58 protein-coding genes and 3 tRNA genes (1 of these 61 running past the window's edge) are annotated in these 57,671 nt (G+C 38.0%); 35 read left to right on the top strand and 26 right to left on the bottom strand.

Features of this window, described 5'->3' with window-relative positions; all coding sequences use genetic code 11:
* Positions 1-145: 145 nt before the first annotated feature.
* Together fumC and NU09_RS11445 are read left to right on the top strand one after the other, a co-directional pair.
* Complete coding sequence (gene fumC / locus NU09_RS11450; RefSeq protein WP_129751428.1) at positions 146-1,543, top strand: class II fumarate hydratase; 1,398 nt, start codon at positions 146-148, stop codon at positions 1,541-1,543.
* Positions 1,544-1,648: 105 nt separating this feature from the next.
* Complete coding sequence (locus tag NU09_RS11445; protein ID WP_129751427.1) at positions 1,649-2,143, top strand: GNAT family N-acetyltransferase; 495 nt, start codon at positions 1,649-1,651, stop codon at positions 2,141-2,143.
* A 2-nt stretch (positions 2,144-2,145) separates the two neighbouring features.
* On the opposite strand, the gene NU09_RS11440 is transcribed toward NU09_RS11445, so the two are convergent.
* Positions 2,146-2,850 carry a DUF1003 domain-containing protein gene (locus NU09_RS11440; RefSeq protein ID WP_129751426.1) on the bottom strand — a complete coding sequence of 235 codons (705 nt, stop codon included), beginning with the start codon at positions 2,848-2,850 and terminating at the stop codon, positions 2,146-2,148.
* Between the two features lies 1 nt (position 2,851).
* The gene (gene corA, locus NU09_RS11435; RefSeq protein ID WP_129751425.1) at positions 2,852-3,937 is read right to left on the bottom strand and encodes a magnesium/cobalt transporter CorA; all 1,086 of its coding nucleotides are present in this window, start codon (positions 3,935-3,937) and stop codon (positions 2,852-2,854) included.
* Positions 3,938-4,004: 67 nt separating this feature from the next.
* On the opposite strand from corA, the gene hutI reads away from it, so the two are divergent.
* Positions 4,005-5,240 (top strand): imidazolonepropionase, encoded by a 1,236-nt coding sequence (gene hutI / locus NU09_RS11430; protein WP_129751424.1) that lies wholly within the window; start codon positions 4,005-4,007, stop codon positions 5,238-5,240.
* Between the two features lie 65 nt (positions 5,241-5,305).
* On the opposite strand, the gene NU09_RS11425 is transcribed toward hutI, so the two are convergent.
* Complete coding sequence (locus NU09_RS11425) at positions 5,306-6,181, bottom strand: hypothetical protein (protein WP_129751423.1); 876 nt, start codon at positions 6,179-6,181, stop codon at positions 5,306-5,308.
* Between the two features lie 106 nt (positions 6,182-6,287).
* On the opposite strand from NU09_RS11425, the gene NU09_RS11420 reads away from it, so the two are divergent.
* The 8 genes from NU09_RS11420 (at position 6,288) to NU09_RS11385 (ending at position 11,982) form a co-directional block, all read left to right on the top strand.
* On the top strand, positions 6,288-7,322 hold the full coding sequence (locus NU09_RS11420; protein ID WP_129751422.1) for a formimidoylglutamase: 1,035 nt from the start codon (positions 6,288-6,290) through the stop codon (positions 7,320-7,322).
* 67 nt (positions 7,323-7,389) lie between these two features.
* Positions 7,390-8,676 (top strand): DEAD/DEAH box helicase, encoded by a 1,287-nt coding sequence (locus NU09_RS11415; RefSeq protein ID WP_129751477.1) that lies wholly within the window; start codon positions 7,390-7,392, stop codon positions 8,674-8,676.
* A 45-nt stretch (positions 8,677-8,721) separates the two neighbouring features.
* On the top strand, positions 8,722-9,153 hold the full coding sequence (locus NU09_RS11410; protein WP_129751421.1) for a GNAT family N-acetyltransferase: 432 nt from the start codon (positions 8,722-8,724) through the stop codon (positions 9,151-9,153).
* An 80-nt stretch (positions 9,154-9,233) separates the two neighbouring features.
* Entirely contained in the window at positions 9,234-9,548 is a 315-nt protein-coding gene (locus NU09_RS11405; protein ID WP_129751420.1) for a hypothetical protein, read from the top strand.
* Positions 9,549-9,551: 3 nt separating this feature from the next.
* Positions 9,552-9,821, top strand: coding sequence for a hypothetical protein (locus NU09_RS11400; RefSeq protein ID WP_129751419.1), 270 nt, complete (start codon positions 9,552-9,554; stop codon positions 9,819-9,821).
* Positions 9,818-10,492, top strand: a complete 675-nt coding sequence (locus NU09_RS11395; RefSeq protein WP_129751418.1) for an ATP-binding cassette domain-containing protein — start codon at positions 9,818-9,820, stop codon at positions 10,490-10,492. Before NU09_RS11400 ends, NU09_RS11395 begins: the two co-directional genes overlap by 4 nt.
* Before the next feature lie 2 nt (positions 10,493-10,494).
* A complete protein-coding gene (locus tag NU09_RS11390; protein WP_129751417.1) occupies positions 10,495-11,325 on the top strand; it encodes an endonuclease/exonuclease/phosphatase family protein in 831 nt (276 codons plus the stop codon).
* Positions 11,326-11,328: 3 nt separating this feature from the next.
* Positions 11,329-11,982, top strand: a complete 654-nt coding sequence (locus NU09_RS11385; protein WP_129751416.1) for a hypothetical protein — start codon at positions 11,329-11,331, stop codon at positions 11,980-11,982.
* A 28-nt stretch (positions 11,983-12,010) separates the two neighbouring features.
* Here the strand turns inward: NU09_RS11385 and NU09_RS11380 are convergent, their stop codons facing one another.
* The 10 genes from NU09_RS11380 to NU09_RS11335 all read right to left on the bottom strand — a co-directional run bounded on the left by NU09_RS11380 (position 12,011) and on the right by NU09_RS11335 (position 22,403).
* Positions 12,011-12,463, bottom strand: a complete 453-nt coding sequence (locus NU09_RS11380) for a protease complex subunit PrcB family protein (protein ID WP_129751415.1) — start codon at positions 12,461-12,463, stop codon at positions 12,011-12,013.
* Between the two features lie 3 nt (positions 12,464-12,466).
* Positions 12,467-13,597 carry an N-acetyl-alpha-D-glucosaminyl L-malate synthase BshA gene (bshA, locus tag NU09_RS11375; protein WP_129751414.1) on the bottom strand — a complete coding sequence of 377 codons (1,131 nt, stop codon included), beginning with the start codon at positions 13,595-13,597 and terminating at the stop codon, positions 12,467-12,469.
* Between the two features lie 92 nt (positions 13,598-13,689).
* Entirely contained in the window at positions 13,690-14,148 is a 459-nt protein-coding gene (locus NU09_RS11370; protein ID WP_129751413.1) for a DUF1801 domain-containing protein, read from the bottom strand.
* 21 nt (positions 14,149-14,169) lie between these two features.
* Positions 14,170-17,073: a glycoside hydrolase family 3 N-terminal domain-containing protein gene (locus tag NU09_RS11365; RefSeq protein ID WP_129751412.1), complete on the bottom strand. Its 2,904-nt coding sequence runs from the start codon at positions 17,071-17,073 to the stop codon at positions 14,170-14,172.
* A gap of 84 nt (positions 17,074-17,157) precedes the next feature.
* Positions 17,158-17,640, bottom strand: a complete 483-nt coding sequence (locus NU09_RS11360; RefSeq protein WP_129751411.1) for an ABC transporter ATPase — start codon at positions 17,638-17,640, stop codon at positions 17,158-17,160.
* Between the two features lie 9 nt (positions 17,641-17,649).
* On the bottom strand, positions 17,650-18,444 hold the full coding sequence (locus NU09_RS11355) for a (Fe-S)-binding protein (protein ID WP_129751410.1): 795 nt from the start codon (positions 18,442-18,444) through the stop codon (positions 17,650-17,652).
* A gap of 7 nt (positions 18,445-18,451) precedes the next feature.
* Entirely contained in the window at positions 18,452-18,898 is a 447-nt protein-coding gene (locus tag NU09_RS11350; RefSeq protein WP_129751409.1) for a phosphoheptose isomerase, read from the bottom strand.
* A complete protein-coding gene (locus NU09_RS11345) occupies positions 18,898-20,226 on the bottom strand; it encodes a (Fe-S)-binding protein (protein ID WP_129751408.1) in 1,329 nt (442 codons plus the stop codon). The genes NU09_RS11350 and NU09_RS11345 overlap by 1 nt, the downstream gene beginning before the upstream one ends.
* A gap of 40 nt (positions 20,227-20,266) precedes the next feature.
* Positions 20,267-21,211 (bottom strand): MlaD family protein, encoded by a 945-nt coding sequence (locus NU09_RS11340; RefSeq protein ID WP_129751407.1) that lies wholly within the window; start codon positions 21,209-21,211, stop codon positions 20,267-20,269.
* Between the two features lie 70 nt (positions 21,212-21,281).
* Positions 21,282-22,403, bottom strand: a complete 1,122-nt coding sequence (locus tag NU09_RS11335; protein WP_129751406.1) for an N-acetylmuramoyl-L-alanine amidase — start codon at positions 22,401-22,403, stop codon at positions 21,282-21,284.
* A 187-nt stretch (positions 22,404-22,590) separates the two neighbouring features.
* On the opposite strand from NU09_RS11335, the gene NU09_RS11330 reads away from it, so the two are divergent.
* The 4 genes from NU09_RS11330 to NU09_RS11315 all read left to right on the top strand — a co-directional run bounded on the left by NU09_RS11330 (position 22,591) and on the right by NU09_RS11315 (position 27,412).
* Positions 22,591-25,218: a putative LPS assembly protein LptD gene (locus tag NU09_RS11330; protein WP_242501866.1), complete on the top strand. Its 2,628-nt coding sequence runs from the start codon at positions 22,591-22,593 to the stop codon at positions 25,216-25,218.
* Positions 25,176-26,111, top strand: a complete 936-nt coding sequence (locus NU09_RS11325) for a hypothetical protein (protein WP_129751404.1) — start codon at positions 25,176-25,178, stop codon at positions 26,109-26,111. Before NU09_RS11330 ends, NU09_RS11325 begins: the two co-directional genes overlap by 43 nt.
* A 307-nt stretch (positions 26,112-26,418) precedes the next feature.
* Complete coding sequence (locus tag NU09_RS11320) at positions 26,419-27,021, top strand: hypothetical protein (protein WP_129751403.1); 603 nt, start codon at positions 26,419-26,421, stop codon at positions 27,019-27,021.
* A gap of 10 nt (positions 27,022-27,031) precedes the next feature.
* Positions 27,032-27,412, top strand: coding sequence for a RidA family protein (locus tag NU09_RS11315; RefSeq protein ID WP_129751402.1), 381 nt, complete (start codon positions 27,032-27,034; stop codon positions 27,410-27,412).
* On the opposite strand, the gene NU09_RS11310 is transcribed toward NU09_RS11315, so the two are convergent.
* The 5 genes from NU09_RS11310 to NU09_RS11290 form a co-directional block, all read right to left on the bottom strand.
* Positions 27,393-27,767 carry a methylglyoxal synthase gene (locus tag NU09_RS11310; RefSeq protein WP_129751401.1) on the bottom strand — a complete coding sequence of 125 codons (375 nt, stop codon included), beginning with the start codon at positions 27,765-27,767 and terminating at the stop codon, positions 27,393-27,395. The genes NU09_RS11315 and NU09_RS11310 overlap by 20 nt on opposite strands.
* 10 nt (positions 27,768-27,777) lie before the next feature.
* Positions 27,778-28,629 (bottom strand): N-acetylglucosamine kinase, encoded by an 852-nt coding sequence (locus NU09_RS11305; protein ID WP_129751400.1) that lies wholly within the window; start codon positions 28,627-28,629, stop codon positions 27,778-27,780.
* 148 nt (positions 28,630-28,777) lie between these two features.
* Complete coding sequence (gene gap, locus NU09_RS11300; protein WP_129751399.1) at positions 28,778-29,779, bottom strand: type I glyceraldehyde-3-phosphate dehydrogenase; 1,002 nt, start codon at positions 29,777-29,779, stop codon at positions 28,778-28,780.
* 47 nt (positions 29,780-29,826) lie between these two features.
* Positions 29,827-30,813: a 6-phosphofructokinase gene (gene pfkA / locus NU09_RS11295; RefSeq protein WP_129751398.1), complete on the bottom strand. Its 987-nt coding sequence runs from the start codon at positions 30,811-30,813 to the stop codon at positions 29,827-29,829.
* A gap of 184 nt (positions 30,814-30,997) precedes the next feature.
* Positions 30,998-35,413, bottom strand: coding sequence for a translocation/assembly module TamB domain-containing protein (locus NU09_RS11290; protein ID WP_242501865.1), 4,416 nt, complete (start codon positions 35,411-35,413; stop codon positions 30,998-31,000).
* Positions 35,414-35,628: 215 nt separating this feature from the next.
* Between NU09_RS11290 and tsaD the strand changes: the two genes are divergently transcribed.
* The 7 genes from tsaD to NU09_RS11255 all read left to right on the top strand — a co-directional run bounded on the left by tsaD (position 35,629) and on the right by NU09_RS11255 (position 41,467).
* Positions 35,629-36,651 (top strand): tRNA (adenosine(37)-N6)-threonylcarbamoyltransferase complex transferase subunit TsaD, encoded by a 1,023-nt coding sequence (gene tsaD, locus NU09_RS11285; protein WP_129751396.1) that lies wholly within the window; start codon positions 35,629-35,631, stop codon positions 36,649-36,651.
* The gene (locus NU09_RS11280) at positions 36,651-37,358 is read left to right on the top strand and encodes a 16S rRNA (uracil(1498)-N(3))-methyltransferase (RefSeq protein ID WP_129751395.1); all 708 of its coding nucleotides are present in this window, start codon (positions 36,651-36,653) and stop codon (positions 37,356-37,358) included. The genes tsaD and NU09_RS11280 overlap by 1 nt, the downstream gene beginning before the upstream one ends.
* Before the next feature lie 114 nt (positions 37,359-37,472).
* Complete coding sequence (locus tag NU09_RS11275; protein ID WP_129751394.1) at positions 37,473-37,829, top strand: DUF2200 domain-containing protein; 357 nt, start codon at positions 37,473-37,475, stop codon at positions 37,827-37,829.
* Between the two features lie 159 nt (positions 37,830-37,988).
* Positions 37,989-38,627 (top strand): DUF4159 domain-containing protein, encoded by a 639-nt coding sequence (locus tag NU09_RS11270; RefSeq protein WP_129751393.1) that lies wholly within the window; start codon positions 37,989-37,991, stop codon positions 38,625-38,627.
* Positions 38,627-39,136 (top strand): TrmH family RNA methyltransferase, encoded by a 510-nt coding sequence (locus tag NU09_RS11265; protein ID WP_129751392.1) that lies wholly within the window; start codon positions 38,627-38,629, stop codon positions 39,134-39,136. Before NU09_RS11270 ends, NU09_RS11265 begins: the two co-directional genes overlap by 1 nt.
* Positions 39,137-39,195: 59 nt before the next feature.
* Positions 39,196-40,287: an AI-2E family transporter gene (locus tag NU09_RS11260; RefSeq protein WP_129751391.1), complete on the top strand. Its 1,092-nt coding sequence runs from the start codon at positions 39,196-39,198 to the stop codon at positions 40,285-40,287.
* 1 nt (position 40,288) lies between these two features.
* Positions 40,289-41,467 carry a THUMP-like domain-containing protein gene (locus NU09_RS11255; protein ID WP_129751390.1) on the top strand — a complete coding sequence of 393 codons (1,179 nt, stop codon included), beginning with the start codon at positions 40,289-40,291 and terminating at the stop codon, positions 41,465-41,467.
* On the opposite strand, the gene NU09_RS11250 is transcribed toward NU09_RS11255, so the two are convergent.
* Positions 41,468-42,916 carry a PQQ-dependent sugar dehydrogenase gene (locus NU09_RS11250; protein ID WP_242501864.1) on the bottom strand — a complete coding sequence of 483 codons (1,449 nt, stop codon included), beginning with the start codon at positions 42,914-42,916 and terminating at the stop codon, positions 41,468-41,470.
* 161 nt (positions 42,917-43,077) lie between these two features.
* Between NU09_RS11250 and NU09_RS11245 the strand changes: the two genes are divergently transcribed.
* The 4 genes from NU09_RS11245 (at position 43,078) to NU09_RS11230 (ending at position 44,072) form a co-directional block, all read left to right on the top strand.
* Positions 43,078-43,647, top strand: a complete 570-nt coding sequence (locus tag NU09_RS11245; RefSeq protein ID WP_129751389.1) for a hypothetical protein — start codon at positions 43,078-43,080, stop codon at positions 43,645-43,647.
* 157 nt (positions 43,648-43,804) lie between these two features.
* Positions 43,805-43,888, top strand: a tRNA-Ser gene (locus tag NU09_RS11240).
* An 8-nt stretch (positions 43,889-43,896) separates the two neighbouring features.
* Positions 43,897-43,971, top strand: a tRNA-Pro gene (locus tag NU09_RS11235).
* Positions 43,972-43,998: 27 nt separating this feature from the next.
* Positions 43,999-44,072: transfer RNA gene (locus NU09_RS11230), tRNA-Arg, on the top strand.
* Between the two features lie 53 nt (positions 44,073-44,125).
* Here the strand turns inward: NU09_RS11230 and NU09_RS11225 are convergent.
* From NU09_RS11225 to abc-f, 3 genes are all read right to left on the bottom strand, one after another.
* Positions 44,126-44,899 carry a phosphatase PAP2 family protein gene (locus tag NU09_RS11225; RefSeq protein WP_129751388.1) on the bottom strand — a complete coding sequence of 258 codons (774 nt, stop codon included), beginning with the start codon at positions 44,897-44,899 and terminating at the stop codon, positions 44,126-44,128.
* An 81-nt stretch (positions 44,900-44,980) separates the two neighbouring features.
* A complete protein-coding gene (locus NU09_RS11220) occupies positions 44,981-45,754 on the bottom strand; it encodes a phosphatase PAP2 family protein (RefSeq protein WP_129751387.1) in 774 nt (257 codons plus the stop codon).
* 79 nt (positions 45,755-45,833) lie between these two features.
* Entirely contained in the window at positions 45,834-47,420 is a 1,587-nt protein-coding gene (abc-f, locus tag NU09_RS11215) for a ribosomal protection-like ABC-F family protein (RefSeq protein WP_129751386.1), read from the bottom strand.
* Positions 47,421-47,680: 260 nt separating this feature from the next.
* Between abc-f and NU09_RS11210 the strand changes: the two genes are divergently transcribed.
* Complete coding sequence (locus NU09_RS11210; protein WP_129751385.1) at positions 47,681-47,992, top strand: hypothetical protein; 312 nt, start codon at positions 47,681-47,683, stop codon at positions 47,990-47,992.
* 57 nt (positions 47,993-48,049) lie between these two features.
* Here the strand turns inward: NU09_RS11210 and NU09_RS11205 are convergent, their stop codons facing one another.
* The 3 genes from NU09_RS11205 to NU09_RS11195 are packed head-to-tail and all read right to left on the bottom strand — an operon-like array spanning position 48,050 to position 50,180.
* Positions 48,050-49,270 (bottom strand): RNA polymerase sigma factor, encoded by a 1,221-nt coding sequence (locus NU09_RS11205; protein ID WP_129751384.1) that lies wholly within the window; start codon positions 49,268-49,270, stop codon positions 48,050-48,052.
* 50 nt (positions 49,271-49,320) lie between these two features.
* Positions 49,321-49,653, bottom strand: coding sequence for a YciI family protein (locus NU09_RS11200; protein WP_129751383.1), 333 nt, complete (start codon positions 49,651-49,653; stop codon positions 49,321-49,323).
* 47 nt (positions 49,654-49,700) lie between these two features.
* A complete protein-coding gene (locus tag NU09_RS11195; RefSeq protein ID WP_129751382.1) occupies positions 49,701-50,180 on the bottom strand; it encodes a carboxymuconolactone decarboxylase family protein in 480 nt (159 codons plus the stop codon).
* Positions 50,181-50,327: 147 nt separating this feature from the next.
* Between NU09_RS11195 and NU09_RS11190 the strand changes: the two genes are divergently transcribed.
* Entirely contained in the window at positions 50,328-50,801 is a 474-nt protein-coding gene (locus NU09_RS11190; RefSeq protein ID WP_129751381.1) for a GNAT family N-acetyltransferase, read from the top strand.
* On the opposite strand, the gene NU09_RS11185 is transcribed toward NU09_RS11190, so the two are convergent.
* Complete coding sequence (locus tag NU09_RS11185; RefSeq protein ID WP_129751380.1) at positions 50,796-51,767, bottom strand: hydrogen peroxide-inducible genes activator; 972 nt, start codon at positions 51,765-51,767, stop codon at positions 50,796-50,798. The genes NU09_RS11190 and NU09_RS11185 overlap by 6 nt on opposite strands.
* A 112-nt stretch (positions 51,768-51,879) precedes the next feature.
* Here NU09_RS11185 and NU09_RS11180 point away from each other — a divergent pair, with 112 nt between their 5' ends.
* The 7 genes from NU09_RS11180 to NU09_RS11150 all read left to right on the top strand — a co-directional run.
* Positions 51,880-52,905, top strand: a complete 1,026-nt coding sequence (locus NU09_RS11180) for an alpha/beta hydrolase (RefSeq protein ID WP_129751379.1) — start codon at positions 51,880-51,882, stop codon at positions 52,903-52,905.
* A gap of 38 nt (positions 52,906-52,943) precedes the next feature.
* A complete protein-coding gene (locus tag NU09_RS11175; RefSeq protein ID WP_129751378.1) occupies positions 52,944-53,360 on the top strand; it encodes an OsmC family protein in 417 nt (138 codons plus the stop codon).
* Positions 53,361-53,925: 565 nt separating this feature from the next.
* Positions 53,926-55,104: an acetyl-CoA C-acyltransferase gene (locus NU09_RS11170; RefSeq protein WP_129751377.1), complete on the top strand. Its 1,179-nt coding sequence runs from the start codon at positions 53,926-53,928 to the stop codon at positions 55,102-55,104.
* 163 nt (positions 55,105-55,267) lie between these two features.
* Entirely contained in the window at positions 55,268-56,029 is a 762-nt protein-coding gene (locus tag NU09_RS11165) for an NlpC/P60 family protein (RefSeq protein ID WP_129751376.1), read from the top strand.
* 79 nt (positions 56,030-56,108) lie between these two features.
* Positions 56,109-56,789 carry a carboxypeptidase-like regulatory domain-containing protein gene (locus NU09_RS11160; RefSeq protein ID WP_129751375.1) on the top strand — a complete coding sequence of 227 codons (681 nt, stop codon included), beginning with the start codon at positions 56,109-56,111 and terminating at the stop codon, positions 56,787-56,789.
* Entirely contained in the window at positions 56,789-57,436 is a 648-nt protein-coding gene (locus tag NU09_RS11155) for a hypothetical protein (RefSeq protein ID WP_129751374.1), read from the top strand. The genes NU09_RS11160 and NU09_RS11155 overlap by 1 nt, the downstream gene beginning before the upstream one ends.
* A 56-nt stretch (positions 57,437-57,492) precedes the next feature.
* Positions 57,493-57,671: the 5' end (the start) of a glycoside hydrolase family 5 protein gene (locus NU09_RS11150; protein WP_129751373.1), read on the top strand. The gene runs 1,060 nt beyond the window's last position; only the first 179 of its 1,239 coding nucleotides appear in the window; its start codon is at positions 57,493-57,495; the stop codon falls past the right edge of the window.

Here is a 57,671-nt window from a genome sequence, read left to right as displayed (position 1 = left end):
ACACACAAAATAATTTTGTGAAATCGTTTTCAATACCTAGCGATATTGCTTATTTTTGGCTGGATTTTAAAAACACCTGCACAACATCAGTAGGTTACGTTTTTAAACCGTTAAACAATCAGAATACAATAAATAACACATCAAAATGGAATACAGAATAGAAAAAGACACCATGGGTGAAGTGAAAGTTCCTGCTGACAAGTATTGGGGCGCACAAACCGAACGTTCAAGAAACAACTTTAAGATAGGTACTCCCGGCTCTATGCCAAAAGAAATCGTAGAAGGTTTTGCATACCTTAAAAAAGCAGCTGCTTATGCTAACCACGATTTAGGAGTTCTTTCTGTTGAAAAACGTGATGCTATTGCTCAGGTTTGCGACGAAATACTTGCAGGTAAGCTGGATGACCAGTTCCCTCTTGTAATATGGCAAACAGGTTCTGGAACACAAAGTAACATGAACGTAAATGAGGTTGTTGCTAACAGGGCTCAGGTTCTTGCCGGAGGTAAAATTGGCGAAGGTGAGCCGGTATTAAAAGCTAACGACGATGTAAACAAATCTCAGTCTTCTAACGATACTTACCCTACAGGTATGCACATTGCTGCTTACAAAGCTGTAGTGGAAGTTACTATTCCTGGTGTGGAGAAACTTCGTGATACATTACAAAAGAAATCACAGGAGTTTATGAATGTTGTAAAAATAGGCCGTACACACTTAATGGATGCTACTCCCCTAACTTTAGGCCAGGAGCTTTCAGGTTATGTGGCACAGCTAAACTACGGTTTAAAAGCTGTTAAGAATACTTTAGCTCACCTTTCAGAGGTTGCCCTTGGCGGTACAGCTGTAGGTACAGGACTTAACACTCCTGAAGGATATGACGTAAAAGTAGCTGAGTACATCGCTAAATTTACAGGTCATCCATTTGTAACTGCAGAAAACAAATTTGAGGCATTAGCTGCTCACGATGCAATTGTAGAGACTCACGGCGCTTTAAAACAACTTGCCGTTTCATTAAACAAAATAGCTAACGATATCCGTATGCTGGCTTCTGGTCCGCGTTCAGGTATTGGCGAAATATTAATTCCTGAAAACGAGCCGGGATCATCTATCATGCCTGGTAAAGTTAATCCTACACAGTGTGAGGCACTAACAATGGTTTGTGCTCAGGTTATGGGTAACGATGTGGCTATCACTATTGGTGGTACTCAGGGTCACTACGAACTTAACGTTTTCAAACCTCTTATGGCTGCTAATTTCTTACAATCGGCAAGATTAATTGGTGATGCATGTGTATCTTTTGATGAGCACTGTGCACAGGGTATCGAGCCTAACCACAAACGTATTAAAGAACTTGTAGACAACTCTTTAATGCTTGTAACAGCTCTTAATACTAAAATTGGTTACTACAAAGCAGCAGAAATCGCTCAGACAGCACACAAAAACGGTACAACCCTTAAAGAAGAGGCAGTACGTTTAGGTTATGTTTCTCCAGAGGATTTCGATGCTTGGGTTAAACCGGAAGACATGGTAGGTTCTTTAAAATAAGACATCCTCAACTTTATATAGTAAGCCCCGCAATAGCGGGGCTTTTATTTTTACCAACCCTCCTCGCAACGACAAACCTGTAGGGTTAATTATTATATTTGTTATATGGAAACAACACTGCGCCCTGCCACAACAAACGACCTGGAAGGTATATTGGCAATAGTAAACCACAACATATTATATTCTACCGCATTGTATGATTACAATGTAAAATCTATGGAGTATATGCAACGATGGTTTAAAGAAAAGCAGGAAGCAGGTTGGCCTGTTATTGTTGCTGATATAAAAGGTAAGGTTGCAGGCTATGGCACTTACGGAACTTTCCGCGCCAAAGACGGTTACAAATACACTGTAGAGCATTCTGTTTATGTAAATGAGGAATATCATGGCAAAGGCATAGGAAAAATGCTTTTGGCCAATTTAATTACCCTGGCCGCTAAACAGGGAATGCACAGTATGATTGCCGGCATTGATGCCGAAAATAAGGGTAGTATAGAATTCCATAAAAAATTTGGTTTCCGTGAGGCAGGCCTGTTAAAGGAAGTAGGCTTTAAGTTTAACCGCTGGCTGGATGTAGTATTTATGGAGCTCCATTTATGACCTTAATGTTTTTTCTCCATCCGTTTTAAAATATCATTCATCATATCTATCTGTACCCTTTGTATTTCAATTAGTGACTGCTCCTGATGCAGTATAAGATGATCAAGCTTTTCATGCAGCAATCTTATTTCCAGTTCGCTTTTCAGGTTTATTAAATAATCGTTTTTAGCCCTTTCCCTGTCCTTCTCTTCCTGCCTGTTCTGGCTCATCATAATTACCGGAGCCTGCAAAGCTGCAAGACATGATAAAATAAGGTTAAGCAATATAAACGGATATGGATCGAATCCCTTATTAGTAAGCCAGAATACATTAAGAGCTATCCATCCTAATAGAAATGCCATAAAGGAAATGATAAATGTCCAGCTACCGCCAAAGGTTGCTACCTTATCAGCTACACGCTGTCCTAATGTGTAAGTAGTGTTTTCCTCCTCATCGGCAAGAGTGTTGCTTATGAGTGTTTTTTCATTAAGGGATTCCACCACTTTTTGTTCCATATCTGTAAGCTCACCCATTTGGGTATTCATAAAGTTTGATATGTATTTCTTCCTGTAATGGCTCAGTTCAGAAAGTGAAAGACTGCAGTCCTCATTAAAATCAGGATGATCTTTTTTAATAATGTCCAGTATAGGCTCGCGTACTAATTTTGCTGATACCTTTTCCGAATCCGGGAACTGTCTTTTGGATATGTCACTTACAAACTTTTGCATATTAAAACCACTTCTTACGTTTAAAATAGATTACCATAATTATAGCTAAGGTTACCATTACCCCTAAAGCATAATAGTAGCCGTTTTGATAATGAAGTTCGGGTATATTATCAAAATTCATCCCGTATACACCAACCACAAAGGTCATAGGCATAAATATAACAGAGAAAATGGTAAGCATTTTCATAATCTCATTCATGCGCTGCCCCTGTGCCGAATAATAGAAGTTGGAAGCACTGTCCAGCGAGTTCATATCATACTCAATCTGGTCCAGCAGTTCAAGGCTTTTTTGATGCAGACGTGAAAAGAAAGTATAGGTTGTTTTATTAATAGTTTCATAGTCCTGCTCTTCCTCATCGTTTTTAATATTAAAAAGCGCCTCCCTTAAAGGAGTTATGGAGCGTTTAAGGAAATTAAGGTTTTCCTTTGTCTTTTCAATATCGGCAATAAAATCAGCACGGTGGTCGGTTTTAGCCTGCAGGCTTAAGCGTTCAATACGGTCCTCATACTTTTCAATATTGATAAAAAAGTTCTCCATTATGGCATCGAGCATAAGGTACAACAGGTAGTCGTTTTTCTTTTTTCTTACTACACCTGTTCCGGTACGGATACGTTCTCTTATATGCGAAAAATAATCGCTTTTCTTTTCCTGAAAAGAGATAATCAGATTATCCTTTAATAAAAAACTTATCTGCTCGGTACTGATGTTACCTTCCTCTTCTTCTGGTAATGCCGATTTTACGCTAAAGAACAAAACATCATTACCAAGTTCTTCTATACGTGTTCGCCTCGAGGTATTAAGTATATCGCCAATTATAAAACTTTCCACATGCAGCATCTCTCCTATCTGCTTAATCAGTTCCACATCGTGAAGCCCGTGTATATTAAGCCATCTTATACTTTGAGAATCTACATGATTATTACATTCTTTATGAATGATATCTAAGGGTACTTTTTGGTATTCCTTATATCCGTTTTCATCATAAACAAAAAGCTGCATTTCAACCGGTTCGTTATTATATACTCCCGTATACTCATAATAATTGGGCTGAACTTTGCGTACTTTTCGGTATTTGATTCTTTTCATATCGATTTGTTTCTATAAATATAGGAGTTTTTTAAAATCCATTCTATTTTTACAAAAAGTTTAATTCATGAAGATACTTATTAAGAATATTAAGGAATTGCTGCAGGTAAGAGAGGATGGAATTGAAAAAGTCTCAGGAAAAGACATGGCCGTGCTGCCTTCTTTACAAAATGCTTTTCTTTTAATTGAAAACAACATTATAGCTGATTATGGTTCTATGGAAAAGTGCCCTGATGTTATTGATGCCAATACTATAGATGCTACAGGCAAAACAGTTTTACCTGCCTGGTGCGACAGCCATACCCATATTGTATATGCCGGAAACCGCGAACAGGAATTTGTAGACCGCATTAACGGACTTAGCTATGAAGAGATAGCTTCCCGTGGCGGAGGTATACTTAACTCAGCAAAAAAGCTTAATGAAACTTCAGAAGAAGACCTTTACCTGCAATCCCGCAGCCGCCTTGAAGAGGTTATGCAGCAGGGAACAGGAGCAGTGGAAATTAAATCGGGTTACGGCCTTACTGTAGATGGCGAACTTAAAATGCTTAGGGTTATAAAAAGACTTAGGGAAGAATATCCTGTTGCCATAAAAGCTACTTTTTTAGGCGCACATGCCTTCCCTACTGAATATAAAGAGAATCACAGTGCCTATATAGACCTTATAGTAAAAGAAATGCTACCTAAAATAGCTGAAGAGAAACTGGCCGATTATATTGATGCTTTTCTTGAAACAGGATATTTCTCGGTAGAAGAAACAGAACGCATTATGGAAGCCGGTAAAAAATACGGCCTTCAGGCTAAAATTCACGTTAACCAGTTTACAGCCATTAAAGGTATAGAAGCCTGTGTTAAGCATGATGCCCTAAGTGTAGACCATCTTGAAATTGTAACAGATGAAGATATTGAAGCATTAAAAGGTACTAAAACAATGCCTGTGGCTTTGCCTACCTGTTCATTCTTTATCAGCATTCCGTATACTCCAGCACGCAAAATGATGGAAGCCGGATTACCCCTTGCCCTTGCTACCGACTTTAACCCGGGCACTACCCCATCAGGAAACATGAACCTTGTAGTGGCAACTGCCTGCATAAAAATGAAAATGACTCCGGAAGAAGCCATAAATGCAGCTACCATAAATGGTGCTTATGCTATGGATCTTGCTAAAACCCATGGTAGCATTACAAAAGGAAAAAGGGCTAACCTTATAATTACTAAGCCCCTTACCTCCTATTACCAGCTACCTTATGCTTTTGGCAGTAACCTTATCGATTCGGTTATTATAGAAGGACAAATGATTTAATAATACTGATATAAAAAAGAAAAAGGAGCCAATTGGCTCCTTTTTTATTACAGATATGATTTCTGTTATTTCAAAGTAAATGTAGCGTTAGCCACAAGCTGATCTTTATCAAAAAGATTTACATGGTAAAGACCTTTTTCAAAGTTATCTCCTGAAAGGATTTCGCTTACTATGATAGATTTGTTTTCATAGATAGCATTAGTGATAAAGCTGTAAGTAAGTGTATAGTCACCAAATGTTTCAGTTTGTTTTTCACCAAGAACATTATTTTTGCTGTCTATAACCTGTACGTAGAACATTCTGTTACCTGTTTGAGCCACTTCGTTAGCTGCAATGGTAAAAGTTATTTTAAGTTTGTCTACACGTCTTGCTTTATCAGTAGCAACAAGTTTTCCTGAACTTCTCTCTTTAAACGCCTCAGCTTTAAGGTTAACAATAGAAAGTTTAGATGCTTTTTCTACAGTTTTGCTAAGTTTTTCGTTTTGAGAAACAAGAGTGTCATTGTATTTTCTTGTATCATCAAGAACTACAATAGTGCTGTCACGCTCCATAGTAAGAGACTGGTTTTCTTCAGTCAGCCTTTTGTTCTCGGCAATAAGATTATCCATTTCACGCTTCAATCTAAAATAATCGTTTTTGTATTTCTGTAAAGAAGCATTATCGCCTTTAGATTTTTTAAGCTGTGCAATTAAATCATCGATGTTTGCCTTCGCTGTTTCAATTTGGGCTTTAATGTCTGCATTCTCTGCTACAACATTTTCATACCTGGCTTTTTCAGCTTCAAGATCAGCAATAAGACCATCTTTTTCCGAAATGTACTGTTTCTCAGTAGCCTCATTATCTGTACTCATTTTGTACATGTACGCAAGGCTGCCAACTAGTAGTATGGATAGTACTACTATAATCGCTTTTAAACTAGAATTACTTTTTTGTTGTTCCATTATTTATTAAATTGTTTTTGCCAAATTTATACATATTTTAATTCTATGATTGCTTTTTAACGAAATTTTATAGGAAAATAGTATTTTTGAATCGCATAATAATCGTATGGAAAATATAATAAAGTTCACAGAAACAGACTTATCAAAATATACTTCGCACAGAAGCGGGGAAATAAAATTTGGTGAGAGAATACTTACCATCCCTAAAGAGGAGAAAACTTTTGAATACCTGAAGTCGGCAGAGGCAGACTTTGTGCTTTTAGGTGTTCCTGAAGATCTTGGAGTAAGGGCAAATTTTGGAAGACCCGGTGCAGATACAGCATGGGAAACTGCCATAAAAGCAATAGTTAACCTTCAACATAACAAGTTTTGTAAAGGTAACCGTTTGCTTATTTTAGGACATATAGATGTTTCGGGTATCATGAAAGAAGCCGAAGCACTTGATGTAACCGTTAAGGAAGACAGAAAACAACTTTCGCTACTTGTAGAAAAAGTTGACAAGGAGGTGTCTCATATTGTAGCAAAAATTATCTCTGCGGGAAAAACTCCTATTATTATAGGTGGCGGGCATAACAATGCTTATGGTAATATTAAAGGTGCCGCACTGGCAAAAGGCAAGCCCGTTAATGCAATTAACTTTGATGCCCATACCGATTTCCGACAGCTTGAAGGACGACACAGTGGGAACGGATTTTCTTACGCAATGGAAGAAGGCTTCCTTAAAAAGTATTTTATTTTCGGGCTACATGAAAACTACGCCTCAAAAGGTGTAATGGAAAATATTAAAAAACTTAGCGAACGTATACGTTATAATACCTATGAGCAGATTGCCATAAGAAAGGAAAGAAGCTTTAGCGATGAAATGGCACATGCTTTAGGATATATAGAAGATGAGTATTTTGGTATAGAAATAGACCTTGACTCCCTGCCTAACGTAGCCAGTAGTGCCATGACGCCAAGCGGTTTTAGTATTGAGAAAGTAAGGCAGTTTATTCATTACTTCGGGAAAAACAAAAATACTGCTTATCTGCACCTTTGTGAAGGAGCGCCGGCTCTGGACAACGACAAGAACAGCCACCTTACGGGTAAGCTTATAGCCTATCTTGTAACCGATTTTATTAAAGCTAAAGGCGGAGAATAGCACTAATTTATTTTAACGTACCTTTGCAACCTGCCTGGTTAACTAAACCGGGCATAATGTGTTTATGATGAAATTTGAAGATCTTAATTTACTTAAGAACATACAGCAGGCCCTTGCAGATGAAGGGTATGAAAATCCTACTCCAATACAGGAGCAGGCTATTCCGGTTATTCTGGAAGAAAATGATCTTGTGGGTTGCGCACAAACCGGTACAGGTAAAACTGCAGCATTCGCCATCCCTATGCTTAATATATTACACCGCATAGTAGGCTCGGCAAAAAAGAGAAAACTTATCAGGGCACTTGTTGTTACCCCTACCCGCGAACTTGCATTACAGGTTGGTGAAAGCTTCGATACTTACGGTAAATACACAAACATACGTCAGGTAACTATTTTTGGCGGAGTTAACCAGACTCCGCAGGTAGATCAGCTTAAAAAAGGGGTTGATATTCTTATCGCTACTCCGGGAAGGCTTTTAGACCTGCATAAACAGGGATTTGTAGATTTAGACCACCTGCACTTTTTAGTGCTTGATGAAGCCGACCAGATGCTGGACATGGGCTTTATTAATGATGTAAAGAAGATTATTAAGCTTACTCCGGATAACAGGCAAACATTACTGTTTTCGGCTACGATGCCTTTACCTATACGTGAACTGGCAGATACTTTTTTAACCAATCCTAAGTATGTTTCGGTAACACCTATATCATCAACTGCCGAAAAGGTAAAGCAACAGTTGTATCTTGTAGACAAAGCCGATAAACGTAAGCTGTTGTATCACCTTATACGCAACGAAAACCTTAAGAATGTACTGGTATTTACACGTACCAAACATGGTGCGGACAATGTGGTTAAGGCACTAAAGAAAAACGGTGTTGAAGCAGGCGCAATACATGGTGACAAGTCACAAAGTGCAAGACAACGTATGTTAGATGCCTTTAAAAATAAAGAGATATCTGTACTGGTAGCAACAGATATTGCTGCAAGGGGTATTGATATAGAAAGCTTGCCTTATGTGGTGAACTTTGACCTGCCTAACATACCTGAAACCTATGTACACCGTATTGGGCGTACAGGACGTGCGGGTAACTCAGGACTGGCAATATCTTTTTGCGGACGCGATGAACTTCCTTACCTTAAGGATATAGAAAAGCTTATCCGCATGAAGCTTAAGGTTATGGAAGAACATCCTTATCCGTTTACCGAGCAGGATAAAGAAAACAAACCTGAAGGACAAAAACCTGATTTAAGGAACAAAAATAAAAATGCCCGAAGCGGCAAATCAAAGCCGGGAGGAAAATCTAACTCAAGAAAATCTGAGGCTTCAAAGAAAAAGAAAAAACGCTGGTATTAACCAGCGTTTTTTTGTTTACATTTGAGACACTAATCACCTGAAACTATGACTACAAGGTTTGCCACACAAGAAGATGTCAGGGTTGTTTACGGGTTTATAAACGAGCTCGAAAACACAGTTTTTGATTATGATACTTTTGAAAAGTATTACTTTGAAAACCTTGAAAACAAAAACAATATCTATCTGGTAGCTACAGATACCGTTAAAAATGTAATTGGCTTTTGCAGCTCCCATGGGCAAATACTGTTGCACCATCAATGTATGGTTTTTGAGATTCAGGAACTATTTATAGCTACCGATTATCGAGACAGAAAAGTAGGTCGTTTTCTTTTGCAGGCACTTGAAGATATATTAAAGCAACAAGGACACGAACTGCTTGAGGTAACCTCTAACAAAAGAAGAACAGAAGCACATCGCTTTTACATTAATAACGGTTTTGCAGAGAGTCACTTTAAATTCACCAAAAAGCTTGGCTAGCCTGTAATTTTAATTTTTTAACACGGGATAATTGCAGTAATATAGTAAATTTGACTACCAACTATAAAAAAATTACTGTTATGAAACCCACATACCATTATGCTACGGTATTAAAAGCTATTGAAGAATTAAGACAAAAAGGATTTACCGAAGATTTTAACCTGCATGAAAACTGTCTGGTTTGCAGTTCCGGTAAATTTGAAGCTGAGGATTTTGAAATTTCCCATATTTATTACTACGAAGGTGAGAGTAATCCTGATGATGAGGCTACTGTTTATGGTATAGAATCCAAAAGCGGTACAAAAGGGATTTTAGTTACCGGAGACGAACAGGATATAGACCCTATGTCGCAAAGAATAGTAGATAAACTTTTGGTAAGCCGTAAACGCGACTAAACTATGAGGGCTTACTGGAGTTTTTTTTTCAGGGTAAACCTCTTTAACGTTATTGCCAGTGCCATTGCATCTGTCAATATGATTATATGGTTTCCTGTACTGTTATGTACTTTTGGACTGGCAGTAGGCTTTTATGGCTTTTACTATTTTTATAAAAACGAATTTTATTTATACCATAACCTGGGGTTTAGCAAATTAAAACTGGGAGTAATGACATTTGCCATAAATGCTGCCATTGCCCTACCCCTGCTTATTATTATATCATTATTGTGAAACAAAGCCTTTCTGCAACCGGAATAATAAAAACGTTTGGTAATAAAACGGTGCTGGACAACGCTTATATACGTTGTGAAACCGGAGAAATTACAGGTATCTTTGGGCGTAATGGCTGTGGCAAATCGACCATACTTAAAGTTATTTTTGGAACTCAGAAAGCCGAAAGTGTTTCTCTAAGCATTGATGGTAAGCACTACTCCCCTAAAGAAATTATTGCCAAACAAAAAATAGCCTATTTACCTCAGTACCCTTTCCTTCCAAAGAACAAGACCGTTAAAAATGTTATTCCTATAGTTCTTGAAAAAGGAAGCCTGCAGGATAAACTTTTATATCTACCTGAAATTAATAAACTTGCCGACAGGAAGGTAGGCGAACTTTCTATGGGACAACTACGTTACCTGGAGCTGTTACTAATATCCCATTTGCCGCACCCTTTCCTAATGCTCGATGAACCTTTTTCTATGGTAGAGCCTTTGTACAAAGAGAAAATAAAAGAGTTTTTACTAAAACTGAAGAAAGAGAAAGGCATAATAATAACAGATCATTATTATGTTGATGTGCTTGAGGTTAGTGATAAAAACATGTTACTTAAAAACGGAAAAATAATACCTATTGATAATTCACAGGAACTGGTAACGCACGGTTACCTGACAAGTGTAAATGTTTAACTATGAAAAAAATTGTTTTAATGGCCTTAGGGCTGTTTGCTTTTAATGCAAAAGCACAGGATGTAAAAGTTATGACCTACAACATCAGACTGGATGTAGCAAGCGATGGTGAAAACCGTTGGGATAACAGGAAAGAGATGCTTGCCAAACAGGTACAGTTTTATGAGCCCGATTTTATGGGGGTTCAGGAGGCGCTGCCTAACCAGATGAAATATCTTGGCGAGGCATTAACAGATTACGACCATGTTGGTGTAGGTCGTGATGACGGGAAAGACAAAGGTGAATTTTCGGCAATCTTCTATAACAAGACAAAATACAAAATGCTGGAAAACCATACTTTTTGGTTATCTGAAACGCCAAATATACCTTCTAAAGGCTGGGATGCTGCCTATAACCGTGTTTGTACTTACGGGCTTTTTGAAAACCACAAGACCAAACAAAAAATATGGGTATTCAACACACACTTTGACCATGTAGGCAATTTGGCGAGACAAAACAGCGTTAAGCTTATAACCGACAAGATTAAAGAAGTAAATAAGGATGATTTTCCGTTTGTGGTAACAGGAGATTTTAACCTGGAAGAAAACACGGAAAGTATAAAAGCAATGTCGGCAGAACTGAACGATTCCAAAAAGACAGCTCAGTTTGTGTTTGGCCCAGACGGTACGTTTAACGCCTTTGAGTTTCATAAACCCGTAACAACAAGGATAGACTACATATTTACAGCCAAAAAGAAAATGAAGGTTTTAAAATATGCCGTTTTAAGCGACTCTAAAGACTGTAGGTACCCGTCAGACCATTTGCCGGTTTATGTGGAGCTAAAAGTTAAATAAAGCATGAAAAAACTATTATTCATAGGAGTTTTATTTATTATTTCCTGCAAGGAAAGTACTGCTCCTGTGGATAATAGTACAATGTATTATACAATAGAGGCACAAAGGCAGCTATACGAAATTGAATATAAAAAGAATGCAAAAAAACTTCATGAAAAGGATTCCTCTGCTGATATAATACCTACTATTCCTTTAATATATGATAACCAATATTATTCAAACTATAATTTTATAATTGATTCGCTAAATCATATATACTATTTTTATCATTCACGGGCTTATGAGCCTGTTTTTTGTGGAACAGGTATGGAGTTTGGGCCATTCCCTGCCCCATACATAAAACTTTATCCTAAAGATATTATTCATATACCGGATAGTGATTTTGAAACCTTTTTCAGATCAAGGGTTATGGACTCCATAAAACCTAAAGAGTCTATACTTATTTATATCGGTTCACAAAAGGACTCTTTCAAGTCTCCTCAAATAGATAAACTTTATAATATTTTTAATACAGATCACTATTACAGGGCTATTGTATGTCGCAAAACTACAGAACAGGAAGATGTATTGTTACAATACAAGAAAAGCGGTAAATATTATAATCCTGATGAAATAAAATGGGATTCAACCAAAACTGATATTAAATCTATAAAATAAAAAATCCCGACTTTATCGGGATTTTTATTTATTCAAAAGTAACTTTATCTGTTTTTGTAATTGTTGCTATGCAGTAAGGCTGTGTAAGGGCCATTGTAACTGTTTCCCCTTCTCGGGGTTTGGTAGTTTTTACTTTTACAAAAGCGGTCTTGTTTTCAATCTTTACATTATCTATACTTATACTGTATCCCCCACTCGATTTTTGCCCCATAAATAAGGCTACAACATTATTATCGCTAAAATCAACTGTTGGTACACTTTCAATGTTAAGCTCCCTGTACAGTTCATCAAGTCGTTCCTGAGAGGTGATAACTTCATTAAAAGCAGTCTCATGTCCTCCATAACCGCTTTGGGTTAATATTTCATAATTGTTTGCCATAGCTGATTTTCCTGGTTGGCCGGGTTTACCGTCTTCACCTTTCTGATGAGTTACACAACTCACAAGTAAAAACAGTATTGATAATAATGCTAATCTTTTCATAGTCTATTTTTGTTTTAAGGCTTTACGGTATAGTTTCTCATATAAAGGTACAACATTTTGTATATCAAACTCCTGTGCCACTTTAAGAGCGTTGTTTTTAAATTGTAAAAGTACTTTGTCGTCTTGCAGAATAGAAATTGCCCTCTTAGCCATTGTTTCCACATCACCTACATTAGCCAGATAACCCGAGTAGCCTTCTCTGTTAACCTCAGGAAGACCACCTGTATTACTTGATATTACAGGTACACCGTTAGACATGGCTTCCAGTGCGGCAAGCCCAAAACTTTCGGTTTCAGACGGTAAAAGGAATAAATCGGTAAAACAAAGTATCTCGTTAATCTCGCTACTGTTACCAAAGAAGATAACCTTATCGGCTAGGCCTAACTGATCACAAAGCTTTTCTGCAGGTTCTTTTTCAGGTCCGTCTCCTACCAGCATAAGCTTGGCAGGCATAACCTTTTGTATCTCATAAAAAATCTTAATCACATCCGGTATGCGTTTAACCTTACGGAAGTTACTGATGTGTGTAATGATCTTTTGGGTTTCGGTAGCCATCATAGAGCGGTGGCATGGGGAGTTTTCCTCTATTTTCTTTTTATCAACCTCGATAAAGTTAGGTATAACCTCTATATCCCTTTTAATGTCAAAAAGTTTATAGGTATCGTCTTTTAAAGCCTGGGATACCGATGTTACCACATCACTATGGTTAATACTGAAACTTACAGCCGGTTTATAAAAAGGGTGATTACCCACAAGGGTAATATCTGTACCGTGAAGCGTGGTTACCATTGGAATTTTAATTCCCTGCTCCTTCAGCATTTTCTTAGCCATATAACCGGCGTAGGCATGCGGAATTGCATAATGTACATGCAGCAGTTCTATACCATGCAGTTTAACCATATCTACCAGTTTACTGGAAAGGGCTAGCTCATAAGGTTGGTAATGAAATAAAGGATATTCCGGAACGTGTACTTCGTGGTAATGTAAATTGGGGTTTAATAAGGCGAGACGCACGGGCTGGCTATACGTAATAAAGTGTATTTCGTGACCGCGGCGTGCCAGTTCCAATCCCAGTTCGGTAGCGACAACACCACTACCGCCAAAGGTTGGATAACATACTATTGCGATTTTCATAAAAGACTAAATAAGTATAACGAAATTAAATAAAAAAAACGGGCTGCCCCGTTTTTATCCTGAAATTAACGTAATAATTACCTTATAAAAAATTATTTGGCTTTTAGGTTCGATTCATATAAATCAATCCACTGTTGTGGTGTCATTTTCGAAACCAGTTCACCTATAAGCTCATACGGAATAGCCTCGGGCTTTTTAAAACGCACACAGCTTTTTCCCATATCCAGTTTTGTTTTGCTATGTTTAGGGTATTCGCTTACAAACCAGTCATGAAGTTCCTTATCGGCATAAACACCCATATGATAAAGGGCAACAAAATTCTTTTGGGAACCAATGCTTAGAAAAGGCAACGGAGTCTTAGGATCACAATGGTAACCTGCAGGATAAGTACTGTGTGGTATTGACCAGCTCAGCATACCATATCCCGTGCCTTCCTGAAAGCCTTTCGGCAGATTACTGTTAATAGTATCACGCAGTTTTTCTATATACGGCCTTCTTTCTTCGGGTATGGCCTCCATATATTCTTCTGGAGTATTTACATGGTACTGCATAATTATGTGTTTTAGTAGTTACTAATTTTGAATAATAGACTCCTGAATAACCTTTTGTATATCCTCCCTTATGTTCTCTTTAGAGAGTTTATTTTCGGTAGCTTCAGGATATGTCCTGTTAGACAGGAACACATATACTACGCCCGTAGCAGGGTCTGCCCATGCCATGGTGCCTGTAAAGCCTGTATGTCCAAAACTCGATTTGGAAACACAGTCACAAGTTGGCCCAGGGTTTTCAATCTGAGGTTTGTCTAAACCAAGCCCTCTCCTGTTTCCGTCTTCACATCCGTAGCAGGTATTAAAGATATCAAAAGTTTGCTGAGTAAAAAACCTGTGTCCGCCATATTCTCCCCCGTTAAGGTACATCTGCATAATTTTGGCCACATCCATACTGTTAGAGAAAAGTCCGGCATGTCCTGCCACACCATCTTCCATCGCGGCAGCCATATCGTGTACATATCCCTGTATTACCTGATAACGGTAGTAGTTATCTATCTCTGTAGGCGGGATGATACTCATATCCCATTTGCGTAACGGGTTGTAAGTAGTATGTGCAGCACCAAGCGGTTTGTAGAACTCTTCGTCACTTAAAACATCAAGCGGTTTGCCTTTAACCCTTTCCAGATATTCCTTAAGAAGGATAAAGGTAAAATCGCTGTAGCGGTATTGCTTTTTAGGCAATAGCTTGCTGTCTGCAATTCGTTTTACAATCGTATCCGGATAATCCTTTCTCAGAAAAAGCATTTCTGCTACCTGAAGCGGGAACTCCGGCTCATAATGATCTCTGTAATATTTTTCAGAAGGGTGTTTCGTACTGTCAAGCGTTGCTACATAAAACGGCATCCACGGCTGGAATCGCGCCTGATGCAAAAGCATATCCTTAAGTATAATATCCTTCTTATCGGTATTCTTGAATTCGCTAAGCATGCTGCCTAACTTCGTATCCATTTTTAGCTTACCGTGCTCATACATCTGCATAACATGTGGTAATGTGGATAATACTTTAGTAAGCGAAGCAACATCATAAATATCTGAATTGGTTACAGGAGTTTCCTTCTCATAAGTATGATAACCAAACGACTTTTGGTACACCACCTTACCGTTACGTGCCACAAGTACCTGCATACCCGGTGTCATTTTACCATCTATGGCTTTTTGTGCCAGCAGGTCTATTTGTGTTAGCTTTGCAGCATCCATACCTGCATTGCCCGGAGTAGTAAATGCAAGCCTTCCTGTAGTTTCGGTTTCAATACCCGTATTTACCGTAAACGAATTATTTATAGATACAGGCAGCTTTCCTTTAGAGCCTAATGCACCAAAGATAACCTCTGCGGCAACTGTCGAGGCAATTGCATTATTTTGGTAGGCCAGGACAACGCTTTTTATATTGGTAAAATCCTTAATCTGCATAAGCGCATAAGGCTTAACAAAAGCAGCAAGTATAACAGGTTTTATTTTAGCAATAGCTGATATCCACTCCAGTTCGGCATCTGTAAAATTATGGTTCTTCCAGGCACCGTCTGCCTTATGGAAACCAATAATAACCTTGGTAAAATCCTTAAGCTTTTCCTTATATAACGGAAGTGTTTGTTCCTCCAATACAGTAACATCGGCATAAGACTGTAGCTTCTCTACAAAGTCTGTATTATCGGCATCGCCCATTTTTATATAGGCTATCTTCTCGTTAACCAGACTACGGATAGGCAATGTTGTATTATCGTTCTTTATAACCGTAACCGCATTTTCATACAGCTTGTAATTAAGGTCGTCATAGATGTATTCGTTAAGATCTGAATACAAATGGGTAATATCAATAGGTTTGTACTTATTAAGTCCTGCCCTGTATTTATAAGCCAGTATCTTTTTTACCGAGTAAGCCAAACGTTCTTCTGTAAGTACGTTTTGAGCGTAAGCTTCCCTAAATTTTTCGATAGCCACAGGCACATTCTCTGCAAAAAGCAAAACATCATTTCCTGCCAAAAATGCCTCAAGGTCTATTTCTCCCGGCTGCATATAGTTACTGGCTCCTTTCATGTTTAGCGCATCAGTAAAAATAAGTCCGTCATAACCCATTTCTCCCTTAACAATATTGGTTACAACATTATAGGAAAGTGATGTAGGATAATTTTCGGTAGGTTCTATACTGGGTACGTTAAGGTGTGCCACCATTATACTGGCAAGCCCTTCGTTAAATAGTTTTTTATACGGATAGAATTCCAAATCTTCCAGTCTCTGTGTAGTAAACGGAAGGTATGGTAATGAATAATGCGAATCGGTAGCCGTGTCACCATGTCCGGGAAAGTGTTTTCCGGTAGCATATACACCCTGACTCTGCAGTCCTTTCATTAAAGCAAGTGCTCTTTCGGTAACGTTTACTTTATCTTCACCAAAAGAACGGTTACCGATAATAGGATTTTTAGGATTTACGTTCACATCCAGAACAGGGGCAAAATTAAACTGTATGCCCATCCTTTTAGACTGCATGGCCATCTGCTCGCCCATAGTCTCAATAAGACGCATATCCTGAATAGCTCCTAGCGTCATATTCCACGGATAGCGATAAGTAGAATCCAAACGCATACTAAGTCCCCACTCACCATCTATACCTATAAACAAAGGCGTTTTTGCCTGTGACTGATAACGGTTGGTTAGCTTAGCCTGTCTAACTGGACCACCCTGAAAGAATATCAGCCCACCCACTTTGTAATCCCTAACAAGTTTATCAACTTCCTGTACATGTGCAGCATCCTTATTAGAGTATGCCGCTACCATAAACAGTTGCCCTACCCTTTCCTCAAAGCTTAATGAATTATAAATACTATCGGTCCATTTGCGTTCGGCCGGAGTTTTATAATTATTAAAGGGTGCCTGCTGTGCAAATACACACTGCACTAAAAGAAGAAAGAATATCGCGTATAACCTCATTAAATCTCTTGTTTTTTTAAAAAATAAAATCATCACTATACAAGGCGTAGAATGATGATCTTACATATTGTTATTCTGCCTCTTTTAAAAGAAGCGGCTATGCCAGCTCTCACCTGCAGGTACCTCCCAATAATCCTGCCATTCTCCTATTGTATTGACAAGATTATTAAAAACTACCGTATTTGCAGAAACGGCTTTTTCTTTTGCCATTTTCCTGAACTCAATAAGCGTTTTGTGTGCAATGTGCTCACCATTCTTAAAGGTTACATTCATTTTATCAAGCAGGTCTACATTATATTTCTTTTCCAGCTCCTGAATAAAATGCACCGATGCATCTATAGAGCAGCCTGTAGCCGACTGGGTATCCTGATTAACAGCCAGTATAATAAACCTGCTGTATTTTATCTGATAAGAAGCTTCAAGGCCTGTGCCGTGAGCTGCCCAGTTTTCGACAAAGCCTTTAAGTGCTTCATCAATTTCGGAAATCTCTTCATCAGAGAATTTCCTGTTTGACTGATAGATCCATATTCTGGATTCTTCAGGCAATGTATCAAAGGGAACGTACATAATTAATTTTTATAAATCCTTAGCGTTGGCAATAAGTTCTGCCACATCCATTACTTTAACGTCCGCTTCCCTGTTCTTAGCTTTAACACCGTCTGTTAGCATGGTATTACAAAACGGACAACCTGCCGCAATAATTTCCGGCTGGGTTTCAAGGGCATCTTCTGTCCTTTCCACATTTACGTCCTTATTACCCGGCTCCGGCTCTTTAAACATCTGTGCGCCTCCGGCACCACAGCAAAGTCCGTTTCTACGGGAACGTTTCATTTCTACTAACTCGGCATCCAGCTTTTCAATAAGGTCACGCGGAGCTTCATATACATTATTAGCCCTGCCCAGGTAACACGGGTCATGAAAAGTAATTTTCTTACCCTTAAACTGGCCTCCTTCAATGGTTAACCTGCCGTCATCTAATAATGACTTAAGGAACTCTGTATGGTGAACCACTTCATATTTACCTCCTAAACCGGGATATTCATTTTTTATGGTATTAAAACAGTGCGGGCATGCAGTAACAATTTTCTTAACCTCATATCCGTTAAGAACCTCAATGTTCATCATTGCCTGCATTTGGAATAAAAACTCGTTACCGGCCCTTTTAGCAGGGTCTCCGGTACAGCTTTCTTCAGTACCTAATACTGCAAACGAAACATTTGCCTGATTAAGTATTTTCACAAATGCTTTAGTGATTTTTTTTGCCCTGTCGTCAAAACTGCCCGAGCATCCTACCCAAAATAATACTTCAGGCTGTTTGCCCTGTGCCAGCATTTCGGCCATTGTAGGCACTGTTAAATTTTCCTGACTCATAATATCTTTATTCGTGCTTACCATCATCAAAAACCTGGATGGTAACTTCTTTTTCTATTAAATCTGTAAATTGTCCTCTGTAACGTGTGGCCTTAACAAGGTGATTGTCTATCCAGTGATAGTTACCCCCTCTTGGCTTACCCATAAGCATACCGTGGTATTTAAAGCCGTGCTTTTTAAGCCATTCTTCTGTTACTGCACGGTGCTCTTCTGTGCGTGATGTAAAGAAGAAGATAACATGACCTTCGTCAAACCATCTATTAAGCGTAGCCAATGCATCAGGGTATACCTCGGCAGTAGCCATCCTTTCCGGTTCTTCGTTAGGGATATCGTCACAAATGGTACCGTCTATATCTATAAGGTAGTTTTTTATTCCCGGAGGAAGTACCGGACTCAAATGCTCACCATTTACAGTAAGTGGCAATAAATTTTTATCTATATCCTCTTTTTTCATTATGCTTCGTCTTTCCAGTTTAACCTATCCATTTGATTGTACTGCCAAGGCGCACCGTTGTTCTCAACATTTGTCATCATATTGTTAAGCTCAGTAGGTGCAGCACTCTGCTCCATTACAAGATACCTTCTCATATCCATAATGATAGAAAGAGGATCTATGTTTACAGGGCAGGCTTCCACACAACCGTTACAGCTTGTACATGCCCATAGCTCTTCGGGAGTGATGTAGTCGTTAAGTAACGATTTGCCATCGTCTACAAACACACCTTTATTTGCATCTATGTTCTTACCCACCTCTTCAAGTCTGTCGCGGGTATCCATCATAATCTTTCTTGGGGAAAGTTTTTTACCTGTAAGATTAGCAGGGCATGAGGATGTACATCTGCCACACTCAGTACAGGTATAAGCATTCATTAACTGAACCCAGTTAAGATCCTGAACATCGCTGGCACCAAACTTAGCAGGTATCTCTGCAGCATCGGCAGCAGGTGCAGCAAACGGATCGGCATTTGGATCCATCATCAGTTTAACCTCATTTGTAACCGACTCAAGGTTATCAAACTGCCCTTTAGGCTTAAGGTTCGCATAATAAGTATTAGGGAATGCCAACAGTATGTGTAAGTGCTTAGAGAAATACAGGTAATTCATAAATATAAGTATACCTATAATGTGCATCCACCATGTAGCACGTTCTATAATCATTACCGTGCCTTCACTCATACCGTTAAACAACGGCTCAATGAACTGAGATACAGGAAATGCCCCTGCCCTTACAAAATGCTCTGCTCCTGCCATCTGTAAATGGTAATCTGCAGCATTCATGGTAAGGAACAGTAACATAAGTACCGTTTCAAAATAAAGGATAATATTAGCATCGCTCTTAGGCCAGCCTTTAAGGTCACCATGAGCAAAACGCCATAACCTTATAATATTTCTTCTTATATAGAAAATAGCAACAGAAACAATAACACCAAGTGCTAAAACCTCAAAAAAGCCAATAAGCACATTATAGAAGCCTCCCATAAAAGAGAAAAGCCTGTGGGTACCAAAAACACCGTCTATAATAATTTCTAAAAGCTCTATATTAATAACAACAAAACCTACATATACTATAATGTGTAATATACCCGCAACCGGCCTTCTAACCATTTTAGACTGACCCAAAGCAATCATTGTCATGTTAGCCCAACGCTCTTTAGGATTATCATTGCGGTCTATATCCCTGCCCAGCTTTATATTTCTTATCAGCTTTTTAATGTTAAGCGCAAAATATCCAAAACCTGCGGCAAGTATAATTACAAAAAGTATATTGTCTATGTAGCTCATGTTATAGGAGGTGATTAGTTCCTTTTAATACTATTACTAGTTACTTTTTTTCTTCTACGTAAGGTGTTCCTTTTTTACCGAAAACCGAGAAATGTACATAACGTTTCGGGTTGTTCTTAAAGTCGGCAAGCAGTTCTTTAAGTTCGTTGGAAGCATCTGTAAGGTTGTTATACATCGCTTCATCTTTCATCAATTTACCTAATGTACCTTTACCTTGCTGTACGTCTCCCAGTATCTGGTCTACACTGGCAAGCGAGTTTTCAAGTTTTCTAACTGTTTCGGCAAGGTTAACCTTATTAAGTGAATCTGAAATCTGGGCAAAATTTCCTGATGCGGTTTCTAAATTAGTAAGTGTACCGTCTATTTTAGACTTGTTTGAAGCAAGTATACCGTTTAACGAACGGGAAGCCTGATTGAACTGCCCCATTGTTTCTTTCATATCTGCTATGGCCTGTCTCAGGTTTTCCTGAGTTTTCATATCCATAACATTATTGATGCTTCTTAAAAGGCTGTCTGCACTTACAACAGTTGATTCCACTTTATTCTTTAATGGCGCCAGTTGTTGTGCAACCATATCTACAGTTCCCGGTTTAGAGCCTGCAGTAAGAACTTCTCCGTTTTCGGCAGCTACAGGATTTTTCATATCCGGTATAATTTCAATTTGTTTACCCCCAAGTAAATCCGGAGAATATAAAGTTGCCAAACTTGTTTTTGAAATAGGAAAATCGGTATCAACCTGCATTTCAACACGTAGCTTTCCGCTCTGCATATCAACAAAGCTTATATCTGTAACCTGCCCTATTACAAGACCGTTTATAGTTACAGGAGCAGAATGTGAAAGGCCTTCCACATTATCATAAACTACGTAAAATGTTTTGTAAGAATTAAATAAATCCTTACCTCTTAAAAACATATAGCCCCATATAAATACCAAAATAGCACCTATAACCAAAATGGCTGTTTTAACTTCTCTTGTTACTTTCAAAATTGATTATTTTAATAAAAACAAATGTAGGACAAATAAATAATTTTATTGTGAATATTATTTTAAAGGTTTACTTACCCTTTAAAGCTTCATTTACAGAAATTTTCTTACCATTTTTAAATGCTACTACAAACGCATCCTTGTAACCCTTGGCCTTTGCCTCCGATAAAAGGTTTTGTGCCTCATTATAATCAGACACTTCTCCGTAGTAATATTTAACAACCTTGCCGTCTTTTTCTTTACTTATATTATTAAGTCCTTTAAAATTAGAAGGGGTTGTGGCAAGGTCACTGCTTCCGGCAGCAATCTGTACTTTAAATACAGCTCCGTCTTTAGCTGTTTGTGCAGCAGGAGACTCTTTTGGTGTTTCAGTTTTTGGAGTGGTAGTTTCCGCAGGCTTTACATAACCGCTTATAGAACTAAGTGGTGTAAAGTTTTCTTTTTTAAACTCTATAATACCTCTGGCTACAGCCTCGGCAAGTTCGGTTTTACCTTTTTCTGAGTTTAGGTACTCCCCTTCGCTCTTAAAGGAAAGGAAACCAAGTTCTATAAGTATACCCGGCATGGCTACACCGTGTAGTACCCAAAAAGGTGCATCTTTAACACCTCTGTCATTTCTTTTCAAATCTTTTGCAAGTCCGTGCTGAACTTTTACTGCTGCAGCAAAGCTCTCCCCTCTGTACTCTTCCTGCATAAGCTGGAATTTAAGTAAGCTCTCCGGTTTGTTAGGATCAAAACCTGCATAACTGGTCTTATCGTCTTCCAGTTCCCACACGGCATTTTCCATTTTTGCAACCTCAAGATTAGATGCATTTTTGGTTAAACCCATTATAAAGGTCTCCGCCCCGTGTGCAGTTTTCTTGGTTTCTGCATTACAGTGTATAGACACAAAAAGATTGGCATCTGCCTTATTGGCAATTTTCGGCCTCTCCTTAAGCTCAATAAAAACGTCTGTCTTTCTTGTATATATTACCTGGATATCACTTTCCTTCTCAAGTATTTTACCTACTCTAAGGGTAACATCCAGCGCTATATTCTTCTCTATAAAACCATTATACATAGCACCGTAATCCTTACCGCCATGCCCGGCATCAAGAACTACTTTGAATTTCCCGCTGTCCTGGCCAAACGATACCGTAAAAACCATTAAGAACAGTAATAATCTCAGCTTTTTTTTCGTATTCCCTTTCATTATCATCTTGTTATTGTTCAGCTTATGTTTATAATAAGATTTAGCAATTATTTTTGGCAAAATTATTGTATGTTTGACACTTCAAAAAATAAGCCATATTTTTACAAAAATAGCATTAAAACCGTTGCGCACAAACTTATTTCATATCGTTTTATCAGCAATTTTCCTAACAATGGGAATTTGTAAAATGTCAGCTCAGGAAACTCCAAAAAACGGAGAATTCAGAAAGGCTGAAAATAAGGAAATTAGCGAACCGGAAATTCCGGATACTACAAAAATTGTTATTCCTGAACAACCAAAAGCCGTACAAAACGATACCAATAAAAAAAGAAACGGTATTGATGCTCCGGTAAAAAGAACCGCCAAAGGCTATGAAAGCTATGACGTAAGAACCAATAAGGCCACTCTTTATGATGAAGCAGAGGTTTATTATAAAGATATCGAGCTAAAAGCAGGAATTATTGTATTTGACGAAACCAAAAACGAAGTTTTTGCCGGAAGAATTAAAGACTCTTTAGGCAATTATACCCAATATCCATACTTTAAACAGGGAACCCAGGTAGTAGAGGCCGACTCTATTCACTTTAATTCCAAAACCCAAAAAGCAAGGGTATGGAACTCCAGAACTAACCAAGGGGAATTTTGGGTTTATGGAGAGATTACCAAAAAGGAAAACGACTCGGTAATCTTCATAAAAAAAGCAAGATTTACAACTTCTAAAAATACTGAAGATCCTGAATATGAATTTAGGGCAGATAAAATAAAATTTGTTCCCGGCAAAAAAGTAGTAGTTGGCCCCACCCTAATGTGGATAGAGGATGTACCTACACCTATTGGTATACCTTTTGCTTTTTTCCCTATGACCGAAGAGGCAACATCAGGTTTTATAATGCCTACTTTTGGTGATAACCAAAATCAGGGATATTTCCTTCAAAACGGAGGTTACTACTTTGCCCTTAGTGATTATTATGATTTAGCTGTTACCGGAGACTATTATACTAACGGTAGTTATGGTTTAAGAGCAGAGTCCCAATATGCCAAACGATACAAATACAGAGGTAACGTAAACTTACGTTTTGAAAACATTATTCAAAGTGAGCGTGGTTTTCCCGATTATTCCAGATCAAGACAATATAACATTCAGTGGTCGCACAGCCAGGATGCAAAGGCAAGTCCTAACTCAAGATTTTCTGCAAGTGTTAACTTAGGTAGTAGCCAGTACTTCAGGCAGTCGTTAAATACGGTAAACGTAGGATCGAGCCTTAATAATACCTTAAGCTCATCTATAAGTTACTCCAAAACATTTCAAACCGTACCGCAGGTAAACTTCTCGCTTACGGCAAGGCACTCGCAAAATACCAATACCGAGAGTATTACCATGAGCCTCCCTACCCTACAGGCAAGTGTAGACAGGATTTTCCCTTTCGCTAAAGACGACGAACCTAAAAAAGGTTTTATAAAAAACATAAACCTTCAATATAACGTAAGAGGAGAAAACAGTTTCCAGACAACTGATTCGCTTTTCTTTAAGCCGGAAATGTTTAGGGATGCAAAAACAGGCTTACAGCACTCTATACCGCTTAGTACAAACTTTAAGGTGTTTAAGTACTTTAGTGTCTCTGCCAGTACAAACTATCAGGAAACATGGGTGTTTAATACTATCGAAAAGAAATACAACCCCACCACAGGAAAAGTTGATATAAATGATATAAGAGGTTTTGATGCATTTAGAACCTACAACTTTTCATCTAGTATAGGTACTACTATTTACGGTACATTTAATTTTGGTGAGGATAAAAAATTCCAGGCGCTTCGACATGTAATGCGTCCTTCTGTATCATATAGCTACACTCCTGCTTTCGACCAGTATTATGATGTATACCAACTTGATGCCAGCGGAGAGAATTATGCAGATTTTACACGTTTTGAAGGCGGTTTATTTGGTGCCCCAAGTCAAAACTTTGCTAACAGCGTAGGTCTTGGCCTAAACAACACTTTTGAAGCTAAGGTGCGTAATGATGATGAATCATCAGACGAACCTAAAAAAGTAATGCTTCTTAATAACCTAAACTTTACCACCAGCTACAATATTGCTGCCGATTCACTGGCATGGGCTCCGTTAAGGGTAACCGGGGGTACTACCCTTTTCAAACAGAAGCTTAACCTTAACTTTGGTGCTACCTTAGACCCTTATGCTATTGACAATGGTGGAAGAAGGATTGATGTTTATAACATAGATAACGGCGGTAGTCTTTTCAGGCTTACAAGTGCTAACGTAACCATGGGTTACTCTATAAGCAGTACAGACGGGCAGGCCGGAGCCGGAAAAAACAAAGATGATCAAACGGCTCGAAACGGTGGCCGTGATGACGATTTATTTGGTACCGGTGTAGACATGAGCGACCAACGCCAGAGTATGTTTAATGACGATGATGAGGAAAAGAGCGATAAAAGCGGGGGTACTTTCTATAACTCAACCTTCCCTTGGAATTTCAGGCTGGCATGGTCTGTAACCTATAACAACAGTAACAGGCAAAGTGAAATTACCAATAACTCCCTGATGGTATCGGGTAACGTTGATATTACCCCTCGCTGGAAAGTTGGTATCTCTACCGGTTACGACTTTGTAAACAAAGGGGTTACCTTTACACAGTTACGTTTTGAACGCGACCTTTTAAGCTGGCGTATGGACTTTAACTGGGTACCTAACGGCTACAATAAATATTGGGGCTTCTTTATCGGTATCAAATCTTCTATCCTAAGTGATATCAAATGGGACAAGCGTCAGGTTCCGGACAGGAGAATAGGAAACTAATCACAATGGAAAAGGTTGTTTCCAAAAAAAGCTTTTTAAAATATTACGGGCACTTAAGCTACCTGCTCATTTTTTCGTTATTGATATTCACTTTCATTATGATTATCTATCTCGAAGATAAAAGCAAACAGCTTAATATTCATATAATGCCTATTTTAGGTTTCTTATTTCTTTTTTTCTCTCTTTGGCTTGCGTTTAAATATGCGCAAACTGCCTATACAATAAAGATTACAAGGCAAACCATAAGTTTTAACTCAAAAACATACTTTATCACAGATATAGAAAAGCTGAAACTTTCAGGTAAACATGGTGGTACCGAAGGCGCAGCTATTTATTTTAAAGACAATACAGTAAAGTATATCTACGATGATATGTATAGTAATACTGCTGAGCTTAAAAAATTCCTGCTTTCTGTAACTAATCCTAATAACATAGAACCAGTAAAAGAGAAAATCATAAATACTAACTATAACATAGGTAGTGTTAGCTTTAAAAACTTTTTTATTTTTAGCGTTAGAGGTGGTTTTCTCTGCCTTTTATTAGTAATGCTTTTAATCGGTTTAATACAGGCTAACCCTCTTTTTAATATTGTATCTTATATACTATTTTCTGTGCTCGTAGTGGCATTACATATACCCTTATTTTATTATTTTGAGATTAGTAATAATAGACTGATTGTAAAAAATCATATTTTATTTACTCGTAAAAGAACCTACAATTTAGATGAGATAAGTAAAATTTCATTTGAACATACTTATGGTTTTCCGGAAGCTTTACAAATTGTTACTAAAGATTACAACAGCAAAAAATACTTTGCCGCAGGTTTATATGACAGCACGTGGGCTTCGCTTAAAGAGACTGTAGAAGACCTAAACATCAATGTAGAAGATTAGAATGGATAAAATACGTTCTAATAGACATCCTTTAAAATTTTATTTTGCTTTATTTATAGTAATGGCTGTGATATTGCTGTTTGCTTCATTTCTATTAGACACATATTTAAAAAGAAAAGAGGCAAACAATATTACTTTCCTTTTTTTAGCAATACTTGTTGTTTCTTTAGCTTTGTTTTTAGTGTATAAAATATTTAAAACCTGCCCTACTATAAAAATTACCGAATCTGATATCTATATAAATAAAGCTTCTTATAAACTGTCTTATATAAAAAGTATAAAGTTTGCCGATAAGCACTTTCATCCTTTGTTTAGAGATTATTTAGAAGGAGCTAAAATTGTTTTTAAGAACAACAGAGCTGTCTGCATTTATGATGATTTTTATTCTAACGCAGCAGATTTAAAAGTTTTTTTAGATTACAAATTAAACAACAAAATCATATATACGGTTGAGGAAAAAAGCGGAGAAATAAACAATCAGGACTTGGCTTTTGATTCTTACAAAGGAAATCCTTTCTTTAGCCTGAGGAATATCTCCTCCCTAATGATAATTGCAGTAATGTTTAAAGTTATAATCGTTAAATCTTTAAGCTGGAGCGATTTGATATTATTTATATTTTTATCCTGTCACACAGTAATACTTATATATTTCAATTATTATTTTGAAATGAATGATGATTATATAGTTATCAAAAACCATATTCTGTTTTGGAAAAAAACTGCTTACAGTACAAAAGATATCAGGGAAATTGTATTAAGACACGGAGGATCTCAAAGAGGAAAACCCAACTCCTTAAAAATTATTTTAACCGATTATAAAGTCAAAAGTTATTATGCCACTTCCATAAATGAGAAGACATGGCTTAAATTTGCCAAAGACATTAAAAAACTGAAAATTAAAATACGTTAATTCTTATATCATGAAAAAAATAATCTTTACAGAAAAAGCACCTGCCCCTATTGGGCCATACAGCCAGGCAGTACTTAGTGGCAACACACTTTATACTTCGGGACAAATAGCTATCAATCCTGCAACAGGAGAGCTTGTATTAGACGATATTGAAACAGAAACGAAGCAGGTAATGGAAAACATGAAAGCGGTTCTTGAAGCGGCTGAAATGACTTTTGGCGATGTTATCAAGTCTACTATCTTTATCAGCGATATGAATGATTTTGCCAAAATAAACGGAGTATATGCTGCCTATTTTGACGAAAAAACCGCTCCTGCAAGAGAAACGGTTCAGGTGGCATGTCTGCCAAAAAACGTTAATGTGGAAATCTCTATGGTTGCTGTGAAATAGCCTGCAAAAGCAGCTCTGCCGTGGCAGGGTTTGTAGCAAGCGGCACATTGTGCACATCACACACACGTATAAGCATATTTATATCTGCCTCGTGAGCATGGCTCGCCAGCGGATCTTTAAAAAAGAAAACCATTTGTGTTTTCCCTTCGGCTACCCTGGCGGCAATCTGAGCGTCGCCGCCTAATGGGCCCGAAAGCATTTTGTTTACTTTAAATCCGGCTTTTTCTGCCTTACTGCCCGTAGTACCAGTTGCAATAAGCTTTATGTGCTCTTTAGCTAAAAGCTCTTTATTCTTATTTAAAAACTGTACCATTTCGGCTTTCATACCATCGTGGGCAATAATAGCAATTTCCATATAAAGTATATTAGTTTAACTTGTGGTATTCTATTAAGCCATCTATAGGCCTTCTTAATACATTACCCAGTTTTAATCCGTTTTTAGATAAAACCTCTGCAAGTTCTGATTTCAGGTAAAAAGCAATAGAACCTACAAAATGCACAGGCACTTCGTGTGCATTCTCATATTGTTTAATATAGCAATCTACAAAAGTTTGCATTGCATCAACAATAATTTCTTTTATGAAACTATCATCTTTATGTTGAATTAAAAACTTAGCAAACGTAGCCAGATATGCATTTGGGTTTGGCTCTTTGTAAAGGTTATGTTTAATTACATCAGGATCTAAATTGTATTCACTTTCAAATTGTTTAGCCAGATCCTGAGGCATTTTATTGAAATAATAAGCACGTACCAGTTCGCGACCAAAACGGTTACCACTGCAATCGTCCATAGCAATATAGCCCAGAGACTGTACTTTTTGCTGAAGCTCTTCACCGTCAAAATAACTGCAGTTTGAGCCTGTACCCAATATACAGATAATAGATTTATCTTTTGTAGGGTTTGTAGCATAAGCAGCTGCATAAGTGTCTTCCTGTACAGAAACTACTTCGGCATTAGGGAAAAACTCTACAAATATATCTTTCATGAATTTCTTCATCCTGTCTGTACCACAACCTGCACCATAAAAATAAAGATGGGAAACATCCTTACGGTTATTGTAAATATCAAAGCGGTCGTTAAGCCTTTCAATAGCTTCCTCCTTATTAATAACTTCGGGGCTTAGCCCTAAAGTTTGTGTGGTAAAAAGCCGGTTGCCATTATCATCAAGAGCAATCCAGTCGGCTTTTGTAGCACCGCTGTCTACTAATAATTTCATTTTAAATTAAGTACGTTTTTGAGTTAAGTTTGAGTTTAGTTATATGTACTTAGAAGTACTTTGTGTTATAAAAGAGTTAAGTCTTGAGGTTACAAAAATAAAAAATCCCGTCTTTTTATCTAGAAAAGACGGGATAAGTTATTGAAAATTACAACGAAGCTACGTGAACCGCAAGGTCAATTAGCTTGCTTGAGTAACCATATTCGTTATCATACCATGATACAAGTTTAAAGAAAGTAGAGTTAAGACCAATACCGGCTTTAGCATCTACAATACTTGTTCTTGAATCACCTATGAAATCCTGAGATACAACGTCGTCTTCAGTAAAACCTAAAATACCTTTCATATTAGTTTCTGAAGCATTTTTAAGAACGCTCATTATCTCTTCGTAAGTTGTTTCTTTTTTAAGTTTTACCGTTAGGTCTACTACCGATACATCTGCTACCGGTACACGCATAGACATACCTGTAAGTTTACCGTTAAGTTCAGGAATTACTTTACCTACTGCTTTTGCAGCACCTGTACTTGCAGGAATAATGTTTAGTAAAGCAGCTCTACCACCACGGAAATCTTTTCTTGAAGGTCCGTCTACTGTAAGCTGAGTAGCTGTAGTAGCGTGAATAGTTGTCATTAAACCTTCTTCTATACCAAAGTTATCGTTAATTACCTTAGCAAGCGGAGCAAGACAGTTTGTTGTACAAGATGCGTTTGATACAATTTTATCTGCTGCAGTAAGCTTATCGTGGTTAACTCCCATTACAAACATTGGGGCATCGGCAGACGGTGCAGAAATAATTACTTTTTTAGCACCACCATCTATGTGTAACTGCGCTTTTTCAAGCGTTGTAAAAATACCTGTACATTCTGCAACTACATCAACTCCTGCCTCATTCCATTTAAGGGCTGTAGGGTCTTTTTCTGCAGTTACTCTTATTTGTTTATCGTTTACATAAAGTTGTCCGTCTTTAACTTCAACTGTTCCTTTAAAGTTTCCGTGAACTGAGTCATACTTTAAAAGGTAAGCTAAATGATCTACATCAAGAAGGTCATTAATAGCTACAACTTCAACATTATCGCGGTTAATAGTTTCACGAAAGACGATGCGGCCGATCCTTCCGAAACCATTAATACCTAATTTTACTGTTGCCATTTTACTTAATTTGTTTTTTTGTTGTTTATAGATACACTTATTATTAATTATATCGAAACAATGTCCGATACTCTTATTAATTCTTTATCAACCTGAGATTTGCCTTTAACTGCGTTTTCAAGCGGTGTAAGCTCAACCTCATCCTTAATAAGGCCTACCATATAATTAGATTTGCCTTCCAGCAGTGTTTCTACTGCTTTTACGCCCAATCTGCTGGCAAGTACCCTGTCAAAGCATGATGGTGAACCACCACGCTGCATGTGCCCAAGTATAGATACACGTACATCATACTCCGGCATGTTTTCCTCAACATAGTCTTTTAGCTCAAATGCATTTTTACCAATCTTATCACCTTCGGCAATAACAACTATACTTGAAGATTTTCCTGAAGCCTTACTTTTTCTTAGAGAGTCTAGAAGCCTGTCAAGACCCATATCCTCTTCCGGAATAAGGATTTCCTCTGCACCGGCGCCAATACCTGCATTAAGGGCAATGTGCCCTGCATCACGTCCCATAACCTCAATAAAGAAAAGTCTGTTGTGTGAACTCGCCGTATCCCTGATTTTATCAATCGCTTCCACAACGGTGTTAAGTGCAGTATCATAGCCTAAAGTATGGCTTGTACCATAAATATCGTTATCAATGGTACCCGGTATGCCTATTACAGGAAATTTGTACTCATCGTTAAATATAAGTCCACCGGTAAAACTACCATTACCACCTATTATAACAAGAGCATCGATATTGTTTTTTACAAGATTTTCGTGCGCTTTTTTACGCCCTTCCGGAGTCATGAACTCTTTAGATCTTGCCGATTTAAGAATAGTCCCTCCTTTATTAATAATGTTATTTACACTCCTGGCTCCCATCTCTTTAAAGTCTCCTTCAATCATCCCCTGATAGCCTCGGTAAATACCGGTACATTCTATATTGTGATATGCGCACGTCCTAACAACGGCTCTGATGGCGGCATTCATTCCGGGTGAATCTCCTCCCGATGTCAGCACGCCTATTTTTTTAATATTAGTAGACATTTTTTAGTATTTAATTGTAAAACTAATAATTTTATATCATTATTTTACTATAATATGCATTATATTATTAATTACGCAACATTTCAAACGTTTTCGTTAATAAGTTTTTCTCAGTTTTTGATTTACGAAAAATAAAAAAGCGGATAATTTTTAAAAATCACCCGCTTTTTATGAATAATGAAATTTATGGTGTAGAATCTTGCATATCATATGGGTCAGGAACCTTATCAGGCTCCTCATCCTCATCATTCGTTTTTTTCTTATTCTTATCTTCCATAAACTTTATATATTCTTCAGAGAAGTCTGAATCGGGTATATCATTCGTACTGTTCTTGTTTTTGTCTTTTTCTGCTTTAGCAGAAAACACCTTATTATAAAGTTCTCTCAAGGTATTGAATCCTACCGAGTAGGTTAAACCCACACCTTGTGTGTAACCTATACCCTCACCCAGGAAATTAATGTCGTTTTCCCTGTTAAACACCCGTGCCTTAAGGCTACCATCGTCATTTAAACGAAGCTGCATTTCCACATTACCTGCAATAACCGATTCGTTAACCCCTCCTACAGGTACCCCTAACTGTCCGTTTACGGTAATCCTGTCGTTTATTTCGGTATTAAGTGTTAAACCGATACTGGAGTTAGTTTCTGCATAAGGATCCCTGACACCATTTACATAGTTTAAACCTATATTAAGCTTACCATCATCGTCAGAAAGCCAACTATTTACAACACTACTTGCCCTTTCAAAAAAGGCTCCGTAAGTGTTTACACTGGTAGGGCTTATAAAGCTACCTGTTGCCAATAATCCCAATGCCTGATTCTTCCTGTTGTTAGGATCGCTAAGCCTGTAATCCAAATCAGCTTTCATTACCGAACTTACGGTTGGGAAGTTAATATTAAACTCCGGCTCAAAGCTCATTATATTACCGGTAAGCAATGTTACCACCTCAACCTGAATGTTCCTGTTAAACGCAGGATTTTCTAACAGTACCGAAGGGTTTGCATAGGTTTTATAAATAGCTTCTATATTAATACGTGCCCTTGTAGGGTCACCGTCCCAAACAATTGTTCCTCCCGGTTTAGCAGTAAACTTCTTGTCTAAGAGACCTCCGTATTTAAAGTTATAAACCCCTTTTGTTAATGAGAAATCCCCGTTCATATTAAACTTACCAAGGGTATTTATATTAAGTAATAATGTACCATACCCCTGTGCCGATAAACTATGACCGGTATCTTTATCTATAATAATATCAATCGTAGCATCTGGAGTAACATCAAAATCAAACTCCATTTCAATACCATTAAATGTTTTAGGCAAAATTCCTGTTGCCGCAAGATTTGCCTTCTCTTCCGGACTTATATAATGTATATAAGAATTGTTGCCCTCGGCAGTTGCCGCATTGCTTATAGGAATTTTAATTACAGTACCTTTTTTAGAGGTTGCATTAGCAGTAATCAGTAAGGCAGATGTAGGACCACTTATTGACGCCCTGCCGCCAATAAATGCCGTACCATAAAACAGTGATTCATCAGTTTCCTCTGTATCGAGAACCAACATGTTCTGGGATTCTATTGCTAAAGAGAGCCTCCAGTCTTTAAAATAATGATGATCTATATGACCACTTAGCATACCGTTTGTTTTGTACTTAGTATCAGTAAGTACCATATCCCTGAAGATTAGTTTCTCTTCGGTTATATCAATAGTAGCATCCTGTTCAAAATTATAGTCGGTATTAAGATATCCTATTTTTACTCCTCCATCCCTAACATACAACCTACCATCAATCTTAGGTGCTCTGGCAGGCCCTATAACAGTTGCCCTACCCGATGCCAGTCCGCGTATTTCAGGAAAAATCGATTTTAAGAATGTTTCTAAAGGACTGAGCTCAAAGCCTGAGAATACAGCATCAAGATCCATATAGGTTTGCCTGTCTACTACCTGCAACGTACCAATGGTAAAGAAAGTCTCTTTATAATCTTTAACAATAGAGGTGTTTACTTTAAAGCTTCTCAAATCTTCATCACCTGTAACCTCAAGGCTAAGATCTCCCAGCCTGTGATTATTTAAAGAAAGGCTGTCTACAAGTATATCGGCAGAAGGTTCATATACCTGTCTTTGTTGCTTAAGGCTTACTTTTCCGTTAAGCCTTCCGCCAAAATCAAGACTATCAAGACTAGGTGTAACCTTATGAAGGTCTACATCCTTAAAGCTTAGATTTATATCTTTATAAGTAGAGTCCTTTAAAACACCGTTTAGCTCAACGCGTTGATCTTTATGAGATAGTGCTATCTTATCTATAGTAAAATCAGTAAGCTTTTTATTGAATACGATCTTATTGTCACGTGTGTCATCTTCGTTAAGGAACCACAGGTATTCCTTAAAATTAACCTCCGATTTCTTTAATCCCACTACCGAACGGTTTTGCTCATCTATAGTGTGATATAAGTTAAGGTTAAAGAAGTCCTGCTCCTTATTCCCGCCCTTAAACTCTGTTCTTACATACAGTGTATCGTTTTGGGTTACGTTGATAAGATTAAAGTCAGACACCTTATACTTCTTAACCCTCATACTGTCTACTTTAATATAGGCATTATAAAGTGGGTTTTTATTATCTACCTCAAGGTTGATGTTATTAAACTCATTTTTATAAGCAATAATATTAGGTGAATCAAAATCCAGCTTAAAAATTCCTTCATCACCATTTATCCTGCCTCGTATGTGGGTATCCTTGTTTATAGTAACATCGGGAAGGAATATCCCTATAACCTTATTATAAATATTAAAGTTAAAGGTTATAAACTGTCCCGGTTTAATCTTGTTAGGCGAATAGTTCGCATATAAACTACCAAGAGCATTCTCTACCAGATCAGGAATTTCTTTAGTGTAGAACTTACCTCTTATCCTTCCTTCTATAATATCGGGCGAATTAATACTTACAGTCCTTACACCCTGTTCGTCAAATAAAGATTCTACCCTAAAGTCTTCAAAATAATAGTCACCCCTGCTGTTTTGATATGACAACTGAGTAACATCAAGATTACCGGCAAGGTCGTCTAAATCATTTCCGGTAGCCTTAAAGGTAAAGTCTCCTTTAAATATGGAAAGAGTATCATTTTTTATTATGTTAAGTACAGCAAGGTCGGCATAATCAACAACAGCATGAAAATCATACTCTTTCTCCTTCTTACTCATGTCTACCAAACCGTTAAAAGACATAAGAAGATTAGGATCGTTACTGTTTACAATACCTTTAAAGTAAGGCCACTTCATACGGCCGTCTATATCTATCTTTTTGTAATTGTAACCGTTAAATACCATTTGGGCAATATCCCCCTTTACAATGGTATTAAGCGATTGTTTATTAAAGCCCCTACCCTCTACTTCAAGGTGAGCGGTTGTGCTTTGCAGTCCGTTTTGGTTAAACAGTTTACCAAGATTCAGTTTATCAAGATCTATAACACCGGTATACGAAGCAATATCAGGTTTATTAAAGTCTTTAATGGCAAGATTGGTTTGTGCCGCACCAAGTTCCGAAATCATACTAATGTTAGTTGTAAGGTCGGTTCTGGTAAGTACAACATTACCGTTAAGGTTTACCATCCCAAGATTTTCCAGTACCGGAGGTAAACTCTTACCCAGTATTCTTGGCATTATATCCCTAAGGTGAAGGTAGTTTGAAGTAATCCTGTCAAAATCACCATTCATGTAAAAGCCGGGCCCTGTTTTATCAAAAAGGTTCCTGAAGTTTACATTACCTATAATTTCCGATTGCTGGGCATCAAGCAATTTAAGGTCGTATAATACAAAGTTATTAAGCGGCCCTTTTAAGGTTGTAGACAGATAGAACTTTTGGTTCTCACCAAACTCATCATAAAAATAATTAAGCTCGTTTGAAGATACATAAGCCCTTTCTACCTTAAAATCAAATGCTACCTGATTTAGGAAATCCCTCATCTTCTCCCTGGTGTAGGTAAGCACTACGCTTCCCTTTAAGGCCGACTCTGCCGTTACCAGTTCCATGTTTTCCAACTTAATGTCGGTTTTAGAATAAGAGAATCCGCCTTTCAGGTTTTTAACTGTAAGCCCCCTGTGATCTAAAAATGAAAGTTTCTTTATATCTGCGCTAATGTCGCTTCCCTTAATAAAGAAGTCATTAAGGCTTCCGTTTAGCTTTTTAAAGTCAAGTGCCTTAGGTGTAGTGGTATTTTCGTTTGTAAGCCTGAACCTGCCGTCTACAACAGTAATATTGCTTGCCAGCATCCTGAACTTACCTGATCCCGGCTTACCGTTATCAAAAGCTTTTACAAAAACATCAAGACTGGAACTGTCTTCCCCCTTGTAGGTTTTCATGTGTACGTTAAGGTTATCGGCCTTTATTTTACCAAACTCCAGTCGGCTGTCGGCAATATTTCTAAAGCTAAGCAAATTGGTTTGCAACCTTGTGGCATAAGCCAGGGTATCATTATGATGATCTAAAATAAGTACCCCTTTAAGCTTTACACTACCAAAAACAGTAACCGCAACCTTATCGATACTTATATGTGTACCAAACTGTTCATTAAGCTTATCTGTTGCTATTTTACCTATTTTGGTTTGCACAAAAGGAAGTGATAGTGCAATGGCTAGCAGCAGCAAAAACAGGATAATTCCTATCAGAGTACGAATAAGTATTTTTTTAAATTTTTTGATACTGCTATTTGTTTTAATTTTGCGTTTGGAAGGGGATCAGCAATTATCTCACAAAAGTAGGAAAATTTGTGTAGTGTTAAAATTGCTTTAACCCAATTTTGTAACTCAAAATCCGTGCCTAAATTATGCAGGAAAAACCCACATATATCCTTGCCATAGAAAGTTCGTGTGACGACACTGCCGCCGCTATATTAAAAAATAACAAAGTATTGTCTAATATTGTGGCCAGACAGGCCGTTCATGAAGAGTATGGAGGTGTTGTACCGGAGCTTGCCTCAAGGGCGCATCAGCAAAATATTGTACCCGTTATAGATGTGGCACTTAAAAAAGCCGGAGTTAATCGTGAAGAGCTTAGTGCTGTTGCCTTTACACAGGGTCCCGGATTAATGGGATCATTACTTGTGGGGAGTTCATTTGCCAAGTCTATGGCTATGGCGCTTGATGTTCCGCTTATCGCCGTAAACCACATGCAGGCACACATACTGGCACATTTTATTGAGGAAGAAGGTTTTGATATGCCTGAGTTTCCGTTTCTGGCAATGACCATTAGCGGCGGGCATACCCAAATTGTAAAGGTAACCGACTATTTTACCATGGAGGTTATAGGCGAAACTACCGATGATGCTGTAGGTGAAGCTTTTGACAAAAGTGCTAAAATATTAGGACTGCCTTATCCCGGCGGGCCTTTAATTGATAAATATGCACAGGAAGGAAACCCTAAGGCTTTTCCTTTTACCAAGCCTAAAGTGCCCGGACTAAATTTTAGTTTTAGCGGACTAAAAACCCAGATACTTTATTTTATACAAAAGAAAACTGAGGAAAACCCCAACTTTGTTGCGGAAAACCTACACGATATATGTGCTTCCATCCAGTATACCATTATCAATATCCTTATGGATAAGATAAAACTTGCCGTAAAGGAAACCGGAATTAAACAGATAGCCATTGGCGGTGGGGTTTCGGCAAACAGCGGCATTCGTAAAACACTTAAGGAAGCCGAAAAGAAATACGGATGGAAAACCTTTATTCCTAAATTTGAATATACTACCGATAATGCTGCTATGATAGGCATTGTGGGTTACCATAAGTTTTTAAAACACGAGTTTAACGATGCCTCTGTGGTGTCTAAAGCAAGGATAGAACTATAATGCAATTATTTTATAACCCACAGCTTAAAGCGGAAGAAAGCACCTTTACTTTTGATAAGGATGAGAGCCGCCACATAGTTAAAGTATTACGCAAAAAGGAAGGCGACACCATTAACATTACCAATGGAGAAGGGCTTTTGTTTATTTCGGAAATTACTTTTGCAAACGATAAAAAATGTGAGGTTAAGATAACCAAAAAGGAGTTTTTTGAGCCTATGTCCTATTATTTGCATCTTGCAGTGGCACCTACTAAAATGAACGACCGTTATGAATGGTTTTTAGAGAAGGCTACCGAAATAGGCATACATGAAATTACCCCTATTATTTGTGAACACAGCGAACGTACAAACGTTAAGACCGACAGGTTTGAAAAGATACTGCACAGCGCCATGAAGCAATCGGTGCAGTATTATATGCCAAAGCTTAATGAAGCTGTTTCACTTAACGATTTTATAGAAACTACCGATAAGGACAGTAAGCTGTTTATTGCTCACTGCGAGGAAACCGAAAAGAAACTGCTTAAAAACGAAGTTACGCCAAAAGAGAAAATTACCATACTTATAGGCCCTGAAGGCGATTTCTCCCCTAAGGAAATACAGCTTGCCTTAAGCCGTGGTTTTATACCTGTATCATTAGGCAATACCCGCCTGCGTACCGAAACCGCTGCTGTAGTGGCAGCACATAGTGTGGCTTTTGTAAATGAGTAAATAAACTTCAATTTAAATTAATAACCTTGACTTTGATTCTTTTGTATAAAGACAAAAGAATTATGAAACAATTCATTTTTTGTACCTTAGCCTTAATCAAAATCAGCAATCAAAATGGACGATAAGAACTACCAAAGGATACTAAAAATGTCATTTGCAGGTGTATACCCTCACTACCTTACCAAAGTAGAGAAAAAGGGCCGCACTAAAGAAGAAGTAGACCATATTATCCACTGGCTTACAGGATATGATGCAAAAACATTACAGCAGCATCTTGATAACAAGACCAATTTTGAAGACTTTTTTACTCAGGCAACCATTAACCCAAACGCATCAAAAATTACAGGCGTTATTTGCGGCTATCGTGTGGAAGATATTGAAGTGCCGCTAATGCAACAGATACGCTACCTTGATAAACTGGTAGACGAACTGGCTAAAGGCAAAGCCATGGAAAAGATTTTGAGAGAGTAAAAAAATTATTATTAAGTAGAATTGAGATTTCTCACTATATTTCATTTCGTTCGAAATAACAATAAGCCCAATTTACCTAATGAGTCATAGCCTTGACTTTTTGGTTCTTTTGTGTCAGGACAAAAGAAGACTTAAACCAACTTTCCTTATATTTACATCATGAAAAAACTCCTTACACTACTATTGCTGGCACCTGCGCTTTTACTGGCACAGGATATTGCGGTATTAAAATATTCGGGTGGTGGCGACTGGTATGGTAACCCTACATCGGTACCTAACCTTGCCAAATTCTGTAACCAGAACATAAGCACCAGGATTAATACCAAAATAGCAACGGTAGAACCGGGAAGCCCTGATTTGTTTTCTTACCCTTTTATACACATGACGGGGCATGGTAACGTGGTATTTAGCGATAACGATATTGCCAACCTGCGCAACTACCTTACTTCGGGAGGTTTTTTACATATAGACGATAACTACGGTATGGATCAGTACATACGCCGCGAAATAAAACGTATTTTCCCTGATAAGGAACTACTGCCAGTACCATCTTCTCACGAAATATTTAAAGGTCCGTTCAATTTCCCTAACGGATTGCCTAAAATACACGAACACGACAACAAGCAGCCACAGGCTTTCGGCATCTTTATAGAAGGCAGGCTGGTATTACTGTACACTGTTGAAACCGACCTTGGTGACGGATGGGAAGACCCTGAAGTACACAACGACCCTAAAGAGGTAAGGGAAAAAGCACTTAAAATGGGTGCCAACATTGTTAACTACGCATTTAATAATTAATGTCGCAGCAGCTTACCCACAACGAATCCATTTTTAATAAAAAGACTTTTCCTGTTACGCTGGTTTGCGATAATATCGTATTTCAGCCTAACATAGGTTCTATTTTCCGTATTGCCGAAGCTTTTGGCGTTAGCGAGATAATTTTTGTAGGCGAAGGCATTGCCCTTACCCCCCGTAAAATAAACCGCACCTCACGCAGCACACATAATATGGTTAAGCACCGCGTGATACAAAGTACACAGGATGCTGTTACCCTGCTTACCCAAAACGATTACCATATTGTAGCCCTGGAAATTACCGATATGAGCACTCCGCTAAAATCGGCTCAGTTTACTACTGATAAGCCTATTGCACTTATAGCCGGCAGCGAAGTATCTGGCATTAGCCCTGAATTTTTACAACTTGCCAATCAAACCGTACATATTGAAATGTTTGGCGATAACAGTAGCATGAATGTGGTTCAGGCTGTGGGAATTGCCCTTTACGACATAACCTCAAAAATTGGTTAACATCCATTTAATATTGGGCTTTTTTTCATACATTCACGGTAACTAATCAATCATCAAACATGATAACATCAAAAACCATAGCAAACGGAATCGTTAGGGCTGTACTTATTTTAGCTGCTATATTTTTACTGCTGCTGTTTTTATATAAAATCCAGGTACTATTTATCTATCTTGCTATCGCCTTGGTAGTAGCCCTTATTGCCTCGCCTATTATCCATTTTCTGGAAAATAAGCTCAAGTTTAAACACACGCTTGCGGTAATAACTACACTCGCGCTATTACTCTTATTGCTTATAGGTTTTATATTATTGTTTGTTCCGCTTATTATTACACAAAGTCACAATCTGTCACTACTCGACACCGATAAACTACAGGGAGACTTAAACAGTGTTATAATGCATATTAAAAGTTACTTTTCCGATTACAATATCGATACGGATAAACTAATGAAAGAAGCCGATATCACCTCAAGCATCAACTTTAAGTTTATTCCTAATTTTATTAATTCACTGGTAGGTATCCTTAGCGGATTTGGTGTAGGACTGGCATCGGTACTGTTTATTTCGTTCTTCTTCCTTAAGGACACTGAATTGTTTACCAAAAGCTTCAGGAAAATATTACCGGATGAGCACGAAGAAAAAATACTTCATTCCATAAAAAAAGTAAACCACCTGTTAAGTCGCTACTTTATCGGGCTTATTATACAAATGAGCATACTGTTTGTTATGTACCTTATAGTACTGCTTATTTTTGGAGTGGAAAATGCCTTTATCATTGCCTTTATAACGGCATTCTTAAATATCATTCCGTATGTAGGTCCGCTTATTGCTACCGTTTTGGTAATTGTACTTACCATGCTGGGGCATATTGGCCCGGAGCATCAGGGAGAAATGCTGTCAACAACCATCTATGTGGTAATAGGTTATAGTATTGCACAGGCAATAGATAACAATGTGAGTACACCGCTTATATTTTCAAATAGTGTAAACTCGCATCCGTTGGAAATATTTATAGTAATTTTGGCCAGTGGTTTTGTTTTCGGAATACTGGGAATGATTATAGCCGTTCCTGTATATACAGCTATTAAAGTTGTGGCTAAAGAATTCTTCCCGCAAAACCCGGTTGTAAAAATACTAACGAAAGACCTATAGTTTGCCGCATACAATTTTAGACCCGCAGGTACAGCAGTTTATTTGGGATAATACCGATAGTGATGTCACCAAACTGGCATTGCAGAAAAATCCGTTTCCCAATGTGGAATGGACCGATATCCTAAACCAGATAGCTGCACGCCAAAAGGCTAAGGACAAACTGCCTACATGGTTTAAAACGCAAAACATCATCTACCCTTCAAAAGTATCGGTAGAGCAGACATCATCAGAAGTTACGGCACAATACAAGGCCTCTTTGGTTTCGGGCGAAAGCCTTATAGACCTTACGGGAGGTTTTGGTGTAGACGATTTCTATTTTGCTAAAACCATTAGCAAAGTTGCCCATTGCGAAATGAACGAACAGCTATCCCAAATTGTTGCTAATAATATTAGCACTATGGGTATTGTCAATATAGCATGCCATACGGGAGACAGCTTTGATATACTCACCAGACTGGATAAACAATGGGACTGGATTTACATAGACCCGTCGCGACGAAGTGATGTAAAGGGTAAGGTATTTATGCTAAAAGATTGCCTGCCTAACGTACCGGAGCTTTTAGACACCTATTTTAAATACAGCAACAATATTCTTATAAAAACGGCTCCGTTACTGGATATATCAGCCGGATTAAGCGAACTGCATTCCGTTAAGGATATATATATTACAGCGCTCAATAACGAAGTAAAGGAACTTTTATGGAGTCTTGAAAAAGGTTTTGAAGGCTCCCCTACATTACATGCCGTAAACCTAACCAAAGACGGCGAACCGGAAGTATTTACTACCCCTATAGAGGATGAGCCAGATACCGTATATTCTTTACCCCTGCACTACCTTTATGAACCCAATAGTGCCGTAATGAAGTCCGGAGCATTTAATGCTGTGGGCAAACAGTTTGGTTTGTACAAGCTACACAAGCATACACAGCTTTACACAAGCGATAGCCTGACTTATTTTCCGGGGCGCAGGTTCATTATTCAGGAAATTATACCTTACAGTAAACCTGAGATGAAAAAGCACACCGAAGGAAAGAAAATGAACATTACTGTGCGTAACTTTCCTATACCTGTAGAGGAACTGCGCAAGAAATGGAAAATAAAGGACGGCGGAGACACCTATGCCTTTTTTACTACCGATAAGGACAATAATAAACTAATGCTTATTTGCAGCAAAGCCTGATTAAGGAGTAAACTTCCTTAATCTGAATACACTTCCTTTAGCATCTTCTACTGCTACATAGATGAAGCCATCAGGTCCCTGCCTTACATCACGTAAACGGCCTATGTTTTTAAGCAGCATTTCTTCCTTAACCACTTTGTTACCCTCAAGATAGCATAGATTTAAATACTGAAACCTAAGCGAGCCTACAAGCAGGTTTCCTTTCCATCCTTTGTAATGATCGCTGGTAACAAATGTCATTCCGCTTGGCGCGATAGACGGTATCCAGTAATGAATAGGATCTGTAAATCCGGGGCCAGTCGTTTTGTCGGTTATTACTTTTCCGTTATAGTTTATTCCGTAGCTTACTTTTGGCCAACCGTAATTATCTCCCGGTTTGATGATGTTTATCTCATCACCTCCGCGTGGGCCATGTTCTGTTTCCCATAATTCCCCTGTAGACGGATTGATTGCCAAACTTTGCGGGTTACGGTTACCATAGCAATAAACAGTAGTAGGCTTACCTTTATCATCCTTAAACGGATTGTTGGCAGGAATCCTTCCGTCAGGATAAATGCGGTGTATTTTACCCAACTGGTTATCATCAAGGCTTTGCGGGTTTTGATTCTCATTACCCCTTTCCCCAACCGATATGTACAGGTAACCTTTATCCAATACCAGCCTGCTGCCATAATGGTGGCGCGTAGGCGCATATGGATTAGCCTCAAAAATTATCTTTTGGTCGGTCAATTTATTACCGTTAAGCTTTGCCCTCATTACCGCAGTAGTGGCAAGCGTTTTCCCGTTTACTTTCTTCCCTTTTGAATAGGAGAAATATATAATACTGTTATTTTCATAATCTACATCGGTAACCACATCAAGAAGCCCGCCCTGTCCTTCTGCCACAACATCGGGAACTCCGTTAACTTCTGTATTTTTCCTGTCCTTAACACGGTACATTTTACCACCACGATCTGTTACTAACAGTTCTCCGCCAGATAAAAAGGCAATACCCCAAGGAACGGCAATACCTGTAGCTACAGTATCCAGTTTTATTGTAAAGTTATCGCTTTCAAACAGGTTTGTTTTAGGCTTATCGTCAAAGTTATAGCGATCTACATTCTTAATGCCGTCTAATATATATTGCGCAAGCTCTTCGGTCTCCTTATCACTAAAGGTTTCTGCAAAAGCAGGCATACCCTCGTCCTTATAACCGTTTTTAATACCAAAAACCAAATCTTTAAGTTCCCTGCCATGCTTCCATTGGCGGTCTACAAACATATCCATCTTTTCGCCGTGGCAGCCTGCACAGTAGTTGTGGTAATTTTGTGCAGCATCGGTCTGATAGCCTTTTTCGGCTATAACAGGAGTGCTTTGGGTATAGTTTTCCTTCTTCTCTTTTTTAATACAGGAAAACATAACAACAGAGGTTATGGCTATAGCCGGAAATAAAAAATTCTTATTGATCATGATGCGGATTTTACGGTTGTCAAATTACAAAAACCTGCAGTATCACACAACGATAATTACAGCCTTAATTATTAAATTAAACCTAAATTTTACAGGCAGGCATTGGCCTTTTTGTTTATATTTGGCACCACGCTGTCAATAATAAAAATATCACCTTATATATGAAAAAGAGCATACTGCTATTGTTACTGTTACTGGGTTTAACCGCAAATGCACAGCAAGACGACTGTAATTATACCGTAATAAGCACCGAAACAGGAGAAATAAAATCGACACCCGAATACCTTATGTTTGAAAAGGTTTTTGGAGGTACCTCATCGTTTATATTCTTTTCCCTTAGCAACCACGACGGCATACCTGTATTAAACTTTCAACTACTGGCAAAGAGCAACGAGTTCCCAAAAGTATACTGCCTTAATAATAAGTCGCGCATACACCTGCAGCTTTTAAACGGAAAGATCGTTACCCTTATTTGCATTAGCGAAGACCAATGCTCCGGACTGGTTTATGACAGTGTTGAGAAGAAAAACATAAGAATGCTTAGCGGAAACTTTCTTTTCACAAAAGGATCTATTGAAGATTTAGACGAATCTCCCATATCTTTTATGAGGGTGAAGTACTCCGGAGAGACGGTAGATTACCCTTTAAGCAGCAACCTTAAATCGGAAACAATGGGGCAAAATTATACTCCCGACAGTTATTTTATCAAATACATGAAGTGTGTTAAGTAAAAAACTACAAATTTTTACTTTTGCTATTATACTGACTGTTAAAGACTTTAAATAAATGTTTCAAAAAAATTAAAAAAACCTTTAAAAATAGTTGCAGAAAAGAGAATCATCATCTACATTTGCAACCGCAAAAAAGGCTTAAAGCCTTGAGCAAAGAGGAGAGGTGCCGGAGTGGTAACGGAGCAGATTGCTAATCTGTCGGCGGGTAACCGTCGCCAGGGTTCGAATCCCTGTCTCTCCGCTTCTTTTCGGGGTGTAGCGTAGCCCGGTCATCGCGCCTGGTTTGGGACCAGGAGGTCGCAGGTTCGAATCCTGCCACCCCGACGAAAAGAACTAACACAAACTTTTTCAGGTCGCGTAGCTCAGCTGGATAGAGCACCTGCCTTCTAAGCAGGCGGTCACAGGTTCGAATCCTGTCGCGATCACAAAAAGCCTTTGAGAAATCAAAGGCTTTTTTGTTTTTATGCGCTTTCAGTTTTTAAAACCTCACTACCATTCCCCCACCAAACTGTTCTCCGTTATAAAAAGGCATTATCATAGCGGTAATCTGCTTCTCACCTTTCTTATCCTTAAATATCCTGTTCTTTAAAAACGGGTATACCCAGTAGGCAATTTTGGTACTTAGTATACCTATACCGGCTCCTGCCGCCACATCGGTAAGCCAGTGCCTGTTGTTATAGATTCGCATAAGCCCCGTACCTGTAGCAACCACATACCCCGATATACCATACCAAATAGATTTATCCTTATATTCCTGTAACAAGAACTCGGCACCTGCAAAAGCAGTAGCTGTATGCCCCGATGGAAACGAATTGTAAGCCGTAATATCAGGTCGCTGTACATCGGTCATAGCCTTAAGGCTACGCACAGTGGTAAATGTTATCAATAAAGAAGTCGTAAGTATAATGGTCCTGTCCTTAAAATTATGCTCTCCTTCTACCCCAACAAGGTTTAGGGCATATACCGAAAGCATAGGTACAAAACGGGTAACATCGTCTATGGTACGTTCTTTATGTTCGTTTCTTAAAACCTCATCCCTTACATCGGTATTCAGCTTTTTAATATCGTCGTTATTAAGCCCTATTACACCATACGCTATAAGTGTAGAAGGGATAATAACCTGCTTTAGTTTAAAATGGTATTTAGCTGCCGAAAAATCATTCTTTACAATAGTATCTGTAGCGGTAGTGGTATCCTGTGCAGTAAGCACAAAGGGGAACAATGCCAAAAACAAAATAAGCTTCTTTATCATTTTACGGTTTAGGGGTATCTGGATTACGTTTGCGAAAATAAATTAAAAAAGTAAATTCCTGTTAAACAAATCTTAACAAAACTAAAATCTTATTGTCATGGCCCCTCCAAACTGCTCTCCGTTATAAAAAGGCATTGCCATGGCAGTTACCTTTTTCTCTCCTTTATTGCCTTTAAAAACCTTTTCCTTTAAGAACGGATATACCCAGTAGGCAAACTTGGTACTCAGTATACCTATACCGGCTCCGGCAGCCACATCGGTAAGCCAGTGCCTGTTGTTATACATCCTGAACATACCTGTACCCGTAGCTACTATATAGCCTGATATTCCGTACCAAACCGACTTATCCTTGTATTCCTGCCATAAAAACTCGGCTCCGGCAAAAGCAGTAGCCGTATGTCCTGACGGAAACGAATTATACGAACTGCCATCAGGACGCTGTACATGCGTAAACGATTTCAGGCTCAGTACGGTACTGCTCATAACCAAATAAGAAGTAGCCATAATTATGGTACAGTCCTTAAGATCGTGCTCGCCTTTAACACCCGAAAGGTTTAAGGCAAATACTGATGCCGCAGGGGCATACTGCATAAAGTCGTCTATGGTTATTTTTTGGTCAATATCCTCTACAACCTCATTCCTTATGCTGTTATTAATTTTTTGAAACTGTCCGTTATCCTGTCCTATTATCCCATACCCTATTAATGCCACAGGAACTATAAGATAATGTGCTTTAAAATTGTGAACTTTAGGGGAAACAGCATTAACAATGGTGTCGGCTTCATTTTGGGCTTTCTGTGCTTTTAGTGTTAGCGGGCACAACACTAAAAACAAAATCAATCTTCTAATCATCATTATGGTATTATAATTCCATAACGGGCACAGAAATAATAAATTGAACCACCTAAACAATCTTAAGGAAATCTTAAATTTTTCACTTTAGGATAACCTTCCTGTTTACATTTATCTCTTTTAGAAAGTATTCATCGTGTGATACTACTATTAATGTTCCCTGATACTGATTAATTGCCTGCGTCAAAATTTCCAGATTAAGGATATCAAGATTATTGGTTGGTTCATCTAAAATAATTACATCAGGTGCCTGATTGCCAATTGTAAGGGCACATAGCAATAACCTCATTTTTTCTCCTCCGCTAAGCACACTGCATGGTTTATCCCAATACTCAGCAGAAAATAAAAACCTGTTAAGCCGCATCTTAATATCGTGCTCCTGCAATCCTCCCGTATTAAACTCCTGTGCCTGTTGATACACGCTCAAATCATCTTTTAAAAGAGAATATTCCTGATTTACATATACTGTCCTGAAATCAGCTCTTTTAATATTACCTACAGGCTCAAGTTCTCCTGTTATTATTTTTATTAAAGAGGTTTTACCGCTACCATTAGCCCCCTTTATAGCAATACGTTCCCCGCTGATAACATCAAAACTTAAAGGGTTTTTCCATAAAGGCTCACTATCATAACTTATATTAATGTCCTGAGCCTTTACAAGTACTTTCCCTTTATGCAAGTCAGAACTGTCAAGATTCACCTTCATCTTATCGGTTCCCGATAAACCTGAACGCAAATCCTGTAGATCTTTTGTTAAAGATGCCACCTTTTCTGCATGTACACCTTTTATCTTAGCCGTGCTTTTCTCTGCACTATTCTTTAAGGTATTCATGGAAATGGTAGGCAAACCTGCTTTTTCCTGTTTCTTCTTACCTCTTGAGTCAAGCTTTTGTTGCCTCTCAATGGTTTCCTTTTCTACTTCTTTGGCTTTACGCAAAGCCTTTTCCCTGCTCTTTAAGTCATTTTCAAGAGCCTCTGCTTCTATCTTCTTCTGCTCAGCATAAAAATCATAATTACCGCCATACACATTAATCCCTTTAGGGGTAAGCTCGCAAACAGTAGTTAACAGATTAAGCAGTGTCCTGTCATGGCTAACAATAATAAGCGAAGTGTTTGTTGTTTTTATAAAATCGTAGAGAATTTTTCTTCCTTCTGTATCAAGATGGTTACTGGGTTCATCAAGCAATACCATTTCAGGATTATGAATAAGGATACCTGCTAAAAACACTTTTGTTTTTTGCCCGCCGCTAAGGGAGTTCATCTTTTGCATAGGGTTTACACCCTTAAGCCCCCACTGGGCAAAAGCCTCAGTATAGCGTTCTTCAATACTCCAATCGTCATCAAGTACTGCCATATTCTTTTCGGTTACATTACCCGAAAGAATTTCATTATAGGCATTTAGCTTTTTATGAATACCCAAAGCCTCTGCAATTGTCATATCATTATACTGCCCCAAAAGCTGAGGAACATAATAAGGTACAGAGTCGGTTTTAAAAAGGCCTTCGGCAGGCTGTAGTAAACCTGCCAGTATTTTTAAAAGTGTTGATTTTCCTACCCCGTTATTACCTATTAAGGCAATCTTTTCATGTTTGTTTAGGGTAATATTTACATTAGAGAATAGTATATCCCTGTTTGTATGTGTATAACATACATTTTGTAGAATAAGCATAATAATTTCTTTATCTGAATAATTAAATAATCACAGCCTAAGTGTGGCCGCCTGTTTTATTACCGAAAAGAAATTATTAATCACATATAGTTATGTCTTTTAATTACAGGGCAAATATACAACAAACTGTAGAACCTCTACACACAAATTAAACGCTTTCCCCACAAAAGTGTTTAAAAATAACTGTTTTTACCAACAAAACCGTAACGGCATAATTATTTCATTATACAATGCATATAACTTGAAAAATGAAAAAGACTATGAAAAATTTATTTTTATCTGCAGCATTAGTACTGGCTTTTGCAGCCAATGCTGTAACCGTTAACCAAATAAGAACATCAGCAAATACAACGGTAAATTATCAGGAAAAAGAATATAAAGTAATTGAACAGGGCGACATTGCACCGGCAGTACTTAAAAGCGCCGTAGATAAATATGCGGGATATGCTTTAGTAAATGCTTATGTGGCTCAGGATGGCACCGATTATAAATTTGTACTTACCAAAGACGGTAAAGACATCGCTGCCTATTTTAAAAACTCAGGTGAATTTATTAAGGAAGAAACCGCGTAGTATATTTTAACAAACAGATGCAGAAAGAGAGAAGGCTTAGTTCCTTCTCTTTTTTATTTACAACCTTTTTATCTTTTCTTCAATACCTTTTTTCTCGGCATCATTTTTAGATAGTTTTAAAGCCGTCTCAAGATTATGCCTTGCTTTTTTGTTATCTGCCCCACTGTATAACTCGCCTAAAAGGATATGATAAAAATGATTGTTTTCAAGTTTTAGCTTTTCGGCTTCCTTAATGGCTGCTTCCCTACCGTCTGCCCTATATAATGCATAGGTACGGTTAAGGGCTACCGCAGGAGAATAATTAATCTGCAACAGTTGGTTATACAATTGCAGTATATCCTGCCACTTATTAGGTACATCATCGGTAAGGCAATGATGATAGGCTATCTGGGCTTCTATATGATAGGAAGTCACCTCATCACCCTGCACCGAAAGATTTAGATACCTAATCCCCCTCTTTATCATATCGGTATCCCATAAATCATGGTTTTGCGATTCATACAGTATATAGTCATTTTCGCTATCCTGCCTGGCTTCAAAACGGGAAGCATGAAAACACATAAGTGCTATAAGCGCATTGGTTTTGGGTAGATTAGTAAGGTTGTAATCGGTAAGCATAAGGCCAAGGCGCAATGCTTCAATACAAAGATCCCTACGGAGTATGGCATTATCTGTTTGAGAATAATACCCTTCATTAAACAACAGGTAAATAATATGCAGTACATTATCCAGCCTCTGGCTTACCTGCTCTTCCGGCGGAAACTCCATTTTTATCTTTTCCGTACGCAGTTTTTCCTTAGCCCTAAACAGTCTTTTGTTTATGGTCTCTTTGTTTGAAAGAAAAGCTTCGGCAATTTCGTCAATACCAAAACCACATAAAATGCGTAATGCCAGCCCTATTTGTGCCTCACCTGCTATAGCAGGATTACATATTGCAAAAAGCATTTGCAACTGACTGTCCTTTATTTCCTGTTGCGAAAAATCAGGCTCCGTAATTTCTTTATCAGCATCCTGTTTTATTTGCGGAACTATCTTCTCATCAAATATTTTATTACGACGAAAATGATACAGCGTTTTTTGCTTAGCCACCGTATATAACCATGCCGTAGGGTTTTGAGGCATTTCCTTTGTTTCCCATGTTTCGGCGGCCTGCAAAAAGGTTTCGCTTACCACATCTTCGGCAATCTCAATATGAGCAAGGCCGTACAATTTACTTATTACGGCTACCATTTTAGAAAATTCCTGCTGAAACAGCTGCTTTAAAAAATCCTTTTCCATAAAAAGATATAAACCCGCATTACTACGGGTTTATTATTAATTGTTAACTCTTAAAATATAGGACGTACCTCTACGCTTCCGCCCCTCTCCATAGCCGGACAGCCATGTGCCAGCGTTACCGCCTCTTCCATAGTATCTGCCTTAACTACAATAAGTCCGCCAAGACATTCCCTTATCTCAACAAAAGGGCCATCGGTAATCACACCTCCGGGTTTTAGTACTTTACCTTCTGCTGCCAGTCGGGCTCCCATATTTGCCAGTTTACCCTGTGCGGCAATACCACCTATCCAGTCCTGCCATTTCTTTTCTACAGCAGGTTTTTCACTATCGGGAAGGTTTTTAAAATCTTCTATATGACGGAATAATAATGCGAACTCTTTCATTGTCTTGTTATTTAAGGATGAATATAAAAATTTTAATGATACTGTTATTAATTATTATTCACATGATGTGCATGCATCCCCGGCACATAATTACCCGCCGGTGTACGGAAAGCCACATTAAGCCTGTTAAAACCATTTATGGCAATAATGGCAATGGTAAGATCTATTAACTCTGCTTCACTAAATTGCTTTCCTGCTTGGGCATATACAGCATCTTTTACATGACCGTCGGCTAAATTAGTTACTGCTTCAGCCCATGCAAATGCTGCACGCTCTCTCTCGGTATAAATTGGAGATTCTTCCCAAGCAGAAAGCATGTATAATCTTTGTTCGCTCTCACCCATTACCCTAAGGTCTTTAGCATGCATATCTAAACAATAAGCACATCCGTTAAGCTGAGATACCCTGTAATAGATTAAATGAAGTAATTCTTTTTCTATTGAAGCTTTAGAAAGGTAAACTCCAAAACCAAATAAAGGTTTTAATGCATTGTAACGTGTTTCGAAAGGATTGATTCTCTGTTCCATTTTCTTTAATTTTTGATTGATTAATAATTGAACTACACCCTAATGATGACTGAGAAATGAAAAAATGGACACTAAATAGAAAAAAATTAAAAATTTTTTACAACTGCCGTATTTACTACCTTTACAAAAGAATATTACGCTATAAAAATGATTACCGATAGTATTTTAATTACCGATTATATCCCTCAATACAAACAAGCTTTTAAAAATCTTAATGAAGAATGGATATCCAAATACTTTGTAATGGAAGAAGCCGATTACAAAGCGCTTGATAATCCTGAAAGTTATATACTCGACAAAGGTGGTTATATTGTTATGGTCTTATATAATAATGAACCTGTAGGCACCTGTGCCCTTATTAAGATGGACGATGATAAATATGACTTTGAACTGGCCAAAATGGCCGTATCTCCAAACGTGCAGGGAAAAGGCATTGGCAAAAGACTAATGCAGGCCGTGATTGAAAAGGCAAAAAGTAAAGGGGGAAAATGGCTGTATCTGGAAAGCAATACCATACTTACCCCTGCCATTACTTTATATGAGAAGTCGGGGTTTGTTCGTGTAAAAAGAGCCTCAACACCCTATGCTCGCTGTAACATACAAATGGAACTTGAATTATAAAAATCTCTTAACCGATTCTATAAAATAAGGAGAGTCATTCCACTGAATCTTTTTGTATTTAAAATCCTGTTTCATGCTTTCGGGCAGGCAGGCATAAATGGTTTCGCTAATTTTTTGCAGTAACAGCTTACGCGAAAAGGTTTCAGCTACTACAAGGCTTATTTCCCTAACAGGCTTGGGGTCTTTAAACTCCTTATACATTGGGCTTTCCTCTTCATTAATAACACTAAGCAACGGCAATATGGCAAAACCCAAATTGGCCTTAACGAGGTTCTTTAGGGTCTCAATTGAACTTATGTCATAAGTAAACCCGTCGTGCTTATCTGCACCCTTTGTAAGTTGGCATATATCCAACAGCTGTGCATTGTAGCAGTATTCATGCTCCAAAAGCAAAAGCTGGGGCTTATCCTGCGGCTGCAATTCGTAATACTCAGCACCTCTCATTTTATGTCCTTCGTGAAGGTAAGCCACAAACGGTTCGTAAAACACCGGATACTCCTTTAGTCCGTTAGCACCTGTTGGGGTTGCCATTAAGGCGATATCAATATCACCCGTAAGGGCATCGTTAATCAATAACCCAGTAGGCAGTTCTTTTATGGTAAAGTGCATTTTAGGAGCCACCTCCTTCATCTTCTTTATAAACTGTGGCACCAGATATGGAGAAAGCGTAGAAATAACACCAATGGTACATTCACCTTCCAACTGGTTCTTTTCATAAATAACAAATTCACGTATACCCTCTACCTCTCTTAAAATCTTTTTGGCACGGCTTATTATTTCCTTTCCGGCTTTTGTGGGCTTTAAGGGCACTTTGGTACGGTCAAATATTTTTACCCCTATTTCTTCTTCCAGGTTTTTAAGCTGAATGGTAAGTCCGGGCTGCGTAACCATACATTCTTCTGCCGCCTTTACAAAGTTGCGGTGCTCGTCCAGTGCTGTTATATATTTAAGTTGCTGTATCGTCATGATTATAAAATATTTTTATAAAGGTAAAAAATTATTAATTTGATTTATAAATCATGTTGCAATAATTTTGACTCATCAAATCGAACGAATTATAAACTTAAATCTCAATACGATGAAAAAATTATTATCAACAGCAGTTTTGTTACTTGGAGTAACAGCCGCTAACAGTCAAACAGATATTTCACTTGCAGGAAATTACAGTATGGAAAAAGAAACAAGAGAGTTTCTTAAAGCAGTACATGGTGGCAATGGCCCTCAAATTTATGAGCTATCTATTAATGATGCGCGTAACGTATTAATCAATGCACAAACAGGAGATTATAAAAGACCTGATGCCGATGTAGAGGAAAGAACAATTACACAAGACGGAAAAACAGTATCAATACGAATTGTAAAACCTAAAGGAAGCAAAGAAAAACTACCCGTACTAATGTATTTTCACGGAGGCGGATGGATTTTAGGAAACTCCTTTACACACGACAGGCTAATAAAAGAACTCGCAGTAGGTGCCAATATAGCAGTAGTATTTGTAAACTATACTCCGGCACCTGAAGCCCAATTTCCGGTAGCCAATGAGGAAGCCTATGCAGCCACCAAATGGATTAAACAAAACGGAGCATCATTAGGGCTTAATACAACTAAACTGGCTGTAGGTGGTGACAGCGTGGGTGGTAATATGGCAATTGCAGTAACCCTAATGGCTAAAGAACGTAAAGGACCGCAAATAGATTTTCAGCTTCTCTTCTACCCTGTTACAAATGCTGAGTTTGATACAGCTTCTTACCAACAATTTTCTACAGGGCATTTCTTAACTCTTAATGCAATGGTTTGGTTTTGGAATGTATATGCTCCAAACAAGGCAGACAGAAACCAGATTACAGCCTCTCCGCTTAGGGCAGATATAGAACAGTTAAAAGGATTACCAGAAGCATTGGTAATCGTTGCAGAAAATGATGTTCTTAGGGACGAAGGCGAAGCTTACGCCAAAAAACTAAATGCAGCAGGTGTTAAGGTAACCTCTACAAGATATATAGGAACCATACACGACTTTGTAATGCTTAATCCTATTACTAACACACCGGCACCAAGAGCAGCAATAAAACAGGCAATAGACGCTTTAAAAGAAAAACTTAACTAAACAAAAGAATAAATAATAACAATTAAATATTTTATATCATGAAATTTACAAGAAAAGCAACAGCAAACTGGAAAGGTACAGGAATGGAAGGTACAGGTAAAGTATCAACTCAAAGTACAGTACTAAACGACACACAACTATCTTTTAAAACAAGATTTGCAGACGGTGTAGGTACTAACCCCGAAGAACTACTGGCAGCAGCACACTCAGGATGTTTCACCATGCAGTTAAGCTTCCTTTTAAATGAGGCAGGTTTTACAGCAGACAACCTTGACACCGAAGCTAAAGTAACTTTTGAAGACGGTACAATTACAACAATCGTATTAGATCTTACCGGAAGCGTACCGGGAATAACTAGCGAGCAGTTTACTGAAATTGCACAAAAAGCAAAACAGATTTGTCCTATATCAAAAGCTATTAATGCAGATATAAGCTTAAATGTAGTACTTGCCTAAATAAAAAGACAGGATTAAAAACGAAAAATTCCCCTGGTAAGGAGGGGAATTTTAGCAATTTTTAATCCTGCATCTATTAATAAAAAACTACTTTCTAAATTGAAAAATTAAGAGTTTAAATAAAAATCCCCCCGTTAGGAGGGATTTTCCCACCATAAACTCAAATTGAGCAGGTATTACCTGTTCGTTAGAATACACATGCAAATATCCCTTCTTTAAGCCATGTTACAAATACCACTTAATACTGATTTTATCATGTGGAAAATACGTAACAAGCAATATAAAACACGTAAAAAATACTTATTATTGACTACTTTGTAATACAAAACCTACTTTTGAAAATTTATCCTTTAAATAATGATTCATAAACTGATTAAAAACCAAATACAATTCAGGTTAAAAAACATTAGAAAAAGCTATTGCAAGGCTTTTATTGTATGAAATTCACGTATTGCAAAATCATTCCTAACAAATCATGTAAATTGTTAGTTATTTTTAAATACTTTGTTTTTTTTGGACTAAAAAATCATTAAATTCGCAACTTCAACAAACAAAAGACAATACAATGAGCAAAAAAGTAGTAATCGTTTCGGCAGTAAGAACTCCAATAGGAAGTTTTATGGGGGCTCTTTCTACCGTATCGGCTGCACACCTTGGCGGTGCTGCCATTAAAGGTGCTTTAGATAAAATAAACTTAGACCCTAAGCATGTAGACGAAGTATTAATGGGTAACGTAGTACAGGCAGGTGTTGGTCAGGCTCCGGCAAGACAGGCATCAAGATTTGCAGGTTTACCAGATAACGTTATTGCTACTACAGTAAATAAAGTATGTGCATCTGGTATGAAAGCTGTTATGCAGGGTGCCCAAAGCATTATATGTGGAGATGCAGACGTAGTTGTTGCGGGTGGTATGGAAAATATGAGCCTTATACCTCACTATGTACACATGAGAAACGGTTATAAGTTTGGTCCTGCTACTATGGTAGACGGTTTACAGAAAGACGGTCTAACCGATGCTTATGATAATAATGCAATGGGTGTATGTGCAGACCTTTGTGCTACAGAATATAAAATTACAAGAGAAGAGCAGGATGCTTTTGCAATCGAATCTTACACGCGCTCTGCAGCTGCATGGGATGCCGGTAAATTTGATAACGAGGTTGTTCCTGTTGCTGTACCTCAAAGAAGAGGCGAGCCTGTAATGGTTACTAAAGATGAGGAGTACACTAATGTAAAATTAGACAAGATCCCTTCTCTTAACGCTGTATTTACTAAAGACGGAACTGTAACTGCTGCAAATGCTTCTACTATTAATGATGGTGCTGCTGCACTTATATTAATGAGCGAAGAGAAAGCAAACGAACTTGGCCTTAAGCCTCTTGCTTATATCAAATCGTATGCTGATGCAGAACAGGAGCCAAAATGGTTTACCACATCTCCGGCTAAAGCTTTACCAAAAGCATTAGACAAAGCCGGTATCACTAAAGATGATGTAGATTTCTTCGAATTTAATGAGGCTTTCTCTGTAGTGGGAATCGCTAACTCTAAAATATTAGGCCTTGATGCCTCTAAAGTAAACGTAAACGGTGGTGCAGTATCTCTTGGTCACCCTCTGGGATGTTCTGGAGCAAGAATTATTGTTACCCTGCTTAACGTACTTGAGCAAAACAATGCAAAAACCGGAGCTGCCGCTATTTGTAACGGTGGTGGTGGTGCTTCTGCAATTGTTATTGAACGTGCATAATAATTGGTTATTTTTATAAGCTGTTATTAACTTTTGCGAAAACAGCTACACCATGTAACGCTGCTTCAGAATTAACCGCTATATTTGTGGTTATGCTTGGAGCAGCGTTTCTTTTTAATAAAAGCAACACAACCAATAATAAATCATAAATAAAAAGTTATAAATGTTTGGTATTTGTAATCTTGCTATTGTCCCTCTTCGTTTAGAAGCTAATGACAGAAGTGAAATGACATCTCAGGTTTTATTTGGTGAACATTTTAAAATTTTACAGCAAAAGGAAAAATGGTCACACATAGAGCTGGCTTATGATGGCTACAAAGGGTGGATAGACAACAAACAGTACAAAACTATTACCGAGGCAGATTACAACAATCTTACCTCCTGCCCTGCTGTTTTAAATGCCGACCTGATAGAATACATTACCACACCAAATAATTTACTGGTTCCTATTCCTATAGGGACTTCATTATCCTTTTTAGACTTTCCTGATATCAATACCGAAAATTTCTCATTTGAAGGTTTAAAGACATCCGGCGTTAACCCAAAGGAAAACCTGTTGCGAACAGCCTTTATGTATCTTAATGCTCCTTACTTATGGGGAGGCAAAACGCCTTTTGGCATAGATTGTTCAGGCTTTACGCAAATGGTTTACAAACTTAACGGATACCACCTGCAACGTGATGCATCACAACAGGCAACACAGGGGGAAGCCTTAAGTTTTATTGAGGAAAGTGAACCGGGCGACCTTGCCTTTTTTGATAATGAGGAAGGTAATATTATACATGTAGGTATCATTATGGAAGATAACTACATTATACACGGGCACGGCAAAGTACGCATAGACAGGCTGGATCATCTTGGTATTTATAATATTGATACCCGCAGGCATACACACAAGCTTAGGGTAATAAAAAAAATTATTTAAACAGGCTTTAAAGCCTGTTTTTTTTATCTGTATATAAATGTAAAAGAAATAATTAAAAGCTTTTATTTATATTTACTTCATGCCTAAACCAATCCAAATAGCAATCCCCCAGCCATGCCATGAAAAATGGGATGAAATGACTCCTGTTGATAAAGGCAGGTTTTGTGCTGCCTGCCAGAAAAACGTTATTGACTTTACTAAGGCATCCGACAGGGAAATTGCTAATGCAATACGCAATAATAAAAGCCTTTGCGGGCGCTTCTCTTCTTCTCAACTGGAAAGGGATTTGGTAGTCCCAAAAGAAAAAAGCACAGTTTGGACAGCAGTTGCCGCCGGAGTTTTGAGCTTTGTTACTTTAGGTTCTTACAAAGCCTCAGCACAGGAAACCGTAAAAACAGAGCAAACCGATAGTAAAACCGATTCCATACCTCAGAATGATATCCCTGAAAAATTGATTATTAACGGAACTGTAAGTGATGAATGGGGTCCCTTACCTAGTGCTAATGTTATTATAAAAGGAACTGCTAGAGGAACTCAGACAGATATAGAAGGAAACTATTCTATCGAAGTACAAAAAGGAGATATACTTGAGTTTTCATTTATAGGTTTAGAATCTAATAGCGTAAACGTAATAAATCACTCAAGAATTAATGTAACTTTAATTGGGGGAGTAAGCCTTTCTCAAGGTATTATTATTTGTAAAGAAAAACGCTCATTCTTTGGCCGTATGTTTCACTCTATAGGTAATATATTCAGGTAATGAGGAAACCAATCCAAATAACAATCCCGCAGCCGTGCCATGAAAAATGGGATGAAATGACTCCTGCCGATAAAGGTAAGTTTTGTACCGTCTGCCAGAAAAACGTAATTGACTTTACAATGGCATCCGACAGGGAAATTGCTAATGCAATACGCAATAATAAAAACCTTTGCGGGCGCTTCTCTTCTTCTCAACTGGAAAGGGATTTGGTAGTCCCAAAAGAAAAAAGCACAGTTTGGACAGCAGTTGCAGCCGGAGTTTTAAGCTTTGTTACTTTAGGTTCTTACAAAGCTACAGCACAGGAAAAACAAAAGGTAGTTCAAACTGAGAATAAACCTGTAAAAGAAACAAATTCAACAGCTTCTAAACAAAATACTACCATTAAAATTACGGTAAAAGACAGTACCGGTTTATTACAAGAAGCCATTGTAAGGAACGTAACTAAAAAAATACAAACATCTGAAAATAAAAATGGTGTTTATGAAATTGATGTTTCTCTTAACGATGAAATAAATATAGCATACAAGGGACATGTGATGCAGAGTCTGATTATTACAAACAAGAATGACCTTTTAGTAGTGCTTGAAGATATAGGGCCTATTATAGCTGTTGGTATGGTTGAAGTAAAAACCAAACCAAAAGAGTAAATCCTAACATAAGTTATATTCTTTATCTTTAGGACCTATTAATAATACGCGTCTAAATGATTTTAAAGAAAACCTCTAACGTGCTGTTGGCATTTGCCTTATGCATGGCATTTACATCACCCGCCACAGCACAAAAAAACAAAGTTGCAAAAACCAATGGCTCACAAATTATAGAGCCAAACGGAAATCCTATCACACTAAAAGGCACAAACCTGGGTAACTGGTTGGTTCCCGA

Source organism: Flavobacterium beibuense, from assembly GCF_004151245.1.
Classification (GTDB): Bacteria; Bacteroidota; Bacteroidia; order Flavobacteriales; family Flavobacteriaceae; genus Flavobacterium; species Flavobacterium beibuense_A.
This window is presented reverse-complemented; position numbering and strand designations above follow the sequence as displayed.

Excerpts from the sequence above, each read along its gene's own strand:
- pfkA (WP_129751398.1), bottom strand. The coding sequence starts at position 30,813 with ATGTCTACTAATATTAAAAAAATAGGCGTGCTGACATCGGGAGGAGAT.
- hutI (WP_129751424.1), top strand. The coding sequence starts at position 4,005 with ATGAAGATACTTATTAAGAATATTAAGGAATTGCTGCAGGTAAGAGAG.
- NU09_RS11425 (WP_129751423.1), bottom strand. The coding sequence starts at position 6,181 with ATGGAACAACAAAAAAGTAATTCTAGTTTAAAAGCGATTATAGTAGTA.
- fumC (WP_129751428.1), top strand. The coding sequence starts at position 146 with ATGGAATACAGAATAGAAAAAGACACCATGGGTGAAGTGAAAGTTCCT.
- NU09_RS11220 (WP_129751387.1), bottom strand. The coding sequence starts at position 45,754 with ATGATGATTAGAAGATTGATTTTGTTTTTAGTGTTGTGCCCGCTAACA.
- tsaD (WP_129751396.1), top strand. The coding sequence starts at position 35,629 with ATGCAGGAAAAACCCACATATATCCTTGCCATAGAAAGTTCGTGTGAC.
- NU09_RS11200 (WP_129751383.1), bottom strand. The coding sequence starts at position 49,653 with ATGAAAGAGTTCGCATTATTATTCCGTCATATAGAAGATTTTAAAAAC.
- NU09_RS11210 (WP_129751385.1), top strand. The coding sequence starts at position 47,681 with ATGAAAAATTTATTTTTATCTGCAGCATTAGTACTGGCTTTTGCAGCC.
- NU09_RS11245 (WP_129751389.1), top strand. The coding sequence starts at position 43,078 with ATGAAAAAGAGCATACTGCTATTGTTACTGTTACTGGGTTTAACCGCA.
- NU09_RS11420 (WP_129751422.1), top strand. The coding sequence starts at position 6,288 with ATGGAAAATATAATAAAGTTCACAGAAACAGACTTATCAAAATATACT.
- NU09_RS11440 (WP_129751426.1), bottom strand. The coding sequence starts at position 2,850 with ATGCAAAAGTTTGTAAGTGACATATCCAAAAGACAGTTCCCGGATTCG.
- NU09_RS11365 (WP_129751412.1), bottom strand. The coding sequence starts at position 17,073 with ATGAGGTTATACGCGATATTCTTTCTTCTTTTAGTGCAGTGTGTATTT.
- NU09_RS11355 (WP_129751410.1), bottom strand. The coding sequence starts at position 18,444 with ATGAGTCAGGAAAATTTAACAGTGCCTACAATGGCCGAAATGCTGGCA.
- NU09_RS11400 (WP_129751419.1), top strand. The coding sequence starts at position 9,552 with ATGAGGGCTTACTGGAGTTTTTTTTTCAGGGTAAACCTCTTTAACGTT.
- gap (WP_129751399.1), bottom strand. The coding sequence starts at position 29,779 with ATGGCAACAGTAAAATTAGGTATTAATGGTTTCGGAAGGATCGGCCGC.
- NU09_RS11185 (WP_129751380.1), bottom strand. The coding sequence starts at position 51,767 with ATGACGATACAGCAACTTAAATATATAACAGCACTGGACGAGCACCGC.
- bshA (WP_129751414.1), bottom strand. The coding sequence starts at position 13,597 with ATGAAAATCGCAATAGTATGTTATCCAACCTTTGGCGGTAGTGGTGTT.
- NU09_RS11405 (WP_129751420.1), top strand. The coding sequence starts at position 9,234 with ATGAAACCCACATACCATTATGCTACGGTATTAAAAGCTATTGAAGAA.
- NU09_RS11410 (WP_129751421.1), top strand. The coding sequence starts at position 8,722 with ATGACTACAAGGTTTGCCACACAAGAAGATGTCAGGGTTGTTTACGGG.
- NU09_RS11270 (WP_129751393.1), top strand. The coding sequence starts at position 37,989 with ATGAAAAAACTCCTTACACTACTATTGCTGGCACCTGCGCTTTTACTG.
- NU09_RS11330 (WP_242501866.1), top strand. The coding sequence starts at position 22,591 with ATGTCAGCTCAGGAAACTCCAAAAAACGGAGAATTCAGAAAGGCTGAA.
- NU09_RS11265 (WP_129751392.1), top strand. The coding sequence starts at position 38,627 with ATGTCGCAGCAGCTTACCCACAACGAATCCATTTTTAATAAAAAGACT.
- NU09_RS11315 (WP_129751402.1), top strand. The coding sequence starts at position 27,032 with ATGAAAAAAATAATCTTTACAGAAAAAGCACCTGCCCCTATTGGGCCA.
- NU09_RS11260 (WP_129751391.1), top strand. The coding sequence starts at position 39,196 with ATGATAACATCAAAAACCATAGCAAACGGAATCGTTAGGGCTGTACTT.
- NU09_RS11195 (WP_129751382.1), bottom strand. The coding sequence starts at position 50,180 with ATGGAACAGAGAATCAATCCTTTCGAAACACGTTACAATGCATTAAAA.
- NU09_RS11310 (WP_129751401.1), bottom strand. The coding sequence starts at position 27,767 with ATGGAAATTGCTATTATTGCCCACGATGGTATGAAAGCCGAAATGGTA.
- NU09_RS11360 (WP_129751411.1), bottom strand. The coding sequence starts at position 17,640 with ATGTACGTTCCCTTTGATACATTGCCTGAAGAATCCAGAATATGGATC.
- NU09_RS11225 (WP_129751388.1), bottom strand. The coding sequence starts at position 44,899 with ATGATAAAGAAGCTTATTTTGTTTTTGGCATTGTTCCCCTTTGTGCTT.
- NU09_RS11205 (WP_129751384.1), bottom strand. The coding sequence starts at position 49,270 with ATGGAAAAGGATTTTTTAAAGCAGCTGTTTCAGCAGGAATTTTCTAAA.
- NU09_RS11335 (WP_129751406.1), bottom strand. The coding sequence starts at position 22,403 with ATGAAAGGGAATACGAAAAAAAAGCTGAGATTATTACTGTTCTTAATG.
- abc-f (WP_129751386.1), bottom strand. The coding sequence starts at position 47,420 with ATGCTTATTCTACAAAATGTATGTTATACACATACAAACAGGGATATA.
- NU09_RS11415 (WP_129751477.1), top strand. The coding sequence starts at position 7,390 with ATGAAATTTGAAGATCTTAATTTACTTAAGAACATACAGCAGGCCCTT.
- NU09_RS11280 (WP_129751395.1), top strand. The coding sequence starts at position 36,651 with ATGCAATTATTTTATAACCCACAGCTTAAAGCGGAAGAAAGCACCTTT.
- NU09_RS11155 (WP_129751374.1), top strand. The coding sequence starts at position 56,789 with ATGAGGAAACCAATCCAAATAACAATCCCGCAGCCGTGCCATGAAAAA.
- NU09_RS11350 (WP_129751409.1), bottom strand. The coding sequence starts at position 18,898 with ATGAAAAAAGAGGATATAGATAAAAATTTATTGCCACTTACTGTAAAT.
- NU09_RS11275 (WP_129751394.1), top strand. The coding sequence starts at position 37,473 with ATGGACGATAAGAACTACCAAAGGATACTAAAAATGTCATTTGCAGGT.
- NU09_RS11190 (WP_129751381.1), top strand. The coding sequence starts at position 50,328 with ATGATTACCGATAGTATTTTAATTACCGATTATATCCCTCAATACAAA.
- NU09_RS11385 (WP_129751416.1), top strand. The coding sequence starts at position 11,329 with ATGAAAAAACTATTATTCATAGGAGTTTTATTTATTATTTCCTGCAAG.
- NU09_RS11445 (WP_129751427.1), top strand. The coding sequence starts at position 1,649 with ATGGAAACAACACTGCGCCCTGCCACAACAAACGACCTGGAAGGTATA.
- NU09_RS11325 (WP_129751404.1), top strand. The coding sequence starts at position 25,176 with ATGGGACAAGCGTCAGGTTCCGGACAGGAGAATAGGAAACTAATCACA.
- NU09_RS11250 (WP_242501864.1), bottom strand. The coding sequence starts at position 42,916 with ATGATCAATAAGAATTTTTTATTTCCGGCTATAGCCATAACCTCTGTT.
- NU09_RS11305 (WP_129751400.1), bottom strand. The coding sequence starts at position 28,629 with ATGAAATTATTAGTAGACAGCGGTGCTACAAAAGCCGACTGGATTGCT.
- NU09_RS11380 (WP_129751415.1), bottom strand. The coding sequence starts at position 12,463 with ATGAAAAGATTAGCATTATTATCAATACTGTTTTTACTTGTGAGTTGT.
- NU09_RS11370 (WP_129751413.1), bottom strand. The coding sequence starts at position 14,148 with ATGCAGTACCATGTAAATACTCCAGAAGAATATATGGAGGCCATACCC.
- NU09_RS11390 (WP_129751417.1), top strand. The coding sequence starts at position 10,495 with ATGAAAAAAATTGTTTTAATGGCCTTAGGGCTGTTTGCTTTTAATGCA.
- NU09_RS11170 (WP_129751377.1), top strand. The coding sequence starts at position 53,926 with ATGAGCAAAAAAGTAGTAATCGTTTCGGCAGTAAGAACTCCAATAGGA.
- NU09_RS11180 (WP_129751379.1), top strand. The coding sequence starts at position 51,880 with ATGAAAAAATTATTATCAACAGCAGTTTTGTTACTTGGAGTAACAGCC.
- corA (WP_129751425.1), bottom strand. The coding sequence starts at position 3,937 with ATGAAAAGAATCAAATACCGAAAAGTACGCAAAGTTCAGCCCAATTAT.
- NU09_RS11345 (WP_129751408.1), bottom strand. The coding sequence starts at position 20,226 with ATGAGCTACATAGACAATATACTTTTTGTAATTATACTTGCCGCAGGT.
- NU09_RS11160 (WP_129751375.1), top strand. The coding sequence starts at position 56,109 with ATGCCTAAACCAATCCAAATAGCAATCCCCCAGCCATGCCATGAAAAA.
- NU09_RS11165 (WP_129751376.1), top strand. The coding sequence starts at position 55,268 with ATGTTTGGTATTTGTAATCTTGCTATTGTCCCTCTTCGTTTAGAAGCT.
- NU09_RS11175 (WP_129751378.1), top strand. The coding sequence starts at position 52,944 with ATGAAATTTACAAGAAAAGCAACAGCAAACTGGAAAGGTACAGGAATG.